Annotated in this window: 44 protein-coding genes (2 of these 44 only partly in view); 15 read left to right on the top strand and 29 right to left on the bottom strand. The window is 40.9% G+C overall.

The features are described 5' to 3' along the window. Nucleotides 1-119, bottom strand: partial view of a ribose-5-phosphate isomerase RpiA gene (rpiA, locus tag RM049_RS09855; RefSeq protein ID WP_322686746.1) — the 5' end (the start) only. It extends 589 nt beyond the left edge of the window; 119 of the gene's 708 nt are visible here — the first part of the coding sequence; it begins with the start codon at nt 117-119; its stop codon lies beyond the left edge, outside the window. Between the two features lie 244 nt (nt 120-363). Here rpiA and RM049_RS09850 point away from each other — a divergent pair, with 244 nt between their 5' ends. After that, a complete protein-coding gene (locus RM049_RS09850; protein WP_322672417.1) occupies nt 364-1,041 on the top strand; it encodes an S-layer homology domain-containing protein in 678 nt (225 codons plus the stop codon). A gap of 30 nt (nt 1,042-1,071) precedes the next feature. On the opposite strand, the gene RM049_RS09845 is transcribed toward RM049_RS09850, so the two are convergent. Further along, nucleotides 1,072-2,403: a hypothetical protein gene (locus RM049_RS09845; protein ID WP_322672418.1), complete on the bottom strand. Its 1,332-nt coding sequence runs from the start codon at nt 2,401-2,403 to the stop codon at nt 1,072-1,074. A 210-nt stretch (nt 2,404-2,613) separates the two neighbouring features. On the opposite strand from RM049_RS09845, the gene RM049_RS09840 reads away from it, so the two are divergent. The 5 genes from RM049_RS09840 to RM049_RS09820 all read left to right on the top strand — a co-directional run bounded on the left by RM049_RS09840 (nt 2,614) and on the right by RM049_RS09820 (nt 9,557). After that, nucleotides 2,614-2,805 (top strand): hypothetical protein, encoded by a 192-nt coding sequence (locus RM049_RS09840; RefSeq protein WP_322686748.1) that lies wholly within the window; start codon nt 2,614-2,616, stop codon nt 2,803-2,805. Between the two features lie 269 nt (nt 2,806-3,074). Beyond that, nucleotides 3,075-5,918, top strand: a complete 2,844-nt coding sequence (locus tag RM049_RS09835; RefSeq protein ID WP_322704045.1) for a DUF3131 domain-containing protein — start codon at nt 3,075-3,077, stop codon at nt 5,916-5,918. Between the two features lie 250 nt (nt 5,919-6,168). After that, entirely contained in the window at nt 6,169-8,163 is a 1,995-nt protein-coding gene (locus tag RM049_RS09830) for a glycosyltransferase (RefSeq protein ID WP_322704044.1), read from the top strand. A gap of 278 nt (nt 8,164-8,441) precedes the next feature. Next, complete coding sequence (locus RM049_RS09825) at nt 8,442-9,155, top strand: PIG-L deacetylase family protein (RefSeq protein ID WP_322704043.1); 714 nt, start codon at nt 8,442-8,444, stop codon at nt 9,153-9,155. 75 nt (nt 9,156-9,230) lie between these two features. Then, entirely contained in the window at nt 9,231-9,557 is a 327-nt protein-coding gene (locus RM049_RS09820; RefSeq protein WP_322704042.1) for an STAS domain-containing protein, read from the top strand. A 42-nt stretch (nt 9,558-9,599) separates the two neighbouring features. On the opposite strand, the gene RM049_RS09815 is transcribed toward RM049_RS09820, so the two are convergent. Then, on the bottom strand, nt 9,600-10,787 hold the full coding sequence (locus RM049_RS09815) for a SpoIIE family protein phosphatase (protein ID WP_322704041.1): 1,188 nt from the start codon (nt 10,785-10,787) through the stop codon (nt 9,600-9,602). 150 nt (nt 10,788-10,937) lie between these two features. On the opposite strand from RM049_RS09815, the gene RM049_RS09810 reads away from it, so the two are divergent. Continuing rightward, nucleotides 10,938-11,366 carry an anti-sigma regulatory factor gene (locus tag RM049_RS09810; protein WP_322688042.1) on the top strand — a complete coding sequence of 143 codons (429 nt, stop codon included), beginning with the start codon at nt 10,938-10,940 and terminating at the stop codon, nt 11,364-11,366. 20 nt (nt 11,367-11,386) lie between these two features. Here RM049_RS09810 and RM049_RS09805 read toward each other — a convergent pair whose 3' ends face one another. The 17 genes from RM049_RS09805 to RM049_RS09725 form a co-directional block, all read right to left on the bottom strand. After that, nucleotides 11,387-13,840 carry a hybrid sensor histidine kinase/response regulator gene (locus tag RM049_RS09805; RefSeq protein ID WP_322704040.1) on the bottom strand — a complete coding sequence of 818 codons (2,454 nt, stop codon included), beginning with the start codon at nt 13,838-13,840 and terminating at the stop codon, nt 11,387-11,389. Between the two features lie 5 nt (nt 13,841-13,845). After that, the gene (locus RM049_RS09800; protein ID WP_322704039.1) at nt 13,846-14,370 is read right to left on the bottom strand and encodes a Rab family GTPase; all 525 of its coding nucleotides are present in this window, start codon (nt 14,368-14,370) and stop codon (nt 13,846-13,848) included. A 50-nt stretch (nt 14,371-14,420) separates the two neighbouring features. After that, nucleotides 14,421-16,601 (bottom strand): OmpA family protein, encoded by a 2,181-nt coding sequence (locus RM049_RS09795; RefSeq protein WP_322704038.1) that lies wholly within the window; start codon nt 16,599-16,601, stop codon nt 14,421-14,423. Between the two features lie 125 nt (nt 16,602-16,726). Next, entirely contained in the window at nt 16,727-17,362 is a 636-nt protein-coding gene (locus RM049_RS09790) for a hypothetical protein (RefSeq protein WP_292774975.1), read from the bottom strand. Between the two features lie 227 nt (nt 17,363-17,589). Next, the gene (locus RM049_RS09785) at nt 17,590-22,302 is read right to left on the bottom strand and encodes a response regulator (RefSeq protein ID WP_322704037.1); all 4,713 of its coding nucleotides are present in this window, start codon (nt 22,300-22,302) and stop codon (nt 17,590-17,592) included. Between the two features lie 195 nt (nt 22,303-22,497). Continuing rightward, nucleotides 22,498-23,841, bottom strand: coding sequence for a hypothetical protein (locus RM049_RS09780; protein WP_322704036.1), 1,344 nt, complete (start codon nt 23,839-23,841; stop codon nt 22,498-22,500). A 592-nt stretch (nt 23,842-24,433) separates the two neighbouring features. Continuing rightward, nucleotides 24,434-24,646: a CopG family transcriptional regulator gene (locus tag RM049_RS09775; RefSeq protein ID WP_094351406.1), complete on the bottom strand. Its 213-nt coding sequence runs from the start codon at nt 24,644-24,646 to the stop codon at nt 24,434-24,436. 56 nt (nt 24,647-24,702) lie between these two features. Next, the gene (locus tag RM049_RS09770; protein WP_322686757.1) at nt 24,703-25,377 is read right to left on the bottom strand and encodes a response regulator transcription factor; all 675 of its coding nucleotides are present in this window, start codon (nt 25,375-25,377) and stop codon (nt 24,703-24,705) included. Continuing rightward, a complete protein-coding gene (locus tag RM049_RS09765) occupies nt 25,374-26,798 on the bottom strand; it encodes a HAMP domain-containing sensor histidine kinase (RefSeq protein WP_322704035.1) in 1,425 nt (474 codons plus the stop codon). Before RM049_RS09765 ends, RM049_RS09770 begins: the two co-directional genes overlap by 4 nt. A gap of 405 nt (nt 26,799-27,203) precedes the next feature. Beyond that, nucleotides 27,204-29,900, bottom strand: a complete 2,697-nt coding sequence (locus RM049_RS09760; protein ID WP_322704034.1) for an MGH1-like glycoside hydrolase domain-containing protein — start codon at nt 29,898-29,900, stop codon at nt 27,204-27,206. 221 nt (nt 29,901-30,121) lie between these two features. Next, nucleotides 30,122-30,577 (bottom strand): VOC family protein, encoded by a 456-nt coding sequence (locus tag RM049_RS09755; RefSeq protein ID WP_322704033.1) that lies wholly within the window; start codon nt 30,575-30,577, stop codon nt 30,122-30,124. Between the two features lie 87 nt (nt 30,578-30,664). Beyond that, nucleotides 30,665-31,636 carry a glutathione S-transferase family protein gene (locus RM049_RS09750; protein WP_322704032.1) on the bottom strand — a complete coding sequence of 324 codons (972 nt, stop codon included), beginning with the start codon at nt 31,634-31,636 and terminating at the stop codon, nt 30,665-30,667. A gap of 139 nt (nt 31,637-31,775) precedes the next feature. Beyond that, nucleotides 31,776-33,827: an amylo-alpha-1,6-glucosidase gene (locus RM049_RS09745; protein ID WP_322704031.1), complete on the bottom strand. Its 2,052-nt coding sequence runs from the start codon at nt 33,825-33,827 to the stop codon at nt 31,776-31,778. Between the two features lie 185 nt (nt 33,828-34,012). After that, complete coding sequence (locus RM049_RS09740; protein ID WP_322672438.1) at nt 34,013-34,654, bottom strand: GNAT family N-acetyltransferase; 642 nt, start codon at nt 34,652-34,654, stop codon at nt 34,013-34,015. 200 nt (nt 34,655-34,854) lie between these two features. Further along, nucleotides 34,855-35,673: a PD-(D/E)XK nuclease family protein gene (locus tag RM049_RS09735; protein ID WP_322704030.1), complete on the bottom strand. Its 819-nt coding sequence runs from the start codon at nt 35,671-35,673 to the stop codon at nt 34,855-34,857. Between the two features lie 90 nt (nt 35,674-35,763). Continuing rightward, nucleotides 35,764-35,991 (bottom strand): hypothetical protein, encoded by a 228-nt coding sequence (locus tag RM049_RS09730; protein WP_322704029.1) that lies wholly within the window; start codon nt 35,989-35,991, stop codon nt 35,764-35,766. An 85-nt stretch (nt 35,992-36,076) separates the two neighbouring features. Next, a complete protein-coding gene (locus RM049_RS09725; RefSeq protein ID WP_322704028.1) occupies nt 36,077-36,316 on the bottom strand; it encodes a hypothetical protein in 240 nt (79 codons plus the stop codon). Nucleotides 36,317-37,106: 790 nt separating this feature from the next. On the opposite strand from RM049_RS09725, the gene RM049_RS09720 reads away from it, so the two are divergent. The 5 genes from RM049_RS09720 to RM049_RS09700 all read left to right on the top strand — a co-directional run bounded on the left by RM049_RS09720 (nt 37,107) and on the right by RM049_RS09700 (nt 46,992). Next, the gene (locus tag RM049_RS09720; RefSeq protein ID WP_322704027.1) at nt 37,107-37,658 is read left to right on the top strand and encodes a PadR family transcriptional regulator; all 552 of its coding nucleotides are present in this window, start codon (nt 37,107-37,109) and stop codon (nt 37,656-37,658) included. Between the two features lie 54 nt (nt 37,659-37,712). Further along, a complete protein-coding gene (locus RM049_RS09715) occupies nt 37,713-41,177 on the top strand; it encodes an efflux RND transporter permease subunit (RefSeq protein ID WP_322704026.1) in 3,465 nt (1,154 codons plus the stop codon). Nucleotides 41,178-41,497: 320 nt separating this feature from the next. After that, the gene (locus RM049_RS09710) at nt 41,498-41,674 is read left to right on the top strand and encodes a hypothetical protein (protein ID WP_322704025.1); all 177 of its coding nucleotides are present in this window, start codon (nt 41,498-41,500) and stop codon (nt 41,672-41,674) included. Nucleotides 41,675-41,789: 115 nt separating this feature from the next. Further along, nucleotides 41,790-43,142: an efflux RND transporter periplasmic adaptor subunit gene (locus RM049_RS09705; protein WP_322704024.1), complete on the top strand. Its 1,353-nt coding sequence runs from the start codon at nt 41,790-41,792 to the stop codon at nt 43,140-43,142. A 322-nt stretch (nt 43,143-43,464) separates the two neighbouring features. Next, nucleotides 43,465-46,992 carry an NB-ARC domain-containing protein gene (locus RM049_RS09700; RefSeq protein WP_322704023.1) on the top strand — a complete coding sequence of 1,176 codons (3,528 nt, stop codon included), beginning with the start codon at nt 43,465-43,467 and terminating at the stop codon, nt 46,990-46,992. 63 nt (nt 46,993-47,055) lie between these two features. Here RM049_RS09700 and RM049_RS09695 read toward each other — a convergent pair whose 3' ends face one another. The 3 genes from RM049_RS09695 to RM049_RS09685 all read right to left on the bottom strand — a co-directional run bounded on the left by RM049_RS09695 (nt 47,056) and on the right by RM049_RS09685 (nt 48,744). After that, a complete protein-coding gene (locus RM049_RS09695; protein WP_322672447.1) occupies nt 47,056-47,259 on the bottom strand; it encodes a hypothetical protein in 204 nt (67 codons plus the stop codon). A 10-nt stretch (nt 47,260-47,269) separates the two neighbouring features. Then, nucleotides 47,270-47,833, bottom strand: a complete 564-nt coding sequence (gene def, locus RM049_RS09690) for a peptide deformylase (RefSeq protein ID WP_322672448.1) — start codon at nt 47,831-47,833, stop codon at nt 47,270-47,272. A 623-nt stretch (nt 47,834-48,456) separates the two neighbouring features. Continuing rightward, a complete protein-coding gene (locus RM049_RS09685) occupies nt 48,457-48,744 on the bottom strand; it encodes a Mo-dependent nitrogenase C-terminal domain-containing protein (RefSeq protein WP_322672449.1) in 288 nt (95 codons plus the stop codon). Between the two features lie 383 nt (nt 48,745-49,127). Between RM049_RS09685 and RM049_RS09680 the strand changes: the two genes are divergently transcribed. Next, nucleotides 49,128-50,030, top strand: coding sequence for an ABC transporter permease (locus RM049_RS09680; protein WP_322704022.1), 903 nt, complete (start codon nt 49,128-49,130; stop codon nt 50,028-50,030). Between the two features lie 21 nt (nt 50,031-50,051). Here the strand turns inward: RM049_RS09680 and RM049_RS09675 are convergent, their stop codons facing one another. Further along, nucleotides 50,052-50,357 carry a hypothetical protein gene (locus RM049_RS09675; protein ID WP_322704021.1) on the bottom strand — a complete coding sequence of 102 codons (306 nt, stop codon included), beginning with the start codon at nt 50,355-50,357 and terminating at the stop codon, nt 50,052-50,054. A gap of 146 nt (nt 50,358-50,503) precedes the next feature. On the opposite strand from RM049_RS09675, the gene RM049_RS09670 reads away from it, so the two are divergent. Together RM049_RS09670 and RM049_RS09665 are read left to right on the top strand one after the other, a co-directional pair. Further along, the gene (locus tag RM049_RS09670; RefSeq protein WP_322704055.1) at nt 50,504-51,313 is read left to right on the top strand and encodes a DUF3598 family protein; all 810 of its coding nucleotides are present in this window, start codon (nt 50,504-50,506) and stop codon (nt 51,311-51,313) included. A 72-nt stretch (nt 51,314-51,385) separates the two neighbouring features. Then, on the top strand, nt 51,386-52,906 hold the full coding sequence (locus RM049_RS09665; protein WP_322704020.1) for a BamA/TamA family outer membrane protein: 1,521 nt from the start codon (nt 51,386-51,388) through the stop codon (nt 52,904-52,906). A gap of 105 nt (nt 52,907-53,011) precedes the next feature. Here RM049_RS09665 and RM049_RS09660 read toward each other — a convergent pair whose 3' ends face one another. The 5 genes from RM049_RS09660 to RM049_RS09640 all read right to left on the bottom strand — a co-directional run. Then, the gene (locus RM049_RS09660) at nt 53,012-53,689 is read right to left on the bottom strand and encodes a hypothetical protein (protein ID WP_322704019.1); all 678 of its coding nucleotides are present in this window, start codon (nt 53,687-53,689) and stop codon (nt 53,012-53,014) included. A gap of 263 nt (nt 53,690-53,952) precedes the next feature. Next, nucleotides 53,953-54,258 carry a site-specific integrase gene (locus RM049_RS09655; protein WP_322704018.1) on the bottom strand — a complete coding sequence of 102 codons (306 nt, stop codon included), beginning with the start codon at nt 54,256-54,258 and terminating at the stop codon, nt 53,953-53,955. Nucleotides 54,259-54,454: 196 nt separating this feature from the next. Next, nucleotides 54,455-55,204, bottom strand: coding sequence for a hypothetical protein (locus RM049_RS09650; RefSeq protein ID WP_322704017.1), 750 nt, complete (start codon nt 55,202-55,204; stop codon nt 54,455-54,457). A gap of 679 nt (nt 55,205-55,883) precedes the next feature. Further along, nucleotides 55,884-57,062 (bottom strand): ABC transporter permease, encoded by a 1,179-nt coding sequence (locus RM049_RS09645; RefSeq protein WP_322704016.1) that lies wholly within the window; start codon nt 57,060-57,062, stop codon nt 55,884-55,886. Between the two features lie 70 nt (nt 57,063-57,132). Further along, nucleotides 57,133-57,671, bottom strand: the final stretch of a protein-coding gene (locus tag RM049_RS09640; RefSeq protein ID WP_322704015.1) for an efflux RND transporter periplasmic adaptor subunit. It continues 733 nt past the right edge of the window; 539 of the gene's 1,272 nt are visible here — the last part of the coding sequence; its start codon lies off the right edge, out of view; its stop codon occupies nt 57,133-57,135.

The raw sequence follows: 57,671 nt of genomic DNA, 5'->3' as shown, positions 1-57,671 counted from the left end.
ATCGTATATGCTGTAGTTGACCCCGTACCTAACCCGACAATGGAACCCGATTTGACTAGGGCGGCGGCGGCTTTGCCAACTTCTTGCTTCATTAACTTGACGGGATCTGTTGTTGTCATTCCCAAAACTCCTGAAAAACTGACTATAGTCCATAGTAGTGGGCGGATAACGCCAAAACATCAAAGGTAAAAAACAAGTTTTTGCTGATTTCCACTCTCCTGACGATCAAAACCAGCTGGCGTATTACGTAGCTATGCAACATCGCCTAGCCGAAATTCGTCATTAATTAACTGAGATTAAGTTTTGCGTTCACCTCAGTAACGTATTTTTTTCAATTCACGTTTGCAGCTACAAGTGGTTATTATGATCCGTCAGCTTTCAATTACTCTCTCTTTAATGGCACTCCTACAAAGCTTGCCAGCAATTGCTCAAGTACCAGAATCTACTTCTGAAATACCAGCTGATTCCATTCAACAGGTAACTGCTGTTAAATGGATGACAAATTTTCCCGATGGCAAATTTTATCCCGAAAGGTTAGTGAGTCGGGCAGAATTAGCCTCGATTATGGTAAAAGCCTTTCGCCTAGATAAAAGAGAAGCTGTTACCAAAGAAAATTTAACTATTCCAGATGTTCCTCGTTCTTATTGGGCATTTAATGATATACAGACAGTCTTAAAAACTGACATCATGAAAGGCTATCGGGGCAATGAATTCTTTCCTAACCAAAAGGTGACAAGGGCAGAAGCTCTGGCTATTTTCGCCCAGGCTTATGGTGTATTTCAATTTCCTGATGCTGCTGTAAATGAGATTCTGGCTTCACATCCAGATGAAAAGTCTATCCCAACTTGGGCTAGAAAAGCGATCGCGACAGTAGCTACTGAGGGATTTCTGAATACAGATGCTCAAGGTAATATTTCTCCATTAAAACCCGTAACCCGTGGGGATATGGCTTATGTATTGAGTAAATATTTGCAACGACAACAGCAACAACCCGAAACACCAGAAGTTCCGATGATTCCAAATAGCCCACAATCACCCTAGCTAGACTTTTTCTAGCCGACGTACTTAAAATCAGTTTTGACCCGGATTTTTATATTTGTCTCGAAGTTGGCGAAGAAGATATACGGAATTAGACTGTGTTGGTTGCTGCAACACATTATTCCCATAATTAGTTTGTGGTGGTTGTGTAGGTTGTTGCAAGCCATAATTCCCATAATTAGACTGTGGTAGTTGAGTTGGTTGTTGCAACACATTATTCCCATAATTAGTTTGTGGTATTTGGGTCGGTTGCTGCAAGCCATAATTCCCATAATTAGTTTGTGGCAGTTGGGTTGGTCGCTGCAAGCCATAATTCCCATACCCTACAGGGTTTGTGGGTGTGACAACACTTTGACTCGGACTTTGGCTAGAGTAAGGTACAGTATTACTTGGTGCTACATTAGGGACTACTTGACCGTTATTTAAATTAGTGTAGGTATTGTAGGGATTTTGCGGTAAGTTCGTACCCGTACTTAACCCATTATTAGGGACTACTTGACCGTTATTTAAATTAGTGTAGGTATTGTAGGGATTTTGCGGTAAGTTCGTACCCGTTGATGTGTTACCTGTCCCAGTAGTTAACCCAGTGTTTGGTAGAGAATTCTGACTGGTTAAGCTATTGCTGGGTGGCATTAAGGTTGTTCCTGGAGCGGAAACTTGCCCTACAGCATTTGTCTGAGTTGCAGTGGTACCACTGAAGCTAGACAATTTCTGGTTTGTCGATTGATTAAGCGCTGCTTGCAGAGGGTCGATAGAGAGAGAATTTTGATTCTTATTGGTTTGATTAGTGAATCCAACACCCAGGTTAGAAGATGTTTGGTCTCCCCCTGTTGGTTCAGACGCCGTATTAAAAGTTTTAAGACCTAGAAACGGGTTATTACTATCAACTGTTCCAGTACGCAATAAATTGTCTGTTTGTTGAACAAAGGGATTTTTCGCGGCTGGGGAGCTGTCGCCGTTAACACTTAAACCAGGATTTAATTTGGTATTATTAGCAGACTTTTGTTTGTTGATGACATCATCTAATAAGCCTTTGCTCTTTTTTGCCTCAGTCTGTTGTTCAGGCGCATTTGCCGTTGATGAAAGAGTTCCTTGCTCAAAGTCATTAAATAAAGCTGGCAGGTTATCAATATCTGCTGCAATAGCTTTGTTTTCTTCTGACAGGGAGGAATCAGCAGACTTTTGTAAAACGACTGGTTTTTTTTGCTTATAAGCGAAAATATCTGGGTTTGACCAGTATTCCCAGGTTGCTAGCCCAACTACAGATAAAAAAATCGCAGTTCCCCAAAAACCAGGCCGCCCTAGATTCCATAACCTGGCTTTGAGATAGCGTAAGTAGGCGGGAGGATAATGACGATGTGGCATGGGATTTGCTAAGTGAGATTTACTATAAATTGGTAAAATTCAACGGAAGAGGCATTGCTGTTTGATGCTTTTATTGCCTGGGAAGGAAATATCTCAACTAAAGTTCGATTGTGATTTCATCGTAACTTCTCAAGAAATTATTAGTTATAAGTAAGTCAAAAATTTACCAATCACTATTTTAAACTAAACTGTTTAGTCTAAAAATTAATTTTGAGTATCTTAGCTGCGATCGCCCCAACTTCCATTTTCGCTATCTTGATTTTCTACAGGACTAGGACTAATAACTCATCGATGGTGCTTACCGAAGAATGGATAGCTACTGCGATATCTACAATATTCACCTTGGGCAGCAGAGGTGGCATCTCTGCGGTAGAAATATTTAAAATAGTTAATTACAAATAATTACTAACTGTAATTATTTGTAATCTATACATATAGAAATAAATTTTCTCTATAAAATCTCTTTTTGGACAAAATACAAACTTCTTCCGTATATAGTCCCCATTTAAGGAAACAGTATAGAAAATTTCCGTATAATTCACCCTGATTTCCAGAATTTTTCCGAATATCATTTACTAGCGCTACTTGACTCATTCAATACATCTCTATTTATGAATATAGCTGTACAGATGTGCTATGACGTTGCTAAGTCCTAACTCTTTCTTTGCATTATGATATACAAACCCCCTCAACAAAAGCTGTTGAGATGGATTGCATTGTTCCTAATTGGAACATTTCTGCAATTTTTGTTTTACATCCCGACACCAGTCTTATCTCAAAATTCCAATAGCTGTAGCAATATTACAACCCCGCTCACATCTGAAGAACAAACTTATGCTCGTGCGGCTTGGCAGTATTTTGTCAAAAATTATCAGCCAGCAACGGGATTTACCAATTCTACTGGGGGTTATCCTTCAGGTACACTCTGGGATATGGGTAACTACCTGATGGCATTGAATGCTGCACGATGGTTGAATCTTACCGATCAAGCAGACTTTGATTCCCGCCTCAATAAGTTTTTGACGACTCTTAGCAGTCTAAAGTTATTTGAAGATGCTTTGCCCAATAAAGTCTATAACGCAGCCACTGCACAGATGGTTGATTATGGTAACAATCCACTAGAGCGTGGTCTTGGCTGGTCTGCTTTGGATGTTGGGCGGATATTGGCTGCGTTTGATGTCATCCGTACCTGTCATCCTCAATATAATGACTGGCTCAAAGGAATTATAGCGAAGTGGCAGGTGGCGCGATCGCTCAAAGATGGACAACTTTATGGCGCGACTGTTCTTCCTGACAACAAAACCTTACTAGTGCAAGAGGGACGACTCGGCTACGAAGAATACGGCGCTAGGGGTTATCAACTTTGGGGTTTCTCTGCACCCAAAGCTATTGCTTTAGAACCATTTAAGTTAGTTGAAATTAATGGTGTGCAAATCCCTGTTGATAGCCGTGACTTTCAAAGCACCAACGCTAATAATTACGTTGTGAGTGAGTCTTATATCCTTGATGGGATTGAATTTGGCTTGCAAGGTGAATTAGCTGATTTTGCTGCCAGGGTTTTAGATGTACAAAAACGGCGTTTTGATACCACAGGTCAGTTAACTGCGGTAACAGAAGATAATATCGACCAAGCACCTTATTTTCTCTACAACACCGTTTACGCCAACGGTACAAACTGGGCAACTATTACCGATACCAATCAACCTTACCCACAGTTTCGCAGCCTCAGTACAAAAGCTGCTTTTGGCTGGCGCTATCTATTTCCAGATAATGCTTATGCCCAAAAAGTTTTTGATGCAGTCAAGGATCTTCGCAGTCCTGATGATAGCGGTTACTATGCTGGCATCTATGAAGAATCAAAACAACCCAACAAAGCTTTAACAGGTAATACGAATGGGTTAATTTTGGAGATTTTATACTACAAGGCTAAGGGAAATCACCCTTTAATTGCTTCGGCTTCTGCGAGTGTGTCTACTAGCAAGCCTAGTGAGAATGCTTCTTCTGCAACATCCTCAAATCAACCGAATTCTACTGGCAAACCTAGTGAAAATGCCTCTGGTACAACACCTGCAAATCAACCAAATTCTACTGTTACGACTCCGATCGCAACTTCTAAACCTACAGAAGTAGCTGTTGCACCGATTCCACCAGTGGATAGTCCCCAGTCATCATCTAAGCTGAAACTAGATCGATCGTTAACGCCTGTTGAACGGCGCTATGCAGAGGCGGCTTGGCGATACTTCCAAGCGAATTATCACGCTAAGAGTGGGCTGATAGACGATCGCAGTGATTTCAAAGGTGCAACCCTCTGGGGATTGGGAGATTATCTGGCAGCACTCCATGCAGCGCGATCGCTCGATACAATTACCCCGAAAGAATTTGACCAGCGCACCCGCCATCTTTTAGGAGCTTTGACAAAGTTACCGTTATTTGCAGGAGAATTGCCAAGTCGGAGTTATGATACGCGATCGCTCCAACCAATCGATTATGGTGGAAATCCAGTTCCCGAAGGAAACGGTTGGTCAGCTTTAGATTTGGGTAGAATGCTAGCAGCGCTTTACAACTTAAAAAGCTGTCATCCAGAATACACGGCTGCCGTAGATAAAATTGTCCTGGATTGGTCATACTTGCGTGTGGTGCGTGAAGGTATTCTCTCCAGTGCCACCGTTACCAAAGAGGAAGATGGGCGATATCTCACCCGCGTTAACCCCGAAATCCGCTTGGGTTATGAGGAATATGCCGCTCGTGCTTTTCAATTATGGGGGTTTAATCTCGATCGTTCTGCTATTGGGGGTGAATATCAAACTGCCTCAGTGGAGGGATTAAAAGTCCCAATTCAACGCCATCGCACAGATACTAATTCTAAAGTTAACCAATACACAGTTAGCAATCCTTTTGTACTCTATGGATTGGAGTTTGGATTAGATCCAAAAATGCGATCGCTCTTTGAACCAATTTTTCAAGCACAAGCTGAACGTTACCGCCGCACCGGCACGCTCACAGCCTCAGCCACCACCTTAATCGATCGTAAACCTTACACTGTCCACAGTACAATTACTGGACAAGGGGAGTCTTGGGTAGCTTTAGGAGACGATGGTCAACCAGTACCAAAGGGGCGATTGGTAAGTACAGCAGTAGCTTTTGCCTATAATGCCCTGCTTCCAGACAATAAGTATAGTCAACAGTTACAAGAAGGAACGACTGACTTATATAATCCATTAGTTGGATTTTATGAGGGCTTCTACGAAACCACCGGCAAAACAGCAGTTGGTTTCACCAGCAGCACCAACAGTATGATTTTGCAATCCCTACTATACAATGTGACAAATCGACAACCCTTAATTCGTCCGATTACTACTATGAACTCCCTTTGGTGGCAGACAGTTACTAAAGGAAATTCTGGGCGAGGTCTACCAAACAGCGCCACACAACAAACCAAGTTAACTTCTGATAGTTCTGGAAGTTACTGGGTTTCAGATAGTGAAAAGACTCATCTAGTAACTGGCACAAAATAACACAACCAAAACCCTGATTTTCAGGTAAGAGCAATTCATCAAATTGCCCCTACAGTCTGTAGTTTTGTATAAGTCCTAGTAATCCAAAATCCTTGTAGAGATGTAGCAATGCTACGTCTCTACATCTAGATTTGTAGCTCAATTCAGCAACGCTAATTTTGGATCGATCGAGAAAATTTGTTAGTTGCAAATTTAACTAGGGAATACTTATTTTGATGAGGATGCAGATACATTAACTATTGGTAGTAAGATGACTTCAGTTTCTCTAACAAACTTTCCTGGTAACAGCCGCTCATTACTCAAAAAAAGAACGCTGTTATTTCGTTATTTAGCAGAAATCAATTTAATTTTTGGTATCTGGTATTTGCAATGGCGCATCAGTCACTCGATCAATTTTGATGCCCTCTGGATTTCTATTCCTTTGCTGATAGCCGAGATTTACAGTTATTTCGGTGGCGTCATGTTTGTAATTGGGTTGTGGCGACCTTTAGTCAGACAAATTAAGTCTCTCGACCAGATAACCCCACCTATACCCAGAGCCGACTGGCCAACAGTGGATGTATTTGTAACCTGCTACAATGAGCCGCCGGAAATTGTCGAAAAAACAGCCAAAGCTGCCTTAGCAATGGATTATCCGCCCATCAAGTTACGCGTTTATGTGCTAGATGATGGTAACTCGGCTGAGATGCGAGCGATGACAGAAAGATTGTGTATTCAAGATTTGCAGTCACCGCAATTACAGCTAGAAGCGGAACGGATTGATGCAGAACATGCTGGATTGTTGGAGCGTTTGAAGCAACTGGAAAATCTGACACCTAATACTCAAGCTGCCGAACAATGGCTGCAAACATCATCAGAATCAGTGGTGAACCAGCCTGCGGTTGGATTTGTGCAAAGTTTGCGATCGCTGATTCTTTGGCTACCTCCGACTCATCCCAGTATTAGCGATTATCAGACAAAGACGCTACGCGATCGCCTAATTATTGAACGGAAAGCTTTGGAAGAAGCTATTTACAAAAAAGAACTAGAACTAGTTGATCTGGCTCGTTTTCGTTACATTGCTCGTCCGAAGACGCCTGGTGTTGCACATCATGCCAAAGCAGGCAACATCAATTATGCAATTTTTTCTGGAGAAACGTCAGGAAATTTTATTGTTACTCTAGATGCTGACCACATTCCCAAGCGAAATTTTCTCAAGCGAGTTCTGCCTTATTTTTACACCTATAATCTTTTAATCGGAAAATACGACCAGAATCAAATTGCTTTTGTACAGACCCGCCAGGATTTTTACAATATTCCTCCAGGCGATCCTTTTGGACATCGAGCAAATTTATTTTATGGGCCACTTCAACAAGGCAAAGATGGCATGAATGCTGCGTTTTATACGGGTACAAATGCGATTCTCAGACGTGAGGCATTAGTTAGTGTAGGACTGCAAAATTTTGCTGATGATTTTGCTAAAGATGAAAAACGTTTAGATGAATTTGATTTAGTTGGTGGGGTATCGAGTAATAGCATTACGGAAGATATGAATACAGCCATGCGTCTGCATAGTGCTGGCTGGAAATCTATTTACCATAATGAACTTTTGGCAGAAGGTTTAGCACCAGACGATCTCAGTTCTACTCTAAAACAGCGGTTACGCTGGGCACAAGGAACTATCCAAGTGCTAGTGAGGGAAAATCCACTGACAAAATCAGGGCTAACGTTTTGGCAAAGGTTGCAATATTTCAAGACGATGTATAGTTATTTCTCTGGTTTTGCAACTCTGGTTTTTATTTCTTGTCCAATTATCTATTTTTTTACGGACATTGTTCCAGTTAGAAGCTACGGGTCTGACTTTGCCATACACTTTTTCCCAGCTTTTATTATTAACCGTCTGACTTTCCTTACAGCTACTTGGGGCATTCCAGCTAGAGAAGTATGGCGTTCTGAACAATATGCGATCGCTTTATTCCCCTTATTAATCCAAGCTGTATGGAGTGTGTTCACAGGACAAAAACTCAATTTTCAAGTCACACCTAAGCAGCGACAATCCGGGATTTATCTCCGGCTTGTTTGGCCGCAGTTGGTTGTTTTTATCCTTACCATTTTGGGGATGTTATGGAGCCTTTACCAATTCGCTATTGGCCATTTAAATAATCCTGATGTTCACCTGCTCAATAGTGCATGGGCTATTTATAATTTATTACTTTTGTGGGCGATTATCCGCGCATCTGTTTGGCAGCCTCCAAAAGAGGTTTAAAAGGTAAGTAATACCATTTTGGATTTTAGATTTTAGATTTTGGATTGTGAAATCTCCATTGGATAAGTGTTTCAGTTTTCCATCTGTCGCAATCATTTTTCAAATTGGTATAAGAGAAGTGAGCTGAAGGAAGATGACTACTGATATCAATTCAAAATTCAAAATTCAAAATTCAAAATTAAGAAAACCAGACATAACAAGGGTTTGGGAGTATGTATCTGTTGCATTCTTTTTTTAAATTGGTATGACTTATAAATCCAGCCTAGAAAAAAACAGCTATGAACACTCATTCAGACTTAAAAAATTTTGGTCAGCGAACTGTCTTAACAATTTATGCTCATGCTGATGATGAAGTTCTACCTGCTGCTGGTACTCTTAGTCTGATGTCTAAGGCAGGATGGAATGTTCGTTGCTTAATTTTGACTGATGGCGGTCTTTCTAGTTCGCCTGTTAAGGGTACACGTTATCAAGAAGCGGATGCGGCTGGTAAAATCATCGGTGCAACTTATGAGTTTCATACACTTGAGGAGTGCAATTTCTCCACACAAGCAGTGATTAAAGTTACTGAAGAAGCTCTTGGGCGTTGGCAACCGGATCTGATTATTACTCACGCACCACAACCGGAAAAATATGGGCATAGAGATCATGAAGTGTGTGCGATCGCAGTTTCTAATGTTGCTACCCGCAAAAATATACCCTTGTGGTATTCAGCACCACCTGTTTTTTTGCGTGGTTTTGAACCCAACTTTTTTGTAGATATCACCTCTGTAATTGAGGAAAAAGTTGCCGCGATCGGTTGTTATGAATCAGAGTTAAATAAAGCATTTATGCAACTTGATGCCATACTTGTTCTCTCTCGCTTCTGGGCACGTGAGTTAGGTCAAAAAGATGGCTATTTTGAAGCTTTTGAAATTTCTCGGCAATGGGTTGATGCTAGCTTTTTTATGGCAATCGCAAATAATAGTCATCAGCCAGTAGTAAAACCAAGCTAATTACAGACTTTCTCTATTGCGGTTTGCCTTAATTCAATGCCAAAATATAACTATCATAATGGGGGGAATAAAACCATGAATTTGAGCGTAAAAGTACTAGAAATATCTGGAATTTTAGATGGAATTAGAGGTAATGAATTACGTCGTGAAGTTAGCAGTATGCTGGCAAATGGCGCTGATATTTTGTTAATAGATATGAAAGAAGTAAAGTTTATTGATAGCTCTGGTTTAGGTGCCTTAGTATCAGCAATGCAAATGGTACGAACTGCTAAAGCTAAACTGTTTGTTTGTTCAATCAGCGATCAAGTTAGAATGTTGTTTGAACTAACTAAAATGGACAGAATTTTTCAAACCTTTGCTGACAAAGATGACTTTTATCGTCAAGTATTAGCAACACAATAAGCTGTTAAACAATTCAAATGTAAGTATGCATAACTGACTATTCTAACCAAAGTTAACTTTGACTAAAGATAAGTCATCATCAAGATTATCTTGATTTTTTAAGGTGAGAATTTTTGCTAAGAGTTGATTGAGATTACAGGTATTCTGACTATATTTGGTTAGTAAGTCAATGAATGCATCGATCCCCCAAATTTTACCATCTGACTGATTAATTTCATAAGCACCATCACTAAAAATGTATAAAGTGCTGTTTTCTTCAACCTGAAAAACAGCATCCTCAAATTTGACTTCAGGCAAAAAGCCAATTGGTAAATCTAAAGAAGTTAGCTGTTTAACTTCGATGTTGTTTGTGGAGGTATTAGATAACAGTAAAGCTGGTGGATGTCCGGCGTTGGCATAAATGAGTTGACGTTTAAGGCGGTGATAAACTCCATACCAGATTGTAAAGTATTTATCACCGTGCTTACTCATTTGGAAGGCATGATTGAGAGCTTTTAGGACTTCACTTGGTTGACAAAAGTTAGTGTTTGGTAGAGATTGCGATCGCAAAACATTCTGTACGGATACCGATAGGAGGGCAGAACCCACCCCATGACCAGATACATCTAACAAATAAATTGCCAAATGATCCTCGTCAATCCAATAATGGTCGAAGCAATCGCCTCCTAGCTGCGCTGAGGGAATAAACAGATTTTCTGTAGTTACTGCTCCTACAAGCGGTGAGGGTAAAAGCGATCGCACATAATCAGCGGCCTCAGCCAATTCTGCTTCCAAAATTTGCTTTTGAGTTTGCAAATCCTGATTTAGTGTTTCCAAAGCTTGCTTTTGACTTTGCAAATCCTGATTTAGCTGGTGTAACCTTAGTCCTGCTCTTACCCGTGCTTTCAATTCATTCATCTCTATTGGTTTGGAAATAAACTCATCCGCTCCAGCATCAAGTCCCCTAACTCTATCTTCCTCCTCTCCTCGAGCTGCTCCCCTAGCTGTCAGTAAAATAAAAAAAGTAGTTGCCAACTCTGGATCTGTTCTAATTCGACGGCACACTTCTAACCCATCTACCTGTGACATCATCCAATCACAGATAATCAGGGCAGGATGTAGCAGTTGTGCTTGGATAATTCCTTCTTCACCATTGCTAGCTACAGTAGTCTCATAACCCTGCCTTTGGAGTGTGCTTTTCAGTACTGCTCGCACTGTCGGGTCATCATCAATAACCAAAATTTTAAACATAAATTACAGTTTACTAAGTAAAATAATTGGTAAATAGTTGCTTTAATTTAAGTTATATGCAATTTGGTTTTTAATGTATAGTAAAAATACTCAAATTAAATAATCTAATTAACGAATATGATAATTTCACGATATTTTATTAGTTAAGAAGTGAATAATAAAATTTATCTCAAAGTCAACACAGACCTGACAGTTTCACCTCAAGTTTTGTCTTGGTTCGAGCAGATGAATCAACCACCTATTCTCGATCAAGAAATTTGGTGGCAATGTCAAACGCTGATGATGGAAGGCTTTACTAACATTGTCGAACATGCCCACAAAAACTTACCTATTGAAACTCCAATTGAGATGGAAGCTGTGCGGTTAGATGAATACATAGAAATTCGCATCTGGTCTCAAGGCGAACCATTTGACTTAGAACAGCAATTGCGCCAAACATCTGAATTCGAGGATAACAATCGAGAGCGCGGCCGGGGTTTAAAAATTATGTCCGCCATTGCCGACAAATTGAGTTATGAGCCGACAGTAGATAATCGTTACTGTTTATTTATTAGTAAATCTTATAAAAAATGTCTATGATTGCAGTAGGGAGATCGTGACTACTGACTGATGATTAAAAACTCTTGGATGCGTTTAATAAAATCTTCTAACTCTACAATTAAGTTAATAGTACCTCGACGCTCTTGATTGCTCGCTAATTGTTCTAGTTTTTCTGCTGCCAGATACATAGTTGTAACTCCCATATTGGCACTAGAACCTTTAATTTGATGGACTTGGAGCGCTATTTGCTCAAAGTCATAATCTGCGATCGCTATTTTAATGACTTCTAGACGAGGTTGAATATCTTCAACAAATATTTGTAGTAGTTCTAATTCAAATTCTGGGTTATTTTCTGAAAGTTGATGCAATCGTTCCCAATCAATTGGGAGTTCAACTGAACCAATATTTGTTGTCGAAACTGTCTGCTTTGTGGCCGCTGTTTCTTTTGCCTTGAATATTACATTTCCCCAATACTCTAACGTCGCGGCCAAAGTTTCTTTCATCACCGGTTTGCTCAAATAGTCGTCCATTCCAGCATCTAAACACATTTGTTTGTCTTGTTTCATTGCATTAGCTGTCATTGCAATTACTACAGGACGACGACCACTAGCAAAGCTGCTTTCTTGCCAACGATGAATTTGTTTTGTGGTTTCTAAACCGTCGAGAATCGGCATTTGACAATCCATCAGAATTAAATCATAAGGAATCTTTTCTAATAGTTGCAACGCTTCTTTTCCATTATTAGCAACATCAGCACTATAGCCTATATTTTTGAGTTGCTTCAAGGCTATTTTCTGATTCACTAGATTATCTTCAGTTAAAAGAATTCTTAATTTATATAAATCAGGAGACGGGGAAGGAGGGGACGCAAAGACGCTCTTATGCGGAGATAATAAGAATAATTTCTGACTTTTGAGAGCCAGTTGCTCCATATGTGAAGACTCGATCGCTTTTGGGATCTCTTGTTGGGAGAAGACCACACTGGCTCCTGCTGACTCCTCTGGAATAACAGAAGCGGCAATCGTAAAGTAAAATGTACTACCTGCATTAAATTCACTTTCAACCCAAATTCTGCCACCCATTAACTCGCACAGTTGCTTACAGATAGCAAGACCTAAGCCAGTACCGCCATACTGTCGAGTAATGGAGGAGTTAACTTGACTGAAAGCTTTAAATAAACGCTCTAAGCGATCGCGTGGAATTCCAATGCCTGTATCTTTAATACTAAACTGAATTTCGTCAGGATTTGCAGCAGAAGAATGATTGATATCGCTATTATTGCGGATTATAACTGAAACTTCTATACTTCCAATTTCGGTAAATTTAATCGCATTACTGATTAAATTAATCAAGACTTGGCGCAGTCTGGTGATATCCCCCACAATCATAGTAGGAAGTTGAGGACTATCTAAAAATGTGAGTTTTAAACCTTTTTCTCTAGCTGTAGGCGCAAGCAGATAAAAAGCCTCATGAATGCAATTTCGCAAAGCAAAAGGTTCCTCTTCAAGTTCTAAGTTACCCGATTGGATTTTGGAGAAGTCAAGGAAATCGTTAATAATTTTAAGTAAGGAATTTCCACTGGTGTAAATGGTTTCAACAAAATCTTGCTGTTCAGCAGTCAATTCAGTATATTGCAACAAACCGGCCATACCAATTACCGATGCGATCGGAGTCCGAACTTCATGGCTAATCATCGCTAAGAATTCCTGTTTAGCAAGTTCTGCCTGCTTTCGTTCAGTCATATCTCGCAAAATGTAAACGTAACCTTGAAAATGTTCAATTTCTGTCTTGACAATTGAGGATGAAAAAGCTACAGGAATTGTTTTACCACTTTTGGTATAACAAACGGTTTCTACTTCTTTTACTAAAAAATTTATGTCTTGACTGTGAGATATATCAATATCATCAATTATCAATGGATATTTATTGGCTTCTTCAATAACTTTTGCGATCGGTTGACCGATGAGTTCTATTTCGTTGTATTGCAATAATATTTGTGCGGCATAATTCATTTTTTTGATCTCGCCTGATAGCGTTGTCACTAACAAGGCATCCGCCATTGATGTCACAATTTGGTCAATGTATTGTTTAGAAGCCTTTAAGTTACGTAATAAAAGATTTGCTTCATTTGCACCTTGAAATAAAGATTGTTCAAGCACCATCCGCTCTGTCGCATCTTCGACAACAATGGTTAGTCGATTTCTAGAATGGTCTTCTTGGAGATTATTAGTAATACAAATGTCAATATATAAAGGAGAAGGCGTATCTTGCGATCGCATAATTCCTTTTAATTCAAAATTATCTTGTTCTCCCTGGAGAATTGCATCAAAAACATCTTCCAGTCCCTCTAATTCTGGAAACATAATCCGAACATCCTGACCTAGCTTTACTTCATTAGGAAGCTCGGCAAAATGATTTAATCCCAAAGACATCTCTAGAATTTTGAAGTTTTCATCAATTATCAAATATTCAATGCCACATACAGCTAATAGGTTTGTAAAAAATGAATTCATCTTAATTAAATTAAACGAGTGGCTAAAGCTTGAAATATTTTATCAACATTATTACCAGTTTTAGCTGAGGTTACATAAGTGTCTAATATATTAGCTTGATTAGTAAATTGATGCATTTCCCGAATTTTTTCTAAATATTCGGCTGCAATCATATCTGATTTGTTCAGTGCAACAACAATATAGCTGTTAGGATTAACAGCTAAAAAAGTTTGAATATGCTCTTGGATATGATTGAGGGTTTCTGCTTGTGTCACATCACCGACTATCACAGCACCTTTAGAACCTTGAAAATAATTTTTAGCAACTGCTTTAAACTTATTACTACCTTCAATATCCCAAATTATTAACTGTAAATTTGGTTCAACAAGTAGCTCTTGTTTTGAAATAGTAACCAATTTTCGAGAGATTTTTACTCCTACAGTTGAAAGGTATTCATCACTAAACTGACACTCTACAAATTGCCGAATCAGACTGGTTTTACCAACACCAAAGTCACCAAATAAGCATACTTTTTTAGAGATTGTAGACATAATTTAAGGAAAGTAGAGAATGTTTTATCAAAATCATAACTACTATAAACTTAAAATTGCTTGTTTATCGCTTCTAGAGCGACACAACGACTTAACCACAAAGGTTGAGTTTCATCAATTCCTGGTGGTAAATTTGTCCTACCAATGACCTGTAGACGAGATGGCTTGATGCCTAATTTAATCAGTGCTTGTTGTACAGCCTTTGCTCGCGCCAGTGCCAATTTTTGAGATTTGTTCGCGCCAGTACGGTCACTATAACCAATGATTTTTAAATGCTTATTTGGGTGCTGTTCTAGGAAAAACTTGACCTGTTGAACCTTGTACGCTAAATCTACTCTCATTAAATTAGCTGAGTTGGGTTGAAAGTAAAATCGAACTTCAATCTGTGGGGGTTCTACTCGCACCGCACTAGACACAGATTTTACGCCGGGAATTTGCGCAAATGCATTCGCAATAATCTGAGCATCTGCAATTTGGTTGACAGTTCCTTCAACAGCTACTTTACCAGCGATATATTGAGCGGAAATTGCTATATCGTTAGTCTGATTTAAAACTGCTGTAACTCGTTTGACTTCAGCAGCAGCTAATACGGGATCTGCTGGTACTTCTACCAATAAAATTTGATTGTCAATCAACCAATTAGGAGAAGTGATTTTGACAGTTTGCTCGGCTTTTTGGCGAAGAAGTTGATTAGGTAATCGTCCTGTTAGTTTTATTTTGTTGTGTTCTACTTGTACAGTAAGCCGATATACGGCTAGTTCTGGAACAGAAGTTAGAGCCAACGAAGTTTGATTTTCAATGGAATGTATAACTGCACTACGGTATTGCCAAATACCCCAAGGAATGAAAATGGTACTTATAAATGTTAAGATTAATAGCTGTAGTGGCGAGATTTTAGCTTTCTTTTTATCCTGAATATCTGAATTTTTTAGCTTTTCTAGAAGTCTATGAATTTCAATAGGAATTAAATCAGGATCGCCGTCAAATTTTTCAATTAGATTACCATAATTTTTAACAATTTTGCTGAATGCTTGCCGCATTTTCCAAATAAAGTTTTTGCTTGGTTCTCCTCGTACAACAATCGCTAAATAACAGTATCCGGCAACTTCTAAAATTATTTTGGATGTTCCATATTCAATTGCATCTAATTCTGTTATGCTTCCAGATTGATTGATACAATCATTGGCAAAGCTACGAATTGCTGTCAGCATTCCTGCTACCATTTCAGCCTCTAGCTGCTCTACATGAGAGTGCTGAATATCTGAGATAACTAAACCAGATGTTTTATGAATCAAGAAAATGGCTTGAATTGTAAATGGCAGAGCTTCTTTAAGAATTAATTCTGCTTCCGAAACTCCTTGGAGCTTGGCACGAATTTTACGTTTAATACCTTCAACGCTGAGGGTTTCTTCAACTTGTCGGTTAATGGCACGGATTGTCTCTGCCATATATTTGGCTATGGTACTACCAATAATTGGGTAGAGTGCATCCACCACTATATTCTGCTCAATTTCAATTTGCTTTTTTATGGCTCGTCCCATTGCCGGAGCGATCGCATCTGAAACTTCTTCTGGAGCTATAATAATTTGCTGGGAAATAGCTAGAGGAATTACAGGTGCGATCGCTGTACTCATACTAACTTTATTTTGTTCAGTGCGACTGCGGATAGTCTCATCAATGATCGGAGCGATTATTTGGACAATTTCCTCTCTTGACTCTGTAATCTTCAGCTTTAAAAGTTCAGAAATCCACGGTAGTAATAGATTTATTAACTCTTTAGGGTCATAAATTTGATGCTCTATTTTTGTTAATTTTTGTTCCAACCTATCGGTAATATTGTTTATTTCTGTTAGTTCATATCCGACTAATATCTCCCGTAATTTTTGCAATGCATCTTCTGAGTTGTCTAATTTTTCCTCAAATTCTGTAAATATTTCAATAGATTCTTCTAATTCTTCTTGATTAGTTTGTGAGTAATTAGATATATCTTGAGGAAAATTAAAATCCGATTCTAAATAAGCTTCACATACTTCTAATGTCACTGGAGGAAGTTGCAGCAATTCAATTTCTTCTGGAATATACTCATTACTATTATCAGTTTCTGATGGTAATAAAGGAGATTGCTCAGGGGATTCGATAATTTTGAGATCGATAAGCAAATGCAGCAAATTGTCAAGCTGCACAGCTGTTTCTGACTTCAACTCAACAGATTGAGAAACCGAATTTTCCACCTGAGTTATCCTTTTTAGAGTGCTGAGTTAGAGGTTGTGAGTTAGAGGTTATGAGTTTGGAGTCATTATCTCCTTCATATCTCTTTACTTTCTGACTTAATTATGAATTTAATTCTGCTGTACTGTTAGAGTGAGTTAACACTTACTTTTGATAACTTTGTAGTTTCTAAAAGCGGTACAGCAGTATATTCATCGCTGCGTTCATTGGCTGCTTCTCGCAATTTAGGAATAAATTCAGTTTCTTTCAGACGCATTCCCAAGGCAAACAAAGTTTCAGCCATATCGTCTTTAGAAACTTTCGTATCTGTCAGCTGTGAGAAGCGCCGATCTATTTCTTCTAAAATCAGATCCCGTAATGCCGTAACATCATCTTGTAATTGGACTTTAGTTTGAAAGATTTCATCTCGAATCGAGGTAGTTTGACTATCTAAGGTTTCATCAAGCGACTGAACGCTGCTAGAGAACTTTTTATTAAGTCTATCAACCTGTTGCCGTAAGTCAAGAGTTTCTTCTTGAGTTGCGAGGTTCAGTGATTTCAGCTTTTTATCCAGCGACTCAAATCCCGCTTTTAGTTCGGCTGAAAAGTTGGACTTGAGTTGCTCAACATGCAATCGTGTCTGTTGTTGCAGGAGAGATATATCTGACTCCAGCTTGCTAAATCGATTTTCGTACTCTCTTAGCTGGGTTCCAAGAATAATATCGCGGATCTGATCGATATTACCAAGTCTTTCTCGTACATCGTCTCTACTCATCTGACTCATTAGGAAAACCTCACTTTTTGGGAATCAATTGGGAATAATAGATGATGTATTTAACTGATATTTAGGCTAAAAATTCTTAGCTTATGATGCAGCTAACTCACCGAATATACTTTGTTATTATTCCCAATCGGTTAGAATTTCTATCTTTAAAATAGAAAATTAATAATGAGGAATGTAAAATAAGTGTTTTTCATAAGTTACTCAGAAAAAGCGATCCAGTGAATTTATTAAGAAATATTATTATTTAAGGTTGTGGCGTTACTATCTTGACAATTCAAAAAATCTTGGATGCGTTTAATAAAGTCTTCTAACTCTACGATTAAGTTACTAGAACCTCGACGCTCTTGGTTATGAGCTAGTTGTTCTAGTTTTTCTGCTGCCAGATGCATGGTTGTAATTCCCATATTGGCACTAGAACCTTTAATTTGATGACCTTGGAGTATTATTTGCTCAAAGTCATGAGCTGCGATCGCTATTTTAATTAACTCTAGACGAGGTTGAATATCCTCAACAAATATTTGCAGTAGTTCCAATTCAAATTCTGGGTTGTTTTCTGAGAGTTGGTGCAAACGTTCCCAATCAATTGGGAGGTTAACTGCACCGACATCTGTTGTCGAAACTGTTTGTTCTATGGCAGTTGTTTCTTTTGCCTCGAATATCACATTTCCCCAACGCTCTAGTGCTGCCGCCAATTTTTCTTTGATTACTGGCTTGCTCAAATAGTCATCCATTCCGGCATCTAGACACATTTGTTGGTCTTGTCTCATGGCATTAGCTGTCATTGCAATTACCACAGGACGATAACCACTAGCAAAGCTGTTTTCTTGCCAACGATGGATTTCTTTTGTGGTTTCTAAACCATCGAGAACTGGCATTTGGCAATCCATCAGAATTAAATCGTAGGGAATTTTTTCTAATAGTTGCAAAACTTCTTTCCCATTACCAGCAACATCAGCACTATAACCCAGACTTTGAAGTTGTTTCAAAGCAACTTTCTGATTCACCAAATTATCTTCAGCTAAGAGAATTCTTAATTTGTGGTAGTTAGGAGAATAATAGTTGCGGTTGTTTTCAGAATTTTTCAGTTTGAAATCCTGACTTCTGACTTCTAACTCCTGAATTATGACTTCTGTCTCCTCTTCTGGCTGCGTTCCTAAAATAGTCATCATGGTATCGAGGAGTCGGGACGGCTTAATCGGTTTGACTAAATAAGCCGCAAATCCTATTTTTAGCGCTCGTTGGATTTCATCGCGTTGATTAGTAGAGGTAAGCATAATTAAAGGTAGCCCAGCGATCGCTGAATTTGCTTTAATTTGTTCTCCTAAAGTCATGCCATCTATTTTTGGCATCTGCATATCAATCACAGCTATGTCATAGAAATTTTTTTGCTTGGCGGCTTCTTGAATAGCTTTGAGGGCAGTAGTAGCCGAGGCTGCTTGATCCACCAGCATTCCCCAACGAGTAGCTTGATGGTAGATAATTTTGCGATTAGTAGCATTATCATCCACCACTAACAAGCGGCGATTGAGCAAAAGTTCGCGTTCGCCTTCTAAAGAAATAGGGTCGAGTTGCTTGGCGAGAGTTACTTCAAACCAAAACTTAGATCCTTTCCCCAAGCGACTTTCTACGCCCATTTCTCCTCCCATCAAGCTTACCAGTTGCTTACAGATGGCTAATCCCAAACCTGTACCGCCATATTTGCGGGTGGTGGAAGCATCTACTTGGGTAAATGGCTTAAAGAGTTTGGATTGATCTTCAGGGGTAATGCCAAGACCGGTATCTACGATCGCAAAATAGATGGTGGCTGTAGTCAAGGAAAGCGTACGCAATTCTGCTCGTAATACTACCTCTCCCTTGCTGGTGAACTTGATTGCATTGCTAATCAGGTTCATAAGAATTTGTCGCAAGCGGCCGGCATCGCCTTGGAGGTGGGTGGGGACGTTGCTGTAAATTAATCCTGCAATTTCTAATCCCTTATCATGGGCTGAGGGAGCCAATAATTCCAATACTTCTTCTACACAGGTAGATAAGTCAAAATCTAGAGTTTCTAGTGCCATTTCCCCAGCCTCTAGTTTGGAAAGATCCAAAATTTCGTTGATCAGGCTTAAGAGAGCATCGCCACTAATACGAATTGTCTCCATAAAATCTCGCTGCTCGGAATTTAGGGGAGTTTCTAACATTAAGCTTGTCATCCCCAATACAGCATTCATGGGAGTCCGAATTTCATGACTCATGTTGGCCAAAAAGGCACTTTTGGTTTGAGAGGCTAATTCAGCTTGGTGACGAGCAATTTCGAGTTCTCGTCGTTGTTGAGTTTCTGCATCTAACATTTGGGCTTGGGCTAAGGCAATACCTACTTGATCGGCTATTTGGCGTAAAAGATGAGTTTCAAAGCTAGACCATTGGCGGGAACTGCCGCACTGATGGACAATCAGCAAACCGCAGAGTTCTTCTTTGACAAGAATGGGTATGACTAAATTACACTGGACTCCAAATTGTTGCAGTAATTCGAGATGATTTTTTTGGACTTCAGCTATATCCAAGTCAGCAAGCCCCAGATTCGGTTTTTGACGGTACTGTTGTAGATAGTACTGCTGGATGTATTCGGCTTGAAAGTAAGCATTGACTAGCTGTTTCTCTTTAATTGCTAGCCAGCCAGAAATTACTGCCTCAACCACGGTAGCTCCAGAGCCATCAGCCAAAGGCTGATAAATCAAAACTCGATCGCTATGGAGAATTTTTTGAACCTCGGTGACAGTAATTTGGAGAATTTCTTTGATTTGCAAAGACTGACGAATTTTGAGGGTAATTTCAGTAAATAGTTGCGATCGCAAGTTTTGGCGTTGGAGTTGTTCTTCTGCCTGCTTGCGCTCAATAAACTGCCCTACTTGCTCGCCAATCAAATTCATGACTTTTGCCAAATCTGGGTCAGCTTGCTGGATTTTATGGCTAAAGCAGGTAATCACACCGATGATTTTTTTACCACTACAGATCGGAAAACCGAAAGCTCCGTGCAGTTCTGCTTCGGCAGCGATTTGAGAGCGGATAAAATTCCGATCTTTAACGACATCAGCGATCCAAACAGGTTCAAGACTAGCCCAGACACGGCCAGGCAGCCCAATTCCTGGTGCAAATGTAATCAGCCGACTGAGGATGTCAAACTCTTGCATCTCAAAGGAGATTTTATACCATGAATTTAGCAAAGACAGTAGATTTGCTCGCCCATCTACTATCCAAAATTCACTAAAATCCCATCCCAAACTTTCGCAGATTCCTTGCAAGATTTGGGGCATGGCTTCGTTGATTGTGGCTGACTCTGCTAAGATCCGGGTTGTAACATACTCTGCTTTGAGATGCTGTTCAGTTCGTTGGCGTAAGCGAAGTTCTTCAAAGACATCGCTGATGTCAATACCTGTAGCAACAATGTATTCAACGTGCCCCTCATAGTCTTTCAAGGTAGTGTTAGTCCAAGAAATGAGCCGCCGGCTGCCATCCTTAGTTACCCAATAGTTTTCGTATTCTTTGGGCGCTTCACCAGATCGCAACTGCTCAAAAACTGCTTTCACCAGCTCTACCTGTTCGGGAAGTAGAAATAGGTTCCAGAAATGCCTTCCTTTCACCTCATCAAATGAGTAACCAGTAATTTGTTCGCAAGCTTGATTGAAGCGAACGATTTGCCCTTTCGTGTCAAGAACTATTACTAAAGCGCTGGTTGTATTCAGGACTGCTGAGATAAAGTTGCGCTCTTGATTCAGTGTTTCCTCTGTTAATTTCCGCTCTTTTCCTTCACGGTAAATAAAGTAGTAGACTATAGCCAGAATCAAAAAACTTAAACAAATCGCGATCGCCAGTGTCAAAACTGTGTTGTTAGCACTGGCTTTTGCAGCTTGTGACTGCTGTTGAAGCAACCCTCTATCCTGATTTTCTATCTCATGGACGGTCTTGCGGATATCATCCATGAGATGTTTTCCTTGATTTGTCTGGATTACCTGCAACGCCGCCTCAAATCCCTGGTTTTGACGCAGGTATATAGTCTGCTTAAGTATGGCAAGTTTTGCAGCTATCAGAGATTCAAGAGTTGCGAACTGCTTTTGTTGGTTAGGTTGATCTGCAATTAAATCCTTCAGTTTTACAATTTTGCGATCGATGTTTCCAATTACTGCTTGATAAGGTTCTAGATAACTTTCTTGTCCAGTGAGGATGTAACCGCGTTGTCCAGTCTCAGCATCTTTCATCTCAGACAGTAATTCTTCTAGTTGATTGATTTTCTCTTGGGTTATTTGTACTTGCTTATTCGTATCAATCAATATATGTGTGTTTTGATAAGAAATCACGCCAATCAAAACTAAAACTGCCGATGCTAACCCAAACCCTCCAGCTATCCTTTGAAAAAATTGTTTGCGTGTCTTCTGGGACTGTTTGCGTGTATCACTTGCCAATACCAAACTTGCTAAATTGCGGCGCATTTCTAGTTGCTTAATTACCTGGCGACCAATAATTCGTAATGCTTCAACTTGTTCTGGAGAGAGGTTTCTTGGTACACGATCGATTACACAAAGTGTTCCTAGTGCATATCCTTCAGGGTTAGTCAGCGGTACACCAGTATAAAACCGAATATTTGGATCGGAGGTGACAAGGGGGTTTGTTGCAAACCTTTCGTCAGCTGTTGCATCAGGTACAACAAAAACTTCAGGTTGCAGAATAGCATGGGCGCAGAATGCCAAATCACGGGGTGTTTGTAGGGCATCCAAACCGACTTTTGACTTGAACCACTGACGATTAGTATCAATTAAGCTGATTAAGGCAATGGGAGTTCCACAAATATATGAGGCTAAACGGGTGAGGTCGTCAAAGGCTGCTTCCGAAGGAGTGTCGAGTATTTTATACTGCAAAAGAGATTCAATTCGCTGTGTTTCGTTATCAGGTAATGGTGCTTTCATTCTCCAGCCTTATACCATTTTGGATTTTAAAAATAGAATTCAGAATGATGAATTCAGAATCCAGGAGTTAGAAGTTAGAAATTAAAATTAAGAATACTTTGATAGTCAAAGTATTCTTAATTTTAAAAAAATCAAAAAAATATAGCACTTGATTCTATATTTATTCAGCAATTCTGACTCCTGAATTCTTTTTTGTTAAAATTTGACCCGCAACTGTCCTGTGAAGGAATTACCACCGTAGGCGCTTCCACCGGTTTCTTGATTGCGGACATTACTAAAGCTATAGCCCAAGTCTGCTTCTATACTGGGCGACAGTTTTACCGTACAGCGCGTTTGATAGGTATTGGCGTTGTCAAATTCTCCTTTAAGTCGCTGTCGTCCTAAATTGGCAGCGAGGCGACAGCGTAAGAAATTAGCAATATCTCCTTCCCAAGCTACCTCACCGTTGTAAACTAGGAAATCTGGTGGAGAAAAATAACCGCTTGTGCGTTCTAAATCGCGATCGTAACTCCAAGTAAATAAGTTAGCTGCCAAAGAAAATTGTCCGAACTTGCGCTCTAACCTACTAAAAGATTGCACCTCGGAATTACCATCGTTATAATTACCCAAACGCAATGACGAAAACAAGCTGGTATTACGGTCAATCTGCCAGTATAAATCAGGGCCAAATCGCCAAGCAGTAATTTGATTGTCTAAAGTTCGAGCGTTAGATTTATAAGGCCCTTGTTCTAAATTACCTGATATTATTGCTGCCGATAGCAATCGACCTGATGACGAAACTCGCGGCGGCGAAATGGGAGCATCCACTTTAACATTGAGATTGATCGCTGTGGGTAAACGATTGAACACATCAACTCCCGCTGCTGTTTGTAGAGTTAGTTGTCCAATTTTTCCTTGCCATCCAACTTGCAAAGGAAAATTGGTAATTGATTCAACACCGCGTTGCTCAAAGAAGTTAAAACCTGTCTTGAAAAATATTTTATTGCCATTTCTCAATCGAAACTGAGCTGTTGGTTCTAGGAAAAAATTTGTTTGGCCAAAGTTGTCTGTCTCATAGTGATAGTCTGTATCAATACTTTCCAAAACTGCATCCGGCGTTTTTGCTTCAGTGGCAGTTGTTGGCGGACTAGAATTCTGCTGCGGTGGTTCGGGTAGCGATCGCGGACTAGAATTCTGTGCTGGTTCGGGTAGCGATCGCGGGCTAGAATTCTGTGCTGGTTCGGGTAGCGATGGTGGTAATCGCAAATCAGGATTGAAGTTTTCCGGTGCTGCCAGCAAAATAGGTGTTGGTTTTAATCGATAGGGGAGTGGTTTTGAGTATTGTGCTGACTCAGAATTTACTGTGGTGACTTGCTCAGTCAATCCTAAAGGTGATTTCCAGGTCTGATGTGCTTGGGCTGCTTGTAATTTAGCTTCTGATAATATCCAAATACCTACGCTACAGATTACTCCCAATTGAATCTGTAGGCATCCCAAAAGAAATACAGCGTACAAACTATATCGAGAAACAAAGAGATAAGGTCTTAAACTATATACCATCGGTTAATACTATATTTGTAAATGCAAAACTTGCTGCCAAATAGTTTTCTGGCTGCTAGCTGATGTATTCGGGCTGGAATTATGATGCCCATAATCGATGCTTGTTAAGACATAAGAAAGGCAAAAAGCGTAAAGGCATTAATTTGGCGGGATATAGAAGTTCCCAGGTGCAGAAAGTACATATCAAAACCCCACCCCCAACGCCTCTCCTTGGTGAAAAGAGGGGTTGGGGGTGAGGTTAAGCTGTAGCTGATTCTGATTAGGAAACGCTAGACATCTTGCAAAAGTAAATTTTGCAAGATGTTGGGGAAAGATTAAAGGGAAAGGGAAAATTCCATCCTTTCCCCTTTAGAGGATGTCTGAAAAGTTTTTTTTGTATACATCTAACCCTTGGAGATCCCCATAAATCCCCCTTAATAAGGGGGACTTTAAGACTCTTATTCCCCCCTTTTTTAAGGGGAGCCAGCGCGGTCTTGGGGGTTTCCCCCATGAGCGACTGGCGTGGGCTAGGGGGGATCAAGAAATATTTGATACTTCTCAGACATCCTCTTACCCCACTTCTGCAATAAGTCTGCTATATTCGAGTCGATAGTTAGTGTGATTTTGACGAACTGCCAACAGTGATTTTTGAGTCTGCTGTTCCCATCTCAGAGTTTTCAGCATTGTCAACCTCAAGACTTCGGAGCAATTCTCGAATTACATCTGTTGCTGGTCTTCCTGTGAGAGTACAGTATTGTTCAAGTTTCTTCATTTCCTCGGTTGTGAGATTTACTGTCAGTCGTTTAACCGCCCATTTTTTCTTCATAATTTTCTTTTATCTTGAATATGTTGCTTTTTCTCGAAATCACCAACTCATTACGATTACTCCCGTAGTGCATAGCCTACACCACGGACTGTATGAATCAAACGTCTTTCATTATTTTCTTCTAACTTGAGTCGCAAATAACGAATATATACTTCAATAATATTAGAATCACCCATGAAATCGTAACCCCAAACTTTCTCTAAAATTTGATCTCTAGTAAATACTTGACGAGGATGTGAAAGGAGATATTCTAATAAGTCAAATTCTTTTGCTGTTAACTGAATGCTTCGTTTTTCCCGAAATACTTCACGAGTGCGCCGATTTAAGCTTAAATCTTCAAATTGCAACAAATCCTCGTCTGTTTCTTGCGTGCGCCGGAGATGAGCGCGAATTCTAGCTAATAGTTCCTCAATGCTGAAGGGCTTAACTACATAATCATCAGCTCCTGCATCTAATCCGGCGACGCGATCGCTAACTTCATCTTTTGCTGTCAACAAAATCACTGGTACTGTACTACCTGTTGTTCGCAAACGCCGACAAATTTCTAAACCCGTCAACCCTGGAAGCATCCAATCCAGAATTGCTAAATCTGGTGAGGAGTCTCGCGCCAGAGTCAAGCCTGCAATGCCATCATGAGCAACACTTACTCGGTATCCTTCGCTATTAAGCTCTAATTCGACAAATCGCGCCAGTTTGACTTCATCTTCCACCAAAAGGATATGTGCTGTCATATATATATAGGTAAACTGATTGTAAACATACTCCCTTCTCTTAACTTTGATTCCACACTGACACTACCCCCCATCCCTTCTACAAGTGTCTTAACAATCGATAAGCCCAAACCACAACCCCCAGTATTATGAGAACGAGATTCATCTACACGATAAAATCTCTCAAATATCCGTGCTTGCTGTTGCAAAGGAATGCCATAACCTTTGTCACAAACTTGAATAATAGCCCGATCTTGAAGCCGAGCTAACTTAAAAATTATGGGTGTGTCAGCATTAGAATACTTAATGGCATTATCAATTAAATTTAATAATACTTGTTTAAAGCGACTATAATCTGCTTTGATCTCAATTGGATAAATTTCTGATTCGATTGTAATTGTGCGATCGCTATATTTTTTTGCCATCATGACAACTTCTTCAACCAAGTCATTCAACACATAAGATTTTATTTGAAAATATAAGTAACCACTATCTGCACGTGCTAGATCGAGTAAATCTTGTAGCAGACGGATAGTGCGTTCAGCTTCCGATGCCGCAGTTTCTAAAGCTTCTTGTTGAGTTTTGGTTAAGTTATTCTGCCTTCGCAAGACGCTTTGCAAATAACCATGTACAATCGTTAAAGGTGTGCGTAATTCATGGGAAACATTACTCACAAATTCTCGCTCTTGCTCCCATGATTGAGAAAGGCGCGATAACAGCATGGTTAAAGTTTGAGCTAATTCTTTAACTTCACTGGGTGCATTATCAAGATATAGCTGTGCTTGTCCTAAATCTTCAGCAGAAATCACAGAAGCCATTTGATTTAGCTGGCGCAAAGGTTGCAGAGAACGCTTAATGTAGAATGCGATCGCAGCAGTTAAAACAATAATTGCCAAAGCACTAGTAATACCTAAACTCTGCATCATTACGATAAACATTTTCTGTTCGCGGGTAATATCCTTGACTACAAATAACTCACCCAATAACTTACCCTGCACTTGCACAGAACTACCACATAAAACAAAATAGCTTTGGTTTACTTTGTAAACTTGTGGTTTAATCGGTATCTTTGTCAGAGTCATTAACTCAGCTATCGTAGCATCAGATAATAAATCCAAAGTGGTAGATTTTGCCAAAATTTTATTATCAGGACTTTTTAGCCATAATAATATATTGGTATTTGCTAAATTATTAATAGCCTTTTGCAACCCAGTTTCAGGTTGCATCATTTCACTATAAATTTGCACATCTTGCGGCAAGCGCTTGGCAATTTCTTCTATATTATATTTATGACTATCAACTAAAATTTGCTGCATTTTGCAGCTAGTCCATGTAGCAAGGCTACCTAATACCAAAGCTGAAAATGATGCAATACCAACCGTGAGGCGTGACTGCAAGGAAAATGGATCTATATTTATCCTAAATTTTATGATTTGCTTCACTGTTCCGGTTGCATTTTAGGTGTTTAATAAATCTTAAAAAATAAAATCAAACTGCTAAATGTGAGCTTGCTGTTAACTGTTACATCTTTAGTTATAGCTGATTTTAACTTACTTCTGTTGCATATCTACAGGGAAAAGTACAGCTATTACCAAAAGATTGCTAAATATTTTTATCTCATCGCCCTCTCAAATCCGCGAATTATTATTTAATAATATAAATGCATTTATTAGTAATTAAATTAATTTATGCTGAGAATTACCTTAAAATTTGTAATACTATTTTTTATATTTCTAGCTTGACTGAACGCAGATATTAAAAGTAAATTTTGCTATTTAACCAGAAAGAATAAAGGCAAATAACAAGTCTTTTGAATGAGGGTGAGGTAGGAGTGGGTTTAGATGTCCTTACCTTATTTTATCCTTCTCTATTTCTGGTTCTTGATGCTGTGCTTCATATTCACCAAATTGCTGGATTAATTTGGCAACTAAACCTGTCCAGCCAGTTTGATGACTAGCACCAATTCCGGCTCCGTTATCACCATGAAAATACTCATAGAATAAAATCAGATTTTGCCAGTGTGGATCGTTTTGAAACTTTTGCATTCCACCATAAACAGGACGTTTACCAAAAGAATTTTGCAAGAAAATTCTGGTTAATCGTTGAGATAATTCTGATGCAATTTCCCAAAGTGTCATCATTTGACCTGAACCTGTCGGACATTCCACTTTGAAATCGTCTCCTAGATAATAATGAAACTTTTGCAGAGATTCAATTAGGATAAAATTTACCGGAAACCAAACGGGGCCGCGCCAGTTAGAGTTACCACCAAATAAACCACTAGTAGATTCAGCCGGTTCATAATCGACTCGAAATTGCGAACCATTAACATCAAAAATATAAGGATTTTCAGCATGAAATCTCGAAAGTGCCCGAATGCCATAAGGGCCAAAAAACTCGCTTTCATCCAGCATTTTTTGCAGAATACTTCTGAGCTTATCTCTAGAAACGATCGCCAGTAATCTCCTCGCACCCACTCCTTTTGTTTCCATACAAGCTACATTTTGCCGCAAATCAGGACGGTTTTGGATGAACCATTCCAATCGCTTTTTAAAACCAGGAAGCAATTTTAAAGTTTCTGGTTCAATAGTTTCAATGGCAAATAGAGGAATTAAACCTACCATTGATCTAACTTTTAAGGTAATTTGTCGTTCGGGTAAATGCAGCACATCATAATAAAATCCATCGGAATCATTCCATAAACTAGCTTCTATTTCGCCGATGTTATTCATAGCATCGGCAATGTAAAGAAAATGCTCAAAGAACTTGGTAGCAATGTCTTCGTAAACAGGATTAGTCTTGGCTAATTCTAAAGCGATCGCTAACATATTTAAACAATACATTCCCATCCAACTCGTACCATCAGATTGGTCAATGTGCCCGCCAGTAGGTAAAGCTGCGCTGCGGTCAAATACACCAATATTATCTAAACCGAGAAATCCACCTTGAAAGACGTTATTACCCTGAGTATCTTTGCGATTTACCCACCAGGTAAAATTGAGCATTAGTTTCTGAAATACCCTTTCTAAAAACTGTCTATCTGTTCGTCCGTAAATCTTCTGCTCAATCTTGTAAATTCGCCAAGTTGCCCAAGCGTGAACAGGTGGATTAACATCACCAAAAGCCCATTCATAAGCAGGAATTTGCCCGTTAGGATGCATATACCATTCCCGTGTTAAAACATCCAATTGATACTTAGCAAAATCAGGATCGATCATAGCCAAAGGAATAGTATGAAATGCCAAATCCCAAGCTGCAAACCAAGGATATTCCCACTTATCGGGCATAGAAAGAATATCTTTATTGTAGAGATGAAACCATTCCCGATTTCTCCCTTGTTGCCGTTCTGGAGGTGGTGCTGGTGTATTGCGATCGCCTTTCAACCAATCCTCTACAACATAGTGATAATATTGTTTACTCCACAGCATTCCAGCAAATGCTTGTCGTTGCACATTTCGCATATCTTCACTGAGAGGAAATGGTGTAACGCGCTGATAAAATTTATTTGCTTCCTGTTGTCGTTCCCAAAAGATTATATCAAATTCTTTGCCAAATGGCTCAACTAAATTATGTACATCACTCAATCGCAATTTAACGATTTTCGTTTCACCTGCACCAACTGTCAAAAAATAATCGGCAGATGCTTTAGTGCCAAATTTATTTGGATTTCTTACCTCTTTTTTACCCTGAACAATGTAATCATTAATGCCATCTTTGACATAGGCAGACGAATTAGAATAGCCAAACAATCGCTGATAATTTGTTTCGTTTTCTGTAAAAAGAATTTCGTTTGCTTCTTGACAATACAGCCATCTTTTACCTAAAGTTGGATGAAACGCCTCAATGAAATTAAAGCCATTACCAGATTCGACCTCTTTTAAAGTCGGTTTGTTGATATCTCCATTCCAACACCAAGTGTTACGAAACCAGAGAGTAGGTAATAGGTGTAGGGTTTTTGCTTCCGATCCTCGGTTGATTACTTTTATTTGGATGAGAATATCTTCAGCATCATTTTTGGCATATTCGATAAAGACATCAAAGTAACGATTTTCATCAAATATACCTGTATCTAGTAATTCAAATTCTGGCTCTTGGCGATTTCTGCGTTGATTTTCTGCAACCAATTGGGAGTAAGGAAAGGCTTTATGGGGATATTTATAAAGCACTTTCATATAAGAATGGGTAGGAGTATTGTCTAGATAAAAATAATATTCTTTAACATCTTCCCCATGATTTCCTTCGCTACCAGTTAGACCAAAAAATCTTTCTTTGAGAATAGAATCTTCGCCATTCCAAAGTGCGATCGCAAAACAAAGTCGTTGATGATTATCAGAAATGCCAGCAATGCCATCTTCACCCCAACGGTAGGCGCGAGAACGAGCCTGATCGTGGGTAAAATAGTCCCAGGCTGTACCGTTGTGACTGTAATCTTCGCGCACCGTTCCCCATTGGCGATCGCTTAAATATGGCCCCCATCTGCGCCAATGAGCTTTGTGAGTTAGGGCTTCTGCTAATCTAATTTCTTCTTGGGTTAAAATTGTCATAATATCACCCTATGCATATCTGTATTTTAGTCCAGCTAATTTGCTATCTGGAGTATACTTTTTCTACCTAAGATAGGGCTGAAGTTATAATTAATAATTGATAGTAAAACTGGTATACTAATAAAATTTGCGATCGGACGATCGCAAGTTGAAAATAAGCAGACGAAATCGACACTATTAATTAACCACAAACAGCGAAGGGGACTAATGCTAACTTCAACCTATTGGTTGATAGCCTCTAGATATGGCCGCGGTTGGTGAAAACCCTGAAGTGAAGCATCGACGATCAGGCAAACTTCGATATGCATACCATCAGGATCGGAAAATGACAAGTTAAGTACTGGCCCAAGATCGGCGATCGCGCCATCACTCACACCTCGATCTATGAGTTTGCGGCGGATAATCTGGAATGCTGATTCTGTTGGCGCATTCAAAGCTAAGTGGTCGATATGTCCTCGTGCAAACATATCCGGCAATCCAGAACTATGAATATTATTAGGCATCTCTGCTGCGTGAAGTACGCTCTGCGATCCAGCTAGCAGAAGTGCGTGACGAAAGGCTGGAGTCGTCTCTTGAAAGATTACTGGCATCTCGAATACATCAGTATAGAAGTCGATAAAGCGGTCGATATCTGCTGTCACCACTGCAACATGGTGGATACCTGATACAAGGCTCATGGTGTTACTCCAGTTAGATTGTGCAATTTTTTTTCTATGAATTAAAGAGCGATAACTTCTCTAGGAGACGTTTTAGTGAAGCGATGTCTACGACGGGCTTACGCCTACGCGATCGTGCTGTTGGTCAAAATCAACGATCGGCCCCTTCGGCACAATTCGATTTGGATTAATATCAGTCATACTCATGTAATAGCCGCGTTTGGTATAGTCTAGATTGCAAGTCGCTTTGAATGGCTGACGCTGATATAGGTCTAGTAGATAATTCCAGAGATTTGGATAGTCGATAATTCGCCGCAAATTGCATTTAAAGTGACCGTAATACACTGAATCGAAGCGATACAGAGTTACAAACATACAAATATCGGCTTCAGTAAGTTGATTGCCACATAAATATCGTTGCTGGCTGAGAATGGCTTCCCATCGATCTAAACTCTCGAAAAGTTCTGTCACCGCATCTTCGTAAGCTGCTTGCGAAGTCGCAAAACCAGCGCGATATACACCAGCATTGATTGGCAGATAAATTGCATCGATCGTTTGATCAATCTGATGCTGTAAGTCGCGTGGGTATAAGTCTATTTTTTGTGTTGCCAATTCCCCAAACTCTACATCAAACATCCGCATGATTTCGCGAGATTCGTTATTGACGATTGTTTGAGTTTGCTTATCCCACAATACCGGAACAGTAACTCGTCCTGTGTATTTGGGATCGGCTTTCAGATAAATTTCTTGCAAATATTGAGTGTGATTCACCCAGTCAGGAATAGCTCCCGGTGCTTCAGAAAACATCCATCCCTTGTCGCTCATAATCGGATCGACGATAGAGACTGAGATTGCATCATTCAAACCTTTGATTTCTCGCATAATTAAAGTGCGATGCGCCCACGGACAGGCTAAGGAAATGTAGAGGTGATAGCGTCCTGCTTCTGCCTTAAACCCACTAGAACCATCGGCGGTGACGCGATCGCGAAACGTTGTCGGCGTTTCCTTGAACTTACCGCTAGGATCTGATTTATTCCCATTGGTTGTCCATTTACCTTCGATCATCATTCCAGACGGCATAATTTCCTCCTAACACTAAAACGTGTCTATAAACTTTTGAGGATTACTTCAGCATTACGCCTTTGCTTTTCTGAAGGATGTGAATTTCTTAAAAATTCTTGACAAAATCGACTTTGTTCATATATTACAGTTCGGCCTATCAACTCGTTGTTACCAACCAAGCACGCAAAACCTCTGCCACTGTCCACGCTTGAGCAATACATCCCCGTGGAGTCATCGGAGCATCACCATCAAAAATTTCGCTGAGACTGCCAACACCGTGTGCAGTCAGATGATTAGCCATTGGTTCCAAAAATTGACGAGCCTGCTCAGGATTTTTGTAGACGCGCAGATGTGCTAAGACAAACGGCCCTAATAACCAACCCCAAACTGTCCCTTGGTGGTAAGCTCCATCACGTTGATACTGATTGCCACCGTATTTACCCTGAAATTGAGGACGATCGGGGGAAAGCGATCGCAACCCGTAAGAAGTCAGCAGCGATCGCCCGCAAGCTTCCACTACACCCTTCTGCTGGGTAGGTGTGAGCGGACTTTCTGGTAATGAGACAGCAAATATTTGGTTAGGACGTAACAACCCATCATCACCATCAGGACTGTCTAAAACGTCATAGCAATAACCTGTCTCTTCATTCCAGAAGCGAGAAAATCTATACTTTGCCCGCTCTGCCATTGCTTCATATTCTTGGTGGGGTTTACCAAGCTGACGGGCAAACTTTGCCATTGTCCGCAGAGCATTATACCAGAGGGCATTAACTTCGATTGGTTTGCCAATTCGGGGCGTAACTACCCAATCGTCAACTTTGGCATCCATCCAGGTCAGTTGTACGCCTGCAACGCCTGCATAAAGTAAGCCATCGGCGGCATCGAGATGGATGTTGTAGCGTGTACCGCGACAGTGCCAATCAATGATGTCTGCAAGTATGGGAAAGAGTTCACTTAGCAAAGTATCATCGTCTGTAGCGCTGTAGTAAGCGCGGACTGCTTCAAAGTACCAGAGTGTGGCATCGACTGTATTATATTCTGGTTGCTCGCCCGCATCGGGAAAGCGATTAGGCAGCATTCCCTGGTCTACATATCTGGCAAAGGTGCGAAGAATTGAGCGTGCTACCTCTGGACGACCAGTGGAAATTGTCAAACCAGGTAGACTAATCATCGTGTCGCGTCCCCAGTCGCTAAACCAGTGATAACCAGCGATGATGGTTTTGCCGTAGGGGTCTTCTGGCAATGAGCGATCGACAATAAACTGGTCAGCAGCTAGTACTAGATGGTCGATCCAGCTAGGTGATTCTTTAATTTTCAGGGGTCGATTAGTTTTCCAAAATCCTGTTAACTTCTGCTCTTGAGCGCGACGTAACTTTAGTGCAGCTTCACCGTTGAGATTTGGTTGTTTTTCTGTGCTGGCTACAAATGCGATCGCTTCCCCAGGATTCAGTGTAACTTCAAAAGTGGCGGCGTGGAGGTGGTCTTCTCGATCTCTCAATCCCCGATAGCGTTCAACTGCCAAGTCAAAGCCATGATACCAATTATGAACAACAGATGTATTAACACGTGAAATGCTGCGTAGCTTGCCGCCGTAGGCATCGCCTTTAGGTGAATCACTCAGTAGATATAGTGGTACAGCACCCGGATAAGCAGTTACACAAATCCCCTGTTCCACCTCGTCAACAGACATCTGCCAACCATTGCTTTGAGTATCGCTGTGATAATCGCGGTAGTTGACTATTGCTTTGAGCCTCAACTTTAGCGGTTGGGTGGCACGACGCAAAGTATACTGAACATAAGTTGTATTAGCGCCTTGTTGCATCCACACCCGTTTTTCTAATAAGGCATCGGCAATAGCAAAACGCCATACAGGAATTGTACCTTCTAGAGAAAAACGTTCAATATGCTGATAACCGTGCGGACTGACAATACCATCTGCCCAACGATTAGTGTCTAGAGAATAAGAGCGAGCCTCCTGCAAAGGAGCTGCGCTAACGCCATACAATACAGTTTCATCTAGTTTTGTCAGCATTAAAGTGCGACCCAAAGGTGGTTTCAATGCTGCTACCAATAGTCCGTGATAGCGGCGAGTCAATAAACCAGCCACAGTCCCAGAGGCGTAACCACCAATACCGTTAGTAACTAACCACTCCCGCGATTCTGCAATGTCAAGATTGCTGCAGATTTCTCGCCCAAATTCTATACACATAAGTCACACCACTTTGCTCTAAATTCAAAATTCACAATCGCCATCATGCTTTTCTCTCTGCGTTTTCTATGCGTCTACGGTTTAAAAGTCATTTATTGAACTACAGAGGCGCAGAGAACACGGAAAAAAGAGGAATTCTTGTCCAAAAATTTTACCCAAATTGAAAGGGCTACTCCTAACTTTTGTTAGATTGGGGATTGATCCTCAGTTATTTGAGATTCACTCACTAGAGGATTGAGGACGACTTCATTTGCTACACTATCAGCTTTACGGGCACGAATTGCTGGACGCGATCGCCTGTAACCTGCTCTTTCAGCTTTTTGGTGTTCGTAATCAATCAATCTGCCATAATATTCATGCTTGCTTAAATTCATCGACAAAAAAATATGCTGGCGGATATTACCAAAACCTTTGCGATTAAAAAACTTTAATGCTGAAGTATTGGTGGGGTCAGTATCTACCAGCATAAACCGCGCCCCATCTTCAATCATCCGGGCGACGACCTTATCAACCAACTTGTCTGCAACTCCCCGACGCTGATATTTTGGACTAACTCCCAGCCATAAAATATATCCATAAGTCCAGGATGCTTTGGTGATGATAGTTCCCAAAACGAATCCTGCTAATTCCCCATCTGTTTCAGCCACAAGACAGTATTCTGGATCGGTGTTGTAAAGTCCAATCACTTCCCATTCATCCCAGGTGCGGTATAAATAAGGGTATAAATCGCTGGTAAATAACCCTTCTCCCAAGTGGTAAACGGGAGCAATGTCATCAATTCCTAATTCGCGTACATAAATTGCTTCAGTTTCATCAAAAGTTGACATAAATTTAGAAATTGTGATTTATTTACTATAGATATGTTGTTGAATGAAAAAAAAGAGCATTTACCGAATCTAGCTTTTTAAATCAAAATGCTTTCAAATGTTTTAGAGTTAGAAAAAGGACTTTACATTACTTTTTAATTTTCCACAAGACTCTACAGATATAAGGAATCTGTTTTAGCAACCAAATCCTGCGGATAAAATCAAAGTGAGACTTCTTGAATACTGTCAAAATTTGGCAATGAGTCTTTCACTGCATCTTCAGTCGCTTGTGTGCGTAGTTTACCGCCGTAGGCATCGCACCGTTTAGCAAACTGACAATAATCACAGTTTTTGCTACCCTCCACCACTTGGGGAAACTGCTGGTTATTTTGATAATTTTCCAACCAATGAGTTAACTGACTTAATAGTTGATTAAGTTTCTTTCCTGTTTGTGCGTGTTGAGCCGTATTGTAATTAAATTTAATATTTTGGGGTTTGCCTTCAGATTGAACAAACCAATAAGTCATAGAAATCTTTTCTGGCAAATAGTCGCTAGTTTCTGCCAATACATATAGATAAAGCCGTGTTTGCCAGTTTGATTCTAACTTGCGTTTATTGGGTGGTTTCGGATAAGTTTTCCAGTCGAGAATTTGCGCTTGTTGGTTATCTGCAATCAATAAATCATAGATAACTGTGAGCAAATAATCCTGAACTTGCAGAGTCCGGTAGTGTTCGCTTTCACGGAAAGTTTGATTATCAGATGCAGCCGTTAAAATTTCTGGTGCTGCATCGGCAAAACCTAGCATCCAGCTTTGCAGTTGAGCATCTGCTTCCAGGAAACTATCAATTGGCAAACCCATTTCTCGCTGTTGCATTAGCAAGTGAAAACGACTACCCAAAGTTAGCCGTTCTTCTTGTTCTGGATTTGAGGGAGAATTAAGTTTTTCGAGATACGTATGTTGAAATTTACGCGGACAAGCTTCTAGTAAGTTAAGTTGTCCTTGAGACAGTCGCAATAGTTGAGTGGGAGTTGACAGCATTCTTCTATTTTAGAAGTAAATTATAATCTGCAACTCACCTTTGGCAGACTATCTGTAAAAAACAGGTATTTTTTACTGCTTTTACATCTGCTATTTCAACTCGTCTCGGTCTATCTCATCGTGGGGAGCATCGGAATGTTTACTTTTTCCTTGGGACTTGATTGAGCCAAAGCTGTAGGCTATAGCTATTTTAACGATGTCAAAATATGCTGGATGATTAGCTTTGTTAACGATCGCCAAAGAAATTGACCCTGCCACTAAGATTACTAAAAGTGGCGAAAATGTTTCTACTCCAGAGCCGTTGTTGTTGTTAGACATGATACGATCTCCAAGTGAAAAGTTACGTTACGAAGCCTTTGGCTGACTTCACTCAGCGAAAGGCTATTTATGGTCAGTATGAGCCTTAACCCCAAGACTCGAATATCATGGCGATCGCAAATAGACAGACTAGGAAAATCGCTATCTTCGCAACCCATGACCGGAGACTTGCGGATAAAAGCATCCCAACTATTGCATTTGCCCCCAAAGTGTGAGACACAACAAAGGCTATTCCCAGCCCCAGCAGCCCCAGCAGAAAATATTTGAGTCCTATACAAAACCACCTGAACAACAGATTATCGTTATCTTTGAGACTGGGTTTCATAGTTTTTTTCCTGTTTTGAAAGTTGAATCTAGGTAGCAGTTTGCGCTCCCCCGATCACACTAAAGAAACAGCGAATTCTCCACAGCTTTGCTCCCACTAAATCAAGGTAGACAAAAGTCCTACTCCTGAGTGGAGTGGGAATACCAATCAAAGGTGGTCTTGATATTTGCAGATGATGAAAAATTAAGCTCTTTGATGAATTTTCAGGGCAATCTGGATATCAAAAATTAGGCGCTCAATGCGCGTAGTTGCATAGAAGGTGTACTACGCACATTGAACCCTTGAAATTCCTTCAGGTAATTTGTATACAAATTGCCTTTTTCAGAATTTGCAGTTCCAGCCTTTGCCTTTCTCTTCGACTCACTAAGTTTCTTTTAATTCACCCTTAACCTTATTAAGTTACCGTGGTTTCTACTGCTAACTATAAAGTAACTTAGTTTAGTTGTTAGGTCAAGTAACAAAGTAACTAAGTTATTAAGTTTAAGTAACTTAGTTACTTGAGTCAAGGTAAACTGTAGAGAAAATTATTTAAATAGCATAAGATACTACAAATCCGGCTGAAGTCTCCAAATGAGTCCTCACTTTTAGCACTAAGGGACTTTCAAATAAAAAACTACTCAACTACCTATTGTGAGGTGGGCATCTCACTCGCTCGTAACTAGCTCACAGGTAACTTATGCAGCTTGGCCTTTACGATATCACAGAGAATCCTGACAATTGAACCTTGGGTACTTGGCTAAAAAAGCTCAATTTGATATTGTTGATCGACATATCAGATTGATATATCAAAATGCTGAAGTTGGCAGTATTAGGTTTATTACAGCGAGAGCCATTAAATGGTTATCGGCTCAAACAGCAACTAGAAATGTTTATGAGTTGCAGTATTTGTGTCAACTATGGCGCGATTTATCCTTTGCTGAAGCGCATGGAAGAACAAGGTGAAGTGATTTTATGTGCAGAACAAGGAGAAGAAGGTGGGCAGTGTGGAAAGGTATATGAGATTACACTCCTCGGCAAAAACACTTGGTATCAAGAGATGTTGGCATATCCTCATGAAAGTTGGGTGAATATGCGATCGCGATTCTTTATCAAATTTTTTTTCTTTAGCCATTTATTACCCGAAGAACGAGTCCAGTTAATCGAACATCGATTGATGTTATGTCAGTTACGCCTTGCAGAGAAAAAAGCACTGGAAGTTACTGATGATTTATATCAAGCGAAAGTGCAAAAGCGGGCAGTTCAAGTCATCAAATCGGAGATTGAGTGGCTAGTTGAGCAACTCCAAACAGAACAACTTCAATTAGCTCAAACGCCAACCTCAATCAAGAGTGCTGAGTACTGAGTGCTGAGTAAAACAGCTTTAACACAAAAAACTTTTGAAGTATCCTAACTAACTATGTGGATCGTCAAAATTGCTTTACGTCTTCCGTATACATTCGCGATCGCCGCTTTGATGATTGTGATCCTGGGTGTAGTGACGATATTTAGTACACCAGTTGACATTTTTCCCGCAATTAACATTCCGGTTGTCAGCGTAGTTTGGACTTACACTGGTACGACATCTGAGGAAATGGCACAGCGAATCGTCACTATTAGCGAACGCGCTATGACAACAACTGTTGGTGACATCGAACATATTGAGTCTCAATCTTTAAGTGGTGTTAGCGTCGTCAAGGTTTTCTTTCAACCCAACGCTAATATCGCCTCCGCAGTCGCTCAAATTACCTCCGTCAGCCAAACAATTCTCCGCCCTTTGCCACCTGGGATTACACCGCCATTCATCATTCAATACAACGCTTCTTCGGTGCCGATTATCCAGATGAGTGTCAGTAGCAAAACCTTGCCGGAAGAAGCACTCTTCGACTATGCTACCAACTTCGTTCGCACCCAATTAGCAACAGTGCAAGGAGCGAGTATACCTCTGCCCTATGGTGGTAAACCTCGGCAAATTATGGTTGATATCGATCCCCAAGCGATGTTGGCTAATGGCATTTCTGCCCAAGATGTGACTAATGCTGTCAGTGCCCAAAATCTGGTTTTGCCGGCAGGTGATATGAAAATAGGCGATCGCGACTTCGCCGTACAAATCAACAATAGTCCAAATGTGGTGGCAGCCCTCAACGACTTGCCAATTAAGCAAGTTAATGGTACTGTCATTTCCATTCGTGATGTCGCGCAGGTAAGAGATGGCTTTGGTGTGCAATCGAACATTGTACGTCAGAATGGGAGGCGATCGAGCTTACTTAGTATCCTGAAGAGTGGCAATGCCTCAACCATTGATGTGATCGAGCGAGTCAAAAAAACTTTGCCTCGCATCCAATCCACCTTGCCCCCAGAACTGAATTTATCATTTTTGTTCGATCAATCTATATTTGTGAAAGCTTCTATCGAAGGCGTTCTTAAAGAAGGATTGATTGCCGGGTGTCTCACTGCGTTGATGATTTTAATTTTCCTGGGAAGTTGGCGCAGCACTTTAATTGTAGCCGTATCGATTCCTCTCTCGATGCTAGTTTCAATTATTGTGATGAGTCGTTTGGGACAAACTTTCAACATCATGACTTTAGGTGGTTTGTCCTTAGCTGTTGGGATTCTGGTAGATGATGCCACAGTCGAAATTGAAAATATCCACCGAAATCTCGGACAAGGTAAACCCATCAAGCGAGCAATCTTAGATGGAGCGCAGCAAATCGCTACTCCAGCACTTGTAGCAACATTATGTATTTGTATTGTCTTTGTGCCGGTCGTGTTTCTCAGTGGAGTAGCAAAGTACCTATTTGTCCCCCTAGCGATGGCGGTAGTATTTGGGATGCTTGCTTCTTATGTGCTATCTCGGACTGTAGTCCCGACAATGGCAAGCTATCTTTTACCATCCGAAGCAGACTGGCATAGAGAAAACGAGGAGCATAATGGTAATAACAACCATCATCTAGATTCGCCAGTTCAAAATAATAATGGTAACAACAGCCATTATATAGATTCGCCAGTTCAAAATAATAATGGTCACGGCGATCGCCACAGCCATTCGCTAGTCGAAATCCATGATAATCGCGATCGCCACACCCATTCGCCAGTCCAAAATAATAATGGTCACGATAACCACCACCAAACAGAAGAGGCAGCAACGACAACTGCCAAACCTGTAAAGAAAGATTGGATATGGCGGCTACACGAAAAGTTTAACCAGCAATTTGAGAAACTTCGCAGTTGGTACTACAACGTCCTAGCCTCAGCATTAAGTCACCGCTGCATAGTCTTTGTGCTATTTGGTGCTTTTATCGTCAGTGCAGGAGTTTTGTTACCATTCGTCGGTCAAGATTTTTTCCCGGAAGTCGATGGTGGTCAGTTTAGCCTCCATGTTCGAGCCTTACCTGGTACTCGTTTGGAAGAGACAGAAAAAATTGTCAGCCAAGTTGAAGGGGTTATCCGCCAAACTGTACCGAAGGATAATCTCGCTCTAATTCTGGATAACATCGGCTTACCCACCAGTGGCATTAACCTTACTTATGGCTACAACGGCGCGACAATTGGACAGGCTGATGCTGATATTCTTGTCTCCCTAAAAGAATCTGGTGAAACTTTTTCTTACGTCAAGGAACTCCGCCAGAAATTGAAAGCGACATTTCCCAGCTACACCTTCTTTTTTGAGCCGGCTGATATTGTGACTCAAATTCTCAATTTCGGTTTGCCTGCTGCTGTTGATGTGCAAATATCTGGCCCTCTGAAAAACTCAAAGGGCAACTTTGAAATTGCCCAACAAATCGCCGCGCGGATGACGCGTATTCCTGGGGCTGTAGATGTACATCTCCAGCAAGTTGTCGATGCTCCCAAATTACGTCTTGATGTCGATCGCACCGAGGCTCAACAATTGGGTATGACCCAGCGTGATGTTGCCAATAGCGTCCTCACTTCCTTAAGTTCAAGCGGTCAAGCTGCAATCAACCAATGGCTCGATCCCAAAAAAGGCGTGAGTTACACCCTGGCTGTACAAGTTCCCCAATATAAACTTGACTCTATTGATAGTCTAAAAAATACGCCAGTTGGCAATGGTCAAACTACACCTCAGCTGTTAGGTAACTTAGCTAGTGTCAAACGCGACACAGTGATGCAAGTTGTGAATCACTACAACATTCAGCCAGTTTTCGATATCTACGCTAACGCCTCTGGTCGCGACCTTGGGGGAGTTGCCAATGATGTAAATCGAATTATCGCTGATTATCAGAAAAAATTGCCGAAGGGAAGTCAGATTAATGTCCGAGGGCAAGTGCAAACGATGAACTCTTCGTTTTTAGGACTTGGTTTAGGACTTGTGTTTGCAATTGTGTTGGTTTACTGCTTAATGGTAGTGAACTTCCAATCTTGGCTCGATCCCCTGATTATTATGATGGCGTTGCCAAGTGCTTTAGCAGGGATCATTTGGATGCTGTTTGTCACCCGCACCACTCTAAGCGTCCCTTCGTTAATGGGTGCAATTATGAGTATAGGTGTAGCGACATCGAACAGTATTTTAATGATTACTTTTGCGAATGAGCAACGTGTAGAAGGGGAAAATGCCTATAAAGCAGCCCTAGCGGCAGGTTATACAAGGTTGCGTCCGGTGTTGATGACTGCCTTAGCCATGCTGATCGGGATGGTGCCAATGTCTCTAGGTCTTGGTGAAGGTGGCGAACAGAATGCACCCTTGGGTCGCGCCGTAATTGGCGGCTTGTCAGCTGCAACAGTCGCTACTCTGATCTTTGTACCTGTTGTATACAGCATTATGCGGCGTCAACCACCTCGTCTTATTGATGAGGATGATGACGATTTAAATTTCTCCGATTCACGGACAGCATATTCGTTGTCATCATCTCAAGGCAAGTCATAGACATGAGCTACGGTGTACACATCAATCTTTTAAAGTTAACGTGAGTTCGACGAGTGCTATTTTGACCTCTCCCCCAGCCCCTCTCCTACGAGGAGCTACGGTGTACACACAAGTCTTAAATAGCTGAAAAACCCAAGGTTTTACCCCACCCTAACCCTCCCCTTGTAAAGGGGAGGGAACAAAATATCTGATTTCCCCTTTTTATAAGGGGGGATTAAGGGGGGTAATTCGACTTGTGTGTACACCGTAGCCTTTTAGGAGAGGGAGAGGTTTGTCGAACTCACGTTAAAGTTACTACGTAACGTAGGGAAGATTAATTTTTGCAGGTCAATGCAACAAAGGTGCAGGTCGATGCAACAAAGGTGCAGGTCAATGCAACAAAGGTGCAGGTCAATGCAACAAAGGTGCAAGTCGATGCAACAAAGGTGCAAGCCAATGCAACAAAGGTGCAAGTCAAAAACTTGTGTGTACACCGTAGCGGAAAGGGTTTTTTCTAAGCTGCTTTCCCCTTTACCCCTTACCTGAATAGCACTTCTGCAAGAAGTCTAATAATGGTAATGACTCTAGCTGCTAAATTTCTGCAAATTTAAGATAATACAGGACAGTTTACCTATGGATTCTCAGCATCGTCCATCTCCTGATTCTGAACAACAAACGACTTCTAGAAAACACAGGCGCGGCATCGGTGGTATTGGTTGGGGTATAATTGGTGCTGTTTTTTTTGGTAGCCTACTGGCGATAGGTATTCTACCCCGATTAAGCCAAAAGTCGGAATTACAAGCAGCAGTCAAGGAAGCAAGCACAGTACCCTCTGTTAACGTAATCGCTCCCCGTCGCGCTACTGGTGCTACCAAATTGGAATTACCTGGTAGTGTTGTAGCCCAGAATCAAACGACCATCTACGCTCGCAGTACTGGGTATTTACGGCGGTGGTATGCAGATATTGGCGATCGCGTCCGAGCCGGTCAGTTGTTGGCAGAAATTGATTCACCAGACACCGATCAGCAAGTTCTGCAAGCGAAGGCAGAGGTAGTGCAAGCACAAGCCAATGTATCTCAAACTCGTGCTAATTTAGCTAAAAGTGTTTCTGATTTGAAGCAAGCCCGCGCTAATTTATTGATCGCACGTCAGAGCTGGCAGCGCTGGCAAGTTCTTGTCAAAGAAGGTGCAGTACCTCAACAAGATGCAGATACAAAATATGCTACATATCAAGCTAATCTCGCCAGCGTTGAGGCAGCACAAAACACTATTAATTCCGATTCTGCCAACATCAAAGCAGCACAAGCTAACGCCTATGCAAGTCAAGCAAACTTCCAGCGTAATACTGTTTTGCAGTCTTATAAGAAGGTCACTGCTCCTTTTGCCGGAGTGATTACTGCACGTAATGTCAATACAGGTGTTTTAATTTCAGCAGGTAATGGCAACACCAGTAGCAGTACCAGCAACACTAACACTAGCAATAGCAGCCTTTATACGATTGCTGCTTATGACAATCTAAAGGTAAATGTGAGTGTTCCCCAAAGTTTATCACAGTCACTTCAAACTGGACAAACAGCACAAATTACAGTCAAAGAGTTACCCCAACGAGTGTTTACGGGTAAAGTAGTGCGTACTAGCAACGCTATAGACCCAACTACTCGTACTTTGCTGACACAATTAGAAGTACACAATTCAGACGCGACGCTGCGACCTGGGATGTATGCCAATGTCAGATTTGCCATTAACCGCACTAATCCTCCTTTTGTTGTGCCGGATAGTGCCTTAGTTGTTAATGCCGGAGGTACGCAGGTAGCAACTGTAACCAAAGACCATACAGTGCATTATCAAAAAGTGGCCGTTGGGCGAGATTATGGTACTGAAGTAGAAATTACATCAGGTCTGACAGGAAATGAATCGCTCATTGCCACTCCTACGGTTGATGAGACAGAGGGTTTGCGCGTGCAGCCAGTTGCACAAACTAAGTAGGTCGGCGTAAGGATAAGGCAGGGAGCAGGGGGAGCAGGGGGAGCAGGGGGAGCAGAGGGGCAGAGGGACAAGGGGACAAGGGGACAAGGAGATAAACAAAACTCCTAACTCTTAACTCCTAAACTCAGCACTGTTTAGGTGAGGTGAGGTAAACTAAACTCATCCACGCGATCGCCCATCCCGTCAGAGAAAAACGACAAAGCCTAAGAAAGCATTCCCACAGCAAATGTTTACCCTGAAATATTGAGAAGATGCTGTATTAACAGTAATGTTATCTCACTATGTGAGATAACATTGGTTTGTAATCTGTCTTTGTGTGAGTATGAGTGTCATTTCCGAAAACGTTCTTTTGGCTTTAGCCGAAAAACGGTGCTTGTCTAACAGCGAGATCGAAGTGTTTTTATATGCTGTTGAGGGACAATCGCCAAATGCGATCGCGAAAGAATTGGCAATCAGTGCCGAAGCAGTACGCAAAAGATTAAGCGAAGTTTACAAGAAATTTAATGTTACTGGTAGCGGCCCAGGTAAGCTCACTAAGTTACAGCAAGTTATAGAATCTGAGTATCAAGCATCTTCACACAATGAGAAATCCATCACCCAAAACTGTCAAGATTGGGGTGAAGCGCCTGGTGTCTGCTTTTTTCGGGGACGCATAGCAGAATTGTCTGGGCTAACGCAGTGGCTCATTAAGGATAACTGCCAACTAGTGGCAATATTGGGAATGGGGGGAATCGGCAAAACTGCTTTATCTGTGAAACTGGCAAAGGAAGTTCAGCAGAATTTTGAATATTTGATTTGGCGGAGTCTCCGCAATGCGCCACCCGTCGCAGAGATGTTGACGAGCCTAATCGGGTTTTTATCTGATGAGAGAGAAACAAATTTGCCAGAAAGCGTAGATGGTAAAGTAACACTGCTGATTCATTATTTACGAGAGCATCGTTGTCTTGTGGTATTTGACAATACAGAGACAATTTTACAATCAGGCGATCGCGCCGGACAATATAAACAAGAATACGAAGATTATGGTCAACTACTTAGGCGGGTAGGGGAAGAACCGCATCAAAGCTGCTTGGTGCTGACATCTCGTGAAAAACCAAAAGAATTTGCTTCTTTAGAGGGAGAAGCATCACCAGTCAGAACATTATCGTTAATTGGCTTAGGAGAAAGAGAAGGGCAAGAAATTCTCCAAGATAAAGGGTTATTTGGCTCACAACGGGAATGGGCCAAGCTAGTTGAGAAGTATTCTGGCAATCCTTTAGCGTTAAAGCTAGTTTCTGAGCCAATTCGGGAGTTATTTGGTGGTGATATCGCTGCCTTTCTAGCTGAAGGAGAGATCATTTTTGGCGACACCCGAAATTTACTAAACCAGCAATTTGAGCGCTTGTCAGAGATCGAAAAAGAAATAATTTATTGGTTAGCAATCAAGCGCGAGTTAGTTTCTCTAGACGAGTTGCTAAATGATATTGCGCGTCCTTTGCCCAAAAGAGAAGTGATGGAGGCGCTAGAATCACTACGGAGGCGATCGCTAATTGAACAAAGAACAGCACTTTTCACCCTCCAATCTGTGGTCATGGAATACATCACCGACCAACTGATTGAACAAGTTTGTGACGAAATTACCACTCGTAATATTAGACTATTTATCAGCCATGCTTTAATGGAAGCGACGGCCAAAGATTATATTAGAAACACTCAGATTACCCTGATTATTAAACCAATTATAGATAGGTTATCAACTATTTTTCGATATGCTAAAAATATTGAACATCATCTATATCAAATTTTATTGTCCCTGCGACAGATTCCCCAAACAGCAGGATATGCAGGTGGAAATCTGTTAAATATTCTTTGTCAATTACAAACTGATTTTAGCGGCTACGATTTTTCAAATCTGACTATTTGGCAAGCATATTTACAAAGTGTGAATTTGCATCGGGTAAATTTTGCCAATAGCGATTTAGCTAAATGCGTTTTTGCCGAAACATTAGTTAGTATTTCGTCAGTAGCATTTAGCCCGAATGGAAAACTTTTGGCTACGGGTGATGCTGATGGCAAAACTTACTTGTGGCAAGTTGACGATGGAAAGCTACTTTTTACCTGTATTGGACATAGCAGTTGGGTAAAATCAGTTGCTTTCAGTCCCGATGGTCAAACTTTGGCTAGTGGTAGTGATGACCAAACAGTGAAATTATGGGATGTTCGTGATGGTAAATGCCTGAAAACCTTGCAAGGACATAGCAATTGGGTCAGGTCGGTTGCCTTCAGTCCCGATGGTCAAACTTTAGCTAGTGGCAGTGAAGACCAAACAGTGAAGTTATGGAATGTCCACATCGGCAAATGTCTGATAACTTTGCAGGGAAATACCAATCGAATTATGTCAGTTGCTTTTAGTCCCGATGGTCAAACTTTAGCTAGTTGCAGTGAAAAGCAAACAGTGAAGTTATGGGATGTCCGTGATGGTAAATGCCTGAAAATCTTGCAGGGACATAGCAGTTGGGTAAGGTCAGTTGCTTTTAGTCCCGATGGTCAAACTTTAGCTAGTGGCAGTGACGACCAAACCGTGAAATTATGGGATGTTCGTGATGGGAAATGCCTGAAAACCTTGCAGGGACATACCAATCGCGTATGGTCGGTTGCCTTTAGTCCCGATAGTCAAACTTTAGCTAGCGGTGGCGACGACCCAACAGTGAAATTATGGGATGTTCGTGATGGTAAATGTCTGAAAACCTTGCAGGGGCATACCAATCGGGTCAGGTCAGTTGCTTTCAGTCCCGATGGTCAAACTTTAGCTAGTGGTAGTGAAAACCAAACAGTTAAATTATGGAATGTTCAGGATGGTAAATCCTTGACAACCTTACAAGGGCATAGCAATCGAGTACGGTCAGTTGCCTTCAGTCCCGATGGTCAAATTTTAGCTAGTGGCAGTGAAAAGCAAACAGTGAAATTATGGGATGTTCGTAACGATAAGTTTCTCAAAATTTTGGAGGGGCATAACAGTTGGGTACGGTCAATTGCCTTCAGTCCTGATGGTCAAATTTTAGCTAGCGGCAGTGAAAAGCAAACAATTAAATTATGGGATGTTCAGACGGGACAATGCCTGAAAAAATTGCAGGAACATACCAATAGAATTAGATCGGTTGCTTTTAGTCCCAATGGTCAAATTTTAGCTAGCGGCAGTGACGACCAAACAGTGAAATTATGGGATGTTCACACCGGAAAATGTCTTCAAACCTTGAAAGGGCATACCAGTTGGGTAAGATCGGTTGCCTTTAGTCCCGATGGTCAAACTTTAGCTAGTGGCAGTGAAAACCAAAGAGTGAGGTTATGGGATATTTATACAGGAGAATGCATCCAAGTTTTGGAAGGACATAGCAATCGGATCAGATCGGTTACTTTCAGCCCAGATGGTCAGACTTTAGCTAGTGGCAGTGATGACCAAACAGTGAAGTTATGGGATGTTTTCATGGGCAAGTGCTTGACAACTTTGCAAGAACATACTAATCGAATCTGGTCAGTTGTCTTTAGTCCCGATGGTCAGACTTTAGCTAGTGCCAGTGAAGACCAAACGATAAAATTATGGGATGTCCATAATGGCAAGTGCCTGAAAACTTTGCAAGGGGCTAATTGGGTAAAGTTAGTTGCTTTTAGTCCCGACGGTCAAACCCTGATTAGTGGTAGCCAAGATGAGACAATCAAGCTTTGGGATGTATCGACGGGTGAGTGTGTAAGAACACTGCGATCGCCACGACCCTACGAAAAAATGAATATCACCGGGGTTACAGGGTTAACCACAGCGCAGTTAGTGACGCTAAAAGCTTTAGGGGCAGTGCAAAATGGAGAGCAAAAATAAAAGGTAAAAGAATGAACTTTGCCTTTTTGCTTCATCCTTTTACCTTTTTTATGTACCTGATGCTTATTTCATGTTAGCCCTTGCGTCCTTAACTGCGGCAAAGAAAAATAATCCTGTGAGTGGAATGCTTAATACCAGGATAATTGCCGTGGCTGTAAAACCAAAATCTGGCTGTCCGTAACCGAGTTCAAAAACCGAACCGACGGCTGCGATCGCGCTTACACAAGAACCACCGAGAAATAAACTACTTTTTGGAGTTAAATACACTACTGCCCCCCTATGCTATTGGTTTCACCGCTTGATACGAGAAGCCATTCTTAGATAGCTCCTGGGCTAAAGTCAAGGAGTTTTCTACACGGTCTACAAATACCACGCCGTTAAGGTGATCCATCTCGTGCTGAATGCAGCGTCCCAGAAGGTCATTAGCCTTTAATGTCCGAGGACGACCGTATTCGTCTTTATAGGCGATTTCTACGACTTCGGGGCGCTTTACGTCTAAATATACGTTGGGAATACTCAAGCAGCCTTCTTGGGCAACAGAGATGTCGCGGCTGACTTGTTTAATGGTGGGGTTAATCAAGACCAAAGGCTGATTAGCTGCGTTCTCTGGTTCCAGGTCGATGACAACTAGTTGTTTGTGAATTCCCACTTGGGGTGCAGCCAAACCAATGCCATCTTTGCTGTACATAGTTTGCAGCATTTCGCGCACTATTTGGCGAAGTTCGTCATCAACTTTAGAAATCCGCTTTGCAGCTTGACGCAGCACGCGATCGCCTAAATAATGAAGCTCCAAAGGTGGATTTTTTAACTTTTTTTTCTCGACAGCAATTTCAGAGGGCATGAGTCTCGATGGCTAGATGGTGAAAATTCCTACTATTTTCATTCTATCAATCTCAGTTAGAGGATGTTTAAAAAGTCCTGGAGTATACCAAAAACCCATCTGCCATTCCTCTTTTTGCTTGCTTAACGGCAGACTAATGCCAAGAGTGAGAGGCTGTGAAACCCTTATATCGTCAGTAAGGTTTGCTAGGGGTTAGGTCTTTGAGGTTCTATTGTTAGCAATAATACTTTTTAAATATCCCCTTAGACGTAGTACCAATCTCCAAAATAATTATTGTGAAGTCACGTTGCACCATACTTGCAGCGATCCTTTTATCAAGGCTGACATCATTAAACAGTACTTTTAAATGTGAAATCGATTATCATAGCAATTCTCTATGAAGATACGCCTAATTATTTTGGGACATAGCGAATTATCTTCAGAAAACCTCTGTGTACCTTTGCGCTAACCTCTGCGTACCTTTGCGTTGAAAAAAAGCTAGGATTTGGCGCAGCTTTACAAAGAAACGGGATCAGTCGTTTATCAGCCTATTTCTGACGCTCTGATTGCAACTAGAATTCCTATACAATTTTTCTTAGTAAAAAGATTTCTCTAATCAATTTTTTATTGATAGAAACCTATGTTTAGCAATATTTTCTTGCATCTTCACCACATTCATTAACTAAATATAATAAACACTTAAAACGAAGACCAACTATCTGTTCATAAAGGGGGTTTAATTTACACATAGGTGGAATGCGAAGTAGAGTCCGACCGAAAACTTTAACAGTTCTTTCAAAAGGGCAATTGGAAGGAATTATTTTGCACAATAGTCTGGCCAGATTAGAATTATGTATTTCTACTGACTCAAGCCGATCGCGGATCTGGTTTAATAAGCTATTGTCCAAATTGGCTTTGTTTAAGAAGTTCATAACTCAACTTTCCTTTAATTAATCTGTTGCTCCTATAAAATTACTCCGATATTCAGAGAAAAACATAGTATAAATACCAAAGTATTTTCCCACTTTTTGAGGTCAAGTTTAAATAACAGTAAAATTGCTGAGAAACCAGAACAGCTAGCCAATTATTATCAATAACTGTTAGAGGCAATAGTGAGTATATCTGTGGCAAATAGTATGAAGGATCGGGTGAATGGTCAAGGCAGCAGGAGGACAGAAGAAGGAAATAGCAATAGATAAAAGCTGATATATTGGCAAACTTTGCACCATTGACTATAAATAGTGGTGTTATTGACGCAAAGACGCAAAAGCTGAACTTAGTGCTTTGGCGTTAAGTTCAAATTTTGAGGTGATGTGTGTTTAAATCTTTCACGAAACTTGATTATCTGCTGAAAGAAACTTTCCTCGGTTTATTGCGGGGAGGTTGGATGAATTGGGCTGCTGTCAGTACTGTGACAGTGTTACTGTTTTTATTCGGCTTGAGTCTGCAAACCTCTTGGCAAGTCGAAAAACTTCTTTATCAGTTTGGTAGCCAGCTAGAAGTATCAGTTTATCTGGAACCGGATACACGGATGGAAAGTATTGAGCCACTAATCGCTAAAATGCCAGAGGTGGCGGCGATAAAAACCATTACCAAAGAACAAGCTTGGACTAAGTTAGTTAAGGAAATGAGAATTTCTGATATTGAGGGTGCTACCCAGCAGCTAGGTGAGAATCCTCTGGTTGATGAGATGAAGGTGAAAGCACGTAATTCTCAAGTTGTACCAACCTTAGCAACACAGTTGGCTAAATTACGAGGAGTTGAGACGGTGCAGTATGTGGATGAAGCAGTTAAACGCATTGCCCAGTTGCACCGGGGTCTGAACTGGATTACTTTAACAATTACGATGATTCTGACTTTAACAGCGATCGCAGTGACTACCACCACAATTAGGCTGATTGTCACGGCGCGACGCCAGGAAATTGAAATTATGCAACTAGTGGGAGCAACTTCTGTTTGGATTTACCTCCCGTTTATTTTACAAGGAATTGCCTTTGGTTTGGTTGGTGGTGCGATCGCTTGGAGTTTCATTTCTGTGATTCAACAGTTTCTCGGTAAGTTGCTAGTCAATCAACCTGAGTTTATCCAAGTCATCACCAACAGAGTGCAACTCACTCCAGCAGAAATTTTATTATTGCCTCTGATTCTTTTGAGTTTCGGTGCAGGTGTAGGATTAATGGGGAGCTTATTTGCTGTCCGACGTTTTGCTAAAGGATAGTCATTAGTCCTTTGTCATTGGTCATTTGTCCTTTGTCATTGGAACTTCGACCTCTGAGCTTGGAACTTCGACTTCTGAGCTTGGAACTTCGACCTCTGAGCTTGGAACTTCGACTTCTGAACTCAGAACTTCGACCTCTGGACTCAAAACTCCGACTTCAGAACTCGGAACTCCGACTTCAGAACTCAAAACTCCGACTTCAGAACTCGGAATTTTGACCTTTGAACTCGGAACTTTAACCTCTGAATTCAGAACTTCGACTTCTAAACTCGGAACTTCGACTTCTGAACTCGGAACTTCGACTTCTGAACTCGAAATTCCCAACATTTTAAAAGAATAACTGAAGTTTTGCTTGAACGAATATGAAATTAAACCTATATATCAACTTAACAAGGCTAATCAAATGACAAATGACCAATGACAAATGACCAATGACAAATGACAAAAGACCAATGACAAATGACAAAATAACTATGAAATCACAATGGGAATGTTTTTTGCAGAATCTCGGTGTTTGGGAAGGTTCATTTACTAATTTTTCTCCCCAAGGAACACTTTTGAACGATACTCCTAGTCGTCTTTCCCTAGAACATTTGAACAATAGCCAGAAAGTGCGCCTAACTCTGAGCCGTTCGGGGCAAGATATAATCAGAGACTTTAATACCGTGGGAGGGGGTCTGCTGTTTTTTGAAAATGGCTCATTTTCTGAAGGTTTAATTCAGCTAGGGCCATTTTCCGAATTTGGTGGAGAACTCGCTTTTGTTCATGAAAATCGCCGCTTGCGTCTGGTACAACTGTTTGATACTACCGGTCAGCTAAAGGAATTAATTTTAATTCGAGAACATCTAGCTGGAACCCCAGCAGATGAACGTCCAACTTTACAGATAAATGATTTGTTGGGAGAATGGCAAGGCCAAGCAGTGACAATATATCCAGATTTGCGATCGCCTGATACTTACTCTACAATCTTCAAATTACAACTTGATGATGCTGGGCGATTAATTCAAAGTACCTCTTTTAGCGATCGCACAATTACCTCAACTGCTACTATCAAAGGCCCGATTGTTCTCTTTGACCAAGACCCACAAAAGCAGGTGCAAGTATTGTTTTTACCAGATGGCGCTTCTGCAACTTCACCTGTCAAGGTGCAGTTACGCCAACCATTTTTTCTGGAAGTGGGGTGGTTAATTCAGCCAAACCTGCGCCAACGGATGATTCGCAGCTACAACGAGAAAGGCGAATGGGTTAGCTTGACATTAGTCACTGAAGAAAGGAAGCTTTGATATCATGTCCGCTTGATTACTTATCAAATATTTAACTGTTGCCAAAATGTGGGTAATGACAAAGCTTTATTTATGTATATTCAAATAGCTGTAGTTGCGATCGCATTCATCTTAATAGCTGGAGAAAATCTAGAGGCCGTTGCAGACTCACAATCTTCTACTGAAGATAGTTCTAGTAGTATTGTGGCAACAAAACCAACTTTAGAAATAGAGGGAGGATATGCAAAATATGGTGACTATATCGGATTAACTCCAGTAGATAACCAGTCTGCCGAGTTTTCCCAAATTTCTCAAAGAATTGTCAAAGATATCCAGATTCGTTTTGTTAACAACAAAGATCGATTACTCGATGAAAAAGGTCAGCCGATCAAAGGACGTACCCGAAAAGATTTTATCATTGGTCTGCTGAAACTCAAACCTGGTGAGGTATTTCGTGAAGATTTACTAGAAGCAGACTTGCAACGATTGCGGAGATTAGAGTCATTTAATGAAGTCAATGTTTATCGCCAAGAAGATGCCAATAGCGTTAATCTTATCTATGAAATTAAAGAGCGTAACTTCCCTTCTCTAATTTTTGGAGGCGGTAATAACGACGATGTTGGATTATATGGTCGGGTAGGTTATAGAGATGAAAATATTAGCGGTGTTAACGATAAATTAGATACAATTGTACAAATCAGCGGTCAAGATGTCCAATTTAATGGTCAGTTCATTAGTCGTTATCGTCCTCAAGAACCAAACCGCTTAGGCTACAGCATCAGAGCTTTTCGTACTCGTAATACATCGGGAACTTTCAACGACGATATCAGATTGTCTAACGGTGACAAGGTACGCGAGGGAAGGTTTGGCGGTTCTGTGGGAGTTTTAAAATCTTTTGATCGGTGGGATGCAGCTATAAGTTTGAACTATACCAGAATTAGCTTACGCAATCGCGACTATAACGTTACACAGGTCGATAGATTAGGGAGTCCTTTATCTCTTAGCGGTACTGGCATTGATGACTTATATACAGTATTATTTTCTGTATCCAAAGATCGACGCGATCGCCGAGAAAATCCGACTCAAGGATCGATTCTCACTCTCAGCACAGAACAAGCAATTCCGATTGGACTGGGTAATATTTCTAGCAACCGCCTACGGGGAGATTATATTCAGTATTTACCAGTCAGTTGGATCGGTAATGGTAGACCAACTGACAATCCAGAAATGTTGGCGATTAATTTCCAAATTGGTACGATTCTGGGAGACTTTCCACCAGCTGATGCTTTTAATATTGGTGGACTAAATTCTGTCAGGGGTTATGGTTATGGAAAAGTTGCCAGTGGTCGGAGTTATGGTTTAGCTTCTGTGGAATATCGTTTCCCAATTTCTTACTCAATCGGAGGAGTTGTTTTTACTGACTTCGCCTCAGATTTCGGGTCTAGCGAAACCGTGCTAGGAGAACCAGGAGTGCTACGAGATAAACCCGGAAGTGGCTTTGGTTACGGCTTAGGATTGCGCGTCAAGTCATCCTTTGGACTGATTCGAGGTGATTTCGGAATTAACGATCGAGGTGAACTTAGATTTGAGCTGACTACAGGTCAACGATTTTAACGGCTGGCAAAAAAGTTCTAGAAAACTACTGGGAATTGCTTAATAACACACTCAGGGCTGCTTGAGTGTGTCTAGTCCAAAAGGACATAATCAAGACATTGGAGATTACTTACACATTTGTAACGTGCGGCGATCGCTAGCTGCGATCGAATTTAACCGATAAAAGTCTTGCAGAGCCAGGGAGTAAGCATAAGAATTTGACTCATCCTCACCAACCTTGGGCAGTCTATTGCTTGTAGCTACCTGATTCGATTGTTCAGAACTGGCTTCATTTGACGAAGTATTAACCGTCATCGCCAACTCTCCTGATGGGTTGATTGTACCCTGAAAGCAATTTAACTCTGATTGGGGCATATACAACGCACCCTTTACCTTGTCTTGCTGCTTTTGAAATATGATATAACCTTGACCAAGCTGGTTTGGCTTTGGGGATTGACCATAGAGGTAAATCCCATCTTTTACAGGAAAACTTCCTTTTGGTAAAACTCTGGCGCTTTTTGTAGTTCCCCCATCGCCTGGAACCAGCGCTGTGATTGTAGGTACTGTGTTTCCGCCTCCAGAAGCCGTATTAAGTTGACTTCTTTGCTCTCGAACTTTTCTCAGCTGCGACAAAAGAGAGTTTTCGGAGGTTTTGTGAATCTGAGCCGATGATAATCGAGAATCTGTAAATGATGTTACTTGAGTTTGCTTGGCTAGAAAGCCCAAACCGAGAAGTAAGCCTAAGCCCGCGAGGGGAATTCCCCACTTTCGGGGAGATAATAACTGATGAAGGTTGTTAAGCACCCTACTTCTCCTGTTAAAAAACTAACTAAGTTCTCTAGAACTTACTTAAATCATAACCAAGTCTTAATTGTTAAAGACTTTATTCACGACTTATATTACTGTTGTCCAAAAAAGAAAACTGTCAAAAACAAAAGTTTTTATTGGATTTGGTTCTACAATCTTAGATTACCATCAGTTAGAGTCTTTATAACAGAGGGTAGAAGGCAGTTTTTGCTGGGGCAGGAGTCAAAAGGCAGGAGTAACCCACCTTTAAAAGCATGAGATTAAAGTAAGGGACTTCCAGAAAATAAAATATACAGGCTATAAGAATGATAATCATTCCGAGGGTTAGTGCTTGACTTTCTGATGACAAACTGCGGTCTAACGTTACCCTTGGGTGTGTAGATATCTTGAGTTTGTAGCGTACAGCATTCACGGATTCTACAGGCACTAAACAGGCAGACACCGAACAAAGCGCGTAGGCGTAGCCCGCCGTAGGCATCGCGCCCGTTGTCTAAGCCATCGCTAAAAATTAGCTGTATCTCTTGCTGTGTTAGAACCTTGGCGCGACCATGACGGTTTATTTTCATCGTTAGACTGTAGACCCTGCGATTCACAGCCTACAACGATTTAACACAGATTAATCGGAATTATTTAACCGAGATTAGCGATCGCAAATTAATGAATAATTTTGAGTGCAAAGACGACCCAATTTCTCGCATCAGCCCACAAAAGTTACATATCTCTTTGTGAAAAAATCCCCATAGCGATCATTAAAAACGTCATTTAGAATGTCATACTAAAAATTTTACTTAGGTCTAATTCTCCCGCATAAAGCTCAGTTGGTTGGATAGAAGCTTGGGGTAATCCCCACGGTTGAAACTGTGTCGAAGTGGGAGAAGTTTGGATTTTGAATACTTGCGGGCTTGAACTTACTGTCGGAGATAAAGTTATATTAAATACATAGTTTGGGGCGCCGAGAACATTAGTGCTAGGGAGGGTATTTACAGTAAACGTTTTTGCCAAGCCATATATTACATTAGTTGTAGTAGGAGGATTAATATAGCTTGGACGACTGCCTTGATAAGAAGCAAAACTAGGATAGTAAGTTTTAGTGGTAGTACTGTATTCATAAGTAGCAAAGGAAATTGCTACCACCTTTTTACCGATTACTCCCATCAACAAAGCTAACTGCGCCTTATTTGGGGTCGAAATACGCCCTGTAAGGAATATATCTCCCACTGGCGAACCATCCCATTGAACATTACTAAGCACTGCTACAACAGGGTAATTATATATCCCGGTTCCGCCAGGACTTGGGCGACTGGTGGGATCGATTACGTATTGATCTGCGACTAGAGCTAAATCACCAATGCTTAATGTCTTAATAAACCCAAGAGGTTTATAGGTATTTGGCTGGAAATTGTAACCTTGTTGTACATCTAAAGATTTGTTAATACTAACAGCGAAGACCGGAGTAGTAAAACCTATTGAACACGCTATACAGCCTAGTAATAAAGCTTTACTCAACAGCATAAGTTTTTCCAAATAGTAAATAGATGGTTTGAGTCTTTTTTAAGGTATAAACTCATAAGATTTATACTTGCATGAATCATGCTACAACTCCATATTTAAACAAATTTTAATAGACATGATGTGCTACGGAATGTAGCACCAGGTTTTGTTTTTAGTGTTGAAAAAAACGTATTTAAAACAGTGATTATCGCCAAAAAGAAGGCCGAGGATTATTTGAAATAACTATTAGAAAACAGTGCAAATAAGCAAGTCGGTACAATAAAACCAAACTGTGTAAATAAAAGTAAATAACGCTCAAACTCTTTCTCCCCCTGCTAAAAGCTCTCTGCTTTTGTCTTATGCCAACAATATTTATTTACGCTGACTTACTTAAACCCGACTCTACTAACTGTAAAAGCGGATAATATTCGCCGTCTACGCGAGTTGATGAATAAGGGACTTCCAAAGAATAAATTGTTCCAGAAAACTAATCTTTTAGCAGAAAATTCAATCATTATTACTGAATTTACTACAAAAAGGAGGGGAGAAAGCGGCAGCCGTCGGCTGCCACTTTCTCCCCTATAATAATGATTATCATTATTTTAAATGGAATGTTTTATTTTTTGGAAGTCCCTAAGAAGAATTGTATCTGGCTACACTCTACTCAATATACTTCCTGCCTCAAAATGTAGAAAAAAACTTATGAGCGCAAGGCTTTTACTGGATCGATCTGGCTAGCACGCACGGCGGGAAGCAAACTAGCTCCCACCCCCACCAGTAGCGCTGAACCCACTGCTAGCACTGCAATTCTGCTATCAAACTTATAGGGCAAGCTAAAGGTATCGGTAATTACAACAGTCAATCCATGCACTACTCCTAGAGCCGCTGTTCCTCCTATTAGACTTAAAAGTATCGCCTCTAAAATAAATTGCAGCATGATTTCGCGTTGGGTTGCACCTATGGCCCGTCTCAAACCTATTTCAGCAGTTCGTTCATTTACAGAGGCAATCATAATATTCGCAATTCCAACACCGCCAACCAAGAGCGCGATCGCTCCTACTGCTGTTAGACCTTGAGAAGCCATCTCTAGAGTTTTCTGCTGCTGTATAATATCTGATACATTATTCCAAAATTTAAATTTGTAACCTGGAAATCTTTGTAACAGTAACTCCTCTGCTTGGTGGCTTAACTCTTCCACATCTGCAAGTGCATAAGGGCGCATTTGGATGCTCCCGATGTCGCGGCTACCAGTCGAAGCGTTGTAAATAGACATCGGCACATACAGTTGACCCGCCGGAGGTGCATTTTCACTTAAAATAGTTGCTACCACCCCGATCACGATATAGGGTCTGTCTCCAGCATAAATCAGCTGCCCTACAGGTTCTTGCTTTTGAAAAAGTTGTTCTGCCAGCAATTGATCGATTACGATTACCGGGCGGTAGTTGGCAAAATCTTCTGATGTGAAAAACCGTCCTGATACTAAAGATATCCCTGAAGTCAACAAAAAATCTTGAGAAACAGGTGACAAAGTTGGAGTAAATTCCTTGTCCCGAAATATAGTTGGTGTAGAACCAGCCCAATTAAAAGAACTGATCGCTTGCAAACCCACCATTCGCTGTCGTAAGAATTCCATATCTTCCAACTTGAGTTGGGTAGCTTCACCACCAGAATCCCAATTTGGATAAACTGAAACTTGAGGCGCGCCTCGTTTTGCTAATTGTTGAGCGATCGCATCTCGGCTAATATTACCAACCTGAAGTGTAGCGCTGACAGCAGCCACACCCATAAATACCCCCAGAGTAGTCAGAGCAGAACGCAAAGGGTTTCTACCTAAAGAGTGAAAGGTAATATTTAATAAGTCAAAACCTGAAAGAGCCATAATAGTTGCTTTGCTCTAGCTTGGGGATTGGGCAGAGGGGCAGAGAGGCAGAGGGGCAAAGAGGAAAAATTTACTGCAACTTCTCCCCTGCTCCCCTGCTCCCCTGCTCCCCTGCCTTAACTGGCGTTCCTGGCTTGAGTTCCGACTCAACGGGGGGCAGTATAACTTGTTCGCCGGGATGCAAACCAGAGGTTACTTCTACATTCATTAACCCTTCCAATCCTAGATTAATGGTGCGTTTTTGGGCTTGATTTTGACTATCCAGAACCCATACAAACGGGCGTGGTTGCGATCGCACAATTGCCTCTGTCTTCAAAACTACTACGTTCTGGCGTTGCTGCAACACAACCTCGACATTTACCCTGCTACCAGGGAGCAGTGTAAATGTCGGGCTATCAAGCTCAACCGTTGCGGGTACTGTTGGTTGCTCTGATTGTTTTGAACTACTACCATCTTGTTTTTGGGCTTCAGGGCTGAGTGCTTGAGGATACAAGCTTTTTACGCGTCCAGAGAATCTCCTTGCATTCGGCCCGATCGCATTAATGCGGGCAAGTTGGTTGATGCGAACTTGAGCAGCGTTGAGGGTAGAAAGCTGGAGTTTCACTAAGA

Source organism: Nostoc sp. DedQUE04 (assembly GCF_034530995.1).
Classification (GTDB): domain Bacteria; phylum Cyanobacteriota; class Cyanobacteriia; order Cyanobacteriales; family Nostocaceae; genus Nostoc.
The sequence above is the reverse complement of the archived record's forward strand: the minus strand, read 5'-3'. Positions and strand labels throughout refer to the sequence as shown.

What these genes read in the sequence shown, in the direction of transcription:
- RM049_RS09850 (WP_322672417.1), top strand. Translation starts at nt 364, where the DNA reads ATGATCCGTCAGCTTTCAATTACTCTCTCTTTAATGGCACTCCTACAA.
- RM049_RS09845 (WP_322672418.1), bottom strand. Translation starts at nt 2,403, where the DNA reads ATGCCACATCGTCATTATCCTCCCGCCTACTTACGCTATCTCAAAGCC.
- RM049_RS09835 (WP_322704045.1), top strand. Translation starts at nt 3,075, where the DNA reads ATGATATACAAACCCCCTCAACAAAAGCTGTTGAGATGGATTGCATTG.
- RM049_RS09830 (WP_322704044.1), top strand. Translation starts at nt 6,169, where the DNA reads ATGACTTCAGTTTCTCTAACAAACTTTCCTGGTAACAGCCGCTCATTA.
- RM049_RS09825 (WP_322704043.1), top strand. Translation starts at nt 8,442, where the DNA reads ATGAACACTCATTCAGACTTAAAAAATTTTGGTCAGCGAACTGTCTTA.
- RM049_RS09820 (WP_322704042.1), top strand. Translation starts at nt 9,231, where the DNA reads ATGAATTTGAGCGTAAAAGTACTAGAAATATCTGGAATTTTAGATGGA.
- RM049_RS09815 (WP_322704041.1), bottom strand. Translation starts at nt 10,787, where the DNA reads ATGTTTAAAATTTTGGTTATTGATGATGACCCGACAGTGCGAGCAGTA.
- RM049_RS09805 (WP_322704040.1), bottom strand. Translation starts at nt 13,840, where the DNA reads ATGAATTCATTTTTTACAAACCTATTAGCTGTATGTGGCATTGAATAT.
- RM049_RS09800 (WP_322704039.1), bottom strand. Translation starts at nt 14,370, where the DNA reads ATGTCTACAATCTCTAAAAAAGTATGCTTATTTGGTGACTTTGGTGTT.
- RM049_RS09790 (WP_292774975.1), bottom strand. Translation starts at nt 17,362, where the DNA reads ATGAGTCAGATGAGTAGAGACGATGTACGAGAAAGACTTGGTAATATC.
- RM049_RS09785 (WP_322704037.1), bottom strand. Translation starts at nt 22,302, where the DNA reads ATGAAAGCACCATTACCTGATAACGAAACACAGCGAATTGAATCTCTT.
- RM049_RS09780 (WP_322704036.1), bottom strand. Translation starts at nt 23,841, where the DNA reads ATGGTATATAGTTTAAGACCTTATCTCTTTGTTTCTCGATATAGTTTG.
- RM049_RS09775 (WP_094351406.1), bottom strand. Translation starts at nt 24,646, where the DNA reads ATGAAGAAAAAATGGGCGGTTAAACGACTGACAGTAAATCTCACAACC.
- RM049_RS09770 (WP_322686757.1), bottom strand. Translation starts at nt 25,377, where the DNA reads ATGACAGCACATATCCTTTTGGTGGAAGATGAAGTCAAACTGGCGCGA.
- RM049_RS09760 (WP_322704034.1), bottom strand. Translation starts at nt 29,900, where the DNA reads ATGACAATTTTAACCCAAGAAGAAATTAGATTAGCAGAAGCCCTAACT.
- RM049_RS09755 (WP_322704033.1), bottom strand. Translation starts at nt 30,577, where the DNA reads ATGAGCCTTGTATCAGGTATCCACCATGTTGCAGTGGTGACAGCAGAT.
- RM049_RS09750 (WP_322704032.1), bottom strand. Translation starts at nt 31,636, where the DNA reads ATGCCGTCTGGAATGATGATCGAAGGTAAATGGACAACCAATGGGAAT.
- RM049_RS09745 (WP_322704031.1), bottom strand. Translation starts at nt 33,827, where the DNA reads ATGTGTATAGAATTTGGGCGAGAAATCTGCAGCAATCTTGACATTGCA.
- RM049_RS09740 (WP_322672438.1), bottom strand. Translation starts at nt 34,654, where the DNA reads ATGTCAACTTTTGATGAAACTGAAGCAATTTATGTACGCGAATTAGGA.
- RM049_RS09735 (WP_322704030.1), bottom strand. Translation starts at nt 35,673, where the DNA reads ATGCTGTCAACTCCCACTCAACTATTGCGACTGTCTCAAGGACAACTT.
- RM049_RS09730 (WP_322704029.1), bottom strand. Translation starts at nt 35,991, where the DNA reads ATGTCTAACAACAACAACGGCTCTGGAGTAGAAACATTTTCGCCACTT.
- RM049_RS09725 (WP_322704028.1), bottom strand. Translation starts at nt 36,316, where the DNA reads ATGAAACCCAGTCTCAAAGATAACGATAATCTGTTGTTCAGGTGGTTT.
- RM049_RS09720 (WP_322704027.1), top strand. Translation starts at nt 37,107, where the DNA reads ATGCTGAAGTTGGCAGTATTAGGTTTATTACAGCGAGAGCCATTAAAT.
- RM049_RS09715 (WP_322704026.1), top strand. Translation starts at nt 37,713, where the DNA reads ATGTGGATCGTCAAAATTGCTTTACGTCTTCCGTATACATTCGCGATC.
- RM049_RS09705 (WP_322704024.1), top strand. Translation starts at nt 41,790, where the DNA reads ATGGATTCTCAGCATCGTCCATCTCCTGATTCTGAACAACAAACGACT.
- RM049_RS09700 (WP_322704023.1), top strand. Translation starts at nt 43,465, where the DNA reads ATGAGTGTCATTTCCGAAAACGTTCTTTTGGCTTTAGCCGAAAAACGG.
- def (WP_322672448.1), bottom strand. Translation starts at nt 47,833, where the DNA reads ATGCCCTCTGAAATTGCTGTCGAGAAAAAAAAGTTAAAAAATCCACCT.
- RM049_RS09685 (WP_322672449.1), bottom strand. Translation starts at nt 48,744, where the DNA reads ATGAACTTCTTAAACAAAGCCAATTTGGACAATAGCTTATTAAACCAG.
- RM049_RS09675 (WP_322704021.1), bottom strand. Translation starts at nt 50,357, where the DNA reads ATGTTGGGAATTTCGAGTTCAGAAGTCGAAGTTCCGAGTTCAGAAGTC.
- RM049_RS09670 (WP_322704055.1), top strand. Translation starts at nt 50,504, where the DNA reads ATGAAATCACAATGGGAATGTTTTTTGCAGAATCTCGGTGTTTGGGAA.
- RM049_RS09665 (WP_322704020.1), top strand. Translation starts at nt 51,386, where the DNA reads ATGTATATTCAAATAGCTGTAGTTGCGATCGCATTCATCTTAATAGCT.
- RM049_RS09655 (WP_322704018.1), bottom strand. Translation starts at nt 54,258, where the DNA reads ATGAAAATAAACCGTCATGGTCGCGCCAAGGTTCTAACACAGCAAGAG.
- RM049_RS09650 (WP_322704017.1), bottom strand. Translation starts at nt 55,204, where the DNA reads ATGCTGTTGAGTAAAGCTTTATTACTAGGCTGTATAGCGTGTTCAATA.
- RM049_RS09645 (WP_322704016.1), bottom strand. Translation starts at nt 57,062, where the DNA reads ATGGCTCTTTCAGGTTTTGACTTATTAAATATTACCTTTCACTCTTTA.